Origin of the sequence: Paeniglutamicibacter sp., assembly GCF_046714615.1 — a bacterium.
Classification (GTDB): Bacteria; Actinomycetota; Actinomycetes; order Actinomycetales; family Micrococcaceae; genus Paeniglutamicibacter.
This window is the reverse complement of the sequence record NZ_JBKKAP010000116.1, coordinates 1-40,484: the sequence shown is the minus strand read 5'-3', so window position 1 is coordinate 40,484 and position 40,484 is coordinate 1. Positions and strand designations below refer to the sequence as shown.

General features: G+C 67.5%; 32 protein-coding genes and 1 tRNA gene. 23 read left to right on the top strand and 10 right to left on the bottom strand.

The annotated features are described in order from the left end of the window. Window positions 1–82: 82 nt before the first annotated feature. On the bottom strand, window positions 83–3,862 hold the full coding sequence (locus ACLQ7E_RS13920; RefSeq protein WP_411733172.1) for a multifunctional oxoglutarate decarboxylase/oxoglutarate dehydrogenase thiamine pyrophosphate-binding subunit/dihydrolipoyllysine-residue succinyltransferase subunit: 3,780 nt from the start codon (window positions 3,860–3,862) through the stop codon (window positions 83–85). Window positions 3,863–4,343: 481 nt separating this feature from the next. On the opposite strand from ACLQ7E_RS13920, the gene ACLQ7E_RS13915 reads away from it, so the two are divergent. The 6 genes from ACLQ7E_RS13915 to ACLQ7E_RS13890 all read left to right on the top strand — a co-directional run bounded on the left by ACLQ7E_RS13915 (window position 4,344) and on the right by ACLQ7E_RS13890 (window position 10,206). Beyond that, a complete protein-coding gene (locus tag ACLQ7E_RS13915) occupies window positions 4,344–5,696 on the top strand; it encodes a hemolysin family protein (protein ID WP_411733171.1) in 1,353 nt (450 codons plus the stop codon). After that, entirely contained in the window at window positions 5,693–6,760 is a 1,068-nt protein-coding gene (locus ACLQ7E_RS13910) for a hemolysin family protein (RefSeq protein WP_411733170.1), read from the top strand. Before ACLQ7E_RS13915 ends, ACLQ7E_RS13910 begins: the two co-directional genes overlap by 4 nt. 67 nt (window positions 6,761–6,827) lie before the next feature. Beyond that, a complete protein-coding gene (locus ACLQ7E_RS13905; RefSeq protein WP_411733169.1) occupies window positions 6,828–7,787 on the top strand; it encodes a metal ABC transporter solute-binding protein, Zn/Mn family in 960 nt (319 codons plus the stop codon). After that, window positions 7,777–8,625, top strand: a complete 849-nt coding sequence (locus ACLQ7E_RS13900; protein ID WP_411733168.1) for a metal ABC transporter ATP-binding protein — start codon at window positions 7,777–7,779, stop codon at window positions 8,623–8,625. Before ACLQ7E_RS13905 ends, ACLQ7E_RS13900 begins: the two co-directional genes overlap by 11 nt. Window positions 8,626–8,630: 5 nt before the next feature. After that, window positions 8,631–9,509 carry a metal ABC transporter permease gene (locus ACLQ7E_RS13895; RefSeq protein ID WP_411733167.1) on the top strand — a complete coding sequence of 293 codons (879 nt, stop codon included), beginning with the start codon at window positions 8,631–8,633 and terminating at the stop codon, window positions 9,507–9,509. Between the two features lie 193 nt (window positions 9,510–9,702). After that, window positions 9,703–10,206: a cupin domain-containing protein gene (locus ACLQ7E_RS13890; protein ID WP_411733166.1), complete on the top strand. Its 504-nt coding sequence runs from the start codon at window positions 9,703–9,705 to the stop codon at window positions 10,204–10,206. A gap of 13 nt (window positions 10,207–10,219) precedes the next feature. Here the strand turns inward: ACLQ7E_RS13890 and ACLQ7E_RS13885 are convergent, their stop codons facing one another. Further along, a complete protein-coding gene (locus ACLQ7E_RS13885; protein ID WP_411733165.1) occupies window positions 10,220–10,660 on the bottom strand; it encodes a Fur family transcriptional regulator in 441 nt (146 codons plus the stop codon). Window positions 10,661–10,867: 207 nt separating this feature from the next. On the opposite strand from ACLQ7E_RS13885, the gene ACLQ7E_RS13880 reads away from it, so the two are divergent. Continuing rightward, window positions 10,868–11,545 carry an MBL fold metallo-hydrolase gene (locus ACLQ7E_RS13880; RefSeq protein WP_411733164.1) on the top strand — a complete coding sequence of 226 codons (678 nt, stop codon included), beginning with the start codon at window positions 10,868–10,870 and terminating at the stop codon, window positions 11,543–11,545. Window positions 11,546–11,587: 42 nt separating this feature from the next. Here ACLQ7E_RS13880 and ACLQ7E_RS13875 read toward each other — a convergent pair whose 3' ends face one another. Further along, entirely contained in the window at window positions 11,588–12,610 is a 1,023-nt protein-coding gene (locus tag ACLQ7E_RS13875; protein WP_411733173.1) for a PLP-dependent cysteine synthase family protein, read from the bottom strand. Window positions 12,611–12,832: 222 nt separating this feature from the next. Here ACLQ7E_RS13875 and ACLQ7E_RS13870 point away from each other — a divergent pair, with 222 nt between their 5' ends. The 3 genes from ACLQ7E_RS13870 (at window position 12,833) to ACLQ7E_RS13860 (ending at window position 15,341) form a co-directional block, all read left to right on the top strand. Further along, window positions 12,833–13,690 carry a sulfurtransferase gene (locus tag ACLQ7E_RS13870; RefSeq protein WP_411733163.1) on the top strand — a complete coding sequence of 286 codons (858 nt, stop codon included), beginning with the start codon at window positions 12,833–12,835 and terminating at the stop codon, window positions 13,688–13,690. A 67-nt stretch (window positions 13,691–13,757) separates the two neighbouring features. After that, a complete protein-coding gene (locus ACLQ7E_RS13865; protein ID WP_411733162.1) occupies window positions 13,758–14,903 on the top strand; it encodes an NAD(P)-dependent alcohol dehydrogenase in 1,146 nt (381 codons plus the stop codon). 9 nt (window positions 14,904–14,912) lie between these two features. Further along, window positions 14,913–15,341 (top strand): HIT family protein, encoded by a 429-nt coding sequence (locus tag ACLQ7E_RS13860; RefSeq protein WP_411733161.1) that lies wholly within the window; start codon window positions 14,913–14,915, stop codon window positions 15,339–15,341. 129 nt (window positions 15,342–15,470) lie between these two features. Here the strand turns inward: ACLQ7E_RS13860 and hrpA are convergent, their stop codons facing one another. Continuing rightward, window positions 15,471–19,481: an ATP-dependent RNA helicase HrpA gene (hrpA, locus tag ACLQ7E_RS13855; protein WP_411733160.1), complete on the bottom strand. Its 4,011-nt coding sequence runs from the start codon at window positions 19,479–19,481 to the stop codon at window positions 15,471–15,473. On the opposite strand from hrpA, the gene ACLQ7E_RS13850 reads away from it, so the two are divergent. From ACLQ7E_RS13850 to ACLQ7E_RS13835, 4 genes are all read left to right on the top strand, one after another. Next, entirely contained in the window at window positions 19,480–19,761 is a 282-nt protein-coding gene (locus ACLQ7E_RS13850; protein WP_411733159.1) for a hypothetical protein, read from the top strand. The two genes, hrpA and ACLQ7E_RS13850, sit on opposite strands and share 2 nt — an antisense overlap. Before the next feature lie 138 nt (window positions 19,762–19,899). Further along, the gene (locus ACLQ7E_RS13845) at window positions 19,900–20,907 is read left to right on the top strand and encodes an ABC transporter substrate-binding protein (RefSeq protein ID WP_411733158.1); all 1,008 of its coding nucleotides are present in this window, start codon (window positions 19,900–19,902) and stop codon (window positions 20,905–20,907) included. Window positions 20,908–21,001: 94 nt separating this feature from the next. Continuing rightward, window positions 21,002–21,925, top strand: a complete 924-nt coding sequence (locus ACLQ7E_RS13840; protein WP_411733157.1) for an ABC transporter permease — start codon at window positions 21,002–21,004, stop codon at window positions 21,923–21,925. Continuing rightward, a complete protein-coding gene (locus tag ACLQ7E_RS13835; protein ID WP_411733156.1) occupies window positions 21,918–22,709 on the top strand; it encodes an ABC transporter ATP-binding protein in 792 nt (263 codons plus the stop codon). Before ACLQ7E_RS13840 ends, ACLQ7E_RS13835 begins: the two co-directional genes overlap by 8 nt. 137 nt (window positions 22,710–22,846) lie before the next feature. Here the strand turns inward: ACLQ7E_RS13835 and cls are convergent, their stop codons facing one another. After that, the gene (gene cls, locus ACLQ7E_RS13830; RefSeq protein WP_411733155.1) at window positions 22,847–24,355 is read right to left on the bottom strand and encodes a cardiolipin synthase; all 1,509 of its coding nucleotides are present in this window, start codon (window positions 24,353–24,355) and stop codon (window positions 22,847–22,849) included. A gap of 140 nt (window positions 24,356–24,495) precedes the next feature. Beyond that, on the bottom strand, window positions 24,496–25,989 hold the full coding sequence (locus tag ACLQ7E_RS13825; protein WP_411733154.1) for a carboxylesterase/lipase family protein: 1,494 nt from the start codon (window positions 25,987–25,989) through the stop codon (window positions 24,496–24,498). A 149-nt stretch (window positions 25,990–26,138) separates the two neighbouring features. Here ACLQ7E_RS13825 and ACLQ7E_RS13820 point away from each other — a divergent pair, with 149 nt between their 5' ends. Then, window positions 26,139–26,510 carry an iron chaperone gene (locus tag ACLQ7E_RS13820; RefSeq protein ID WP_411733153.1) on the top strand — a complete coding sequence of 124 codons (372 nt, stop codon included), beginning with the start codon at window positions 26,139–26,141 and terminating at the stop codon, window positions 26,508–26,510. Here ACLQ7E_RS13820 and ACLQ7E_RS13815 read toward each other — a convergent pair. Further along, the gene (locus ACLQ7E_RS13815; RefSeq protein ID WP_411733152.1) at window positions 26,449–26,727 is read right to left on the bottom strand and encodes a hypothetical protein; all 279 of its coding nucleotides are present in this window, start codon (window positions 26,725–26,727) and stop codon (window positions 26,449–26,451) included. The two genes, ACLQ7E_RS13820 and ACLQ7E_RS13815, sit on opposite strands and share 62 nt — an antisense overlap. A gap of 272 nt (window positions 26,728–26,999) precedes the next feature. Here ACLQ7E_RS13815 and ACLQ7E_RS13810 point away from each other — a divergent pair, with 272 nt between their 5' ends. Together ACLQ7E_RS13810 and ACLQ7E_RS13805 are read left to right on the top strand one after the other, a co-directional pair. Beyond that, complete coding sequence (locus ACLQ7E_RS13810; protein ID WP_411733151.1) at window positions 27,000–28,337, top strand: sensor histidine kinase; 1,338 nt, start codon at window positions 27,000–27,002, stop codon at window positions 28,335–28,337. After that, window positions 28,334–28,999: a response regulator gene (locus ACLQ7E_RS13805; RefSeq protein ID WP_411733150.1), complete on the top strand. Its 666-nt coding sequence runs from the start codon at window positions 28,334–28,336 to the stop codon at window positions 28,997–28,999. Before ACLQ7E_RS13810 ends, ACLQ7E_RS13805 begins: the two co-directional genes overlap by 4 nt. A 146-nt stretch (window positions 29,000–29,145) precedes the next feature. Here ACLQ7E_RS13805 and ACLQ7E_RS13800 read toward each other — a convergent pair whose 3' ends face one another. From ACLQ7E_RS13800 to ACLQ7E_RS13790, 3 genes are all read right to left on the bottom strand, one after another. Further along, complete coding sequence (locus ACLQ7E_RS13800) at window positions 29,146–30,411, bottom strand: RNA polymerase sigma factor (protein ID WP_411733149.1); 1,266 nt, start codon at window positions 30,409–30,411, stop codon at window positions 29,146–29,148. Window positions 30,412–30,443: 32 nt separating this feature from the next. Next, on the bottom strand, window positions 30,444–30,869 hold the full coding sequence (locus ACLQ7E_RS13795; RefSeq protein WP_411733148.1) for a YciI family protein: 426 nt from the start codon (window positions 30,867–30,869) through the stop codon (window positions 30,444–30,446). A gap of 364 nt (window positions 30,870–31,233) precedes the next feature. After that, a tRNA-Arg gene (locus tag ACLQ7E_RS13790) sits at window positions 31,234–31,309 on the bottom strand. A 203-nt stretch (window positions 31,310–31,512) separates the two neighbouring features. Between ACLQ7E_RS13790 and argS the strand changes: the two genes are divergently transcribed. From argS to rho, 6 genes are all read left to right on the top strand, one after another. After that, window positions 31,513–33,153, top strand: coding sequence for an arginine--tRNA ligase (gene argS, locus ACLQ7E_RS13785; RefSeq protein WP_411733147.1), 1,641 nt, complete (start codon window positions 31,513–31,515; stop codon window positions 33,151–33,153). Window positions 33,154–33,159: 6 nt separating this feature from the next. Then, a complete protein-coding gene (gene lysA, locus ACLQ7E_RS13780) occupies window positions 33,160–34,581 on the top strand; it encodes a diaminopimelate decarboxylase (RefSeq protein WP_411733146.1) in 1,422 nt (473 codons plus the stop codon). 8 nt (window positions 34,582–34,589) lie between these two features. Further along, window positions 34,590–35,876 (top strand): homoserine dehydrogenase, encoded by a 1,287-nt coding sequence (locus tag ACLQ7E_RS13775; protein ID WP_411733145.1) that lies wholly within the window; start codon window positions 34,590–34,592, stop codon window positions 35,874–35,876. Then, a complete protein-coding gene (thrC, locus tag ACLQ7E_RS13770; protein ID WP_411733144.1) occupies window positions 35,877–36,977 on the top strand; it encodes a threonine synthase in 1,101 nt (366 codons plus the stop codon). It abuts the gene before it with no gap. 32 nt (window positions 36,978–37,009) lie between these two features. Beyond that, the gene (gene thrB / locus ACLQ7E_RS13765; protein WP_411733143.1) at window positions 37,010–37,945 is read left to right on the top strand and encodes a homoserine kinase; all 936 of its coding nucleotides are present in this window, start codon (window positions 37,010–37,012) and stop codon (window positions 37,943–37,945) included. A 344-nt stretch (window positions 37,946–38,289) separates the two neighbouring features. Then, window positions 38,290–40,484 (top strand): transcription termination factor Rho (gene rho, locus ACLQ7E_RS13760; protein ID WP_411733142.1); only part of this gene is annotated, 2,195 nt, incomplete at its 3' end.

Here is a 40,484-nt window from a genome sequence, read left to right as displayed (position 1 = left end):
GCGGGACACCGTCAGTGTCCCGCCCCGAGGTCGCTTCACGCGGTTCGCCCGCCGAAGTGGGCGAACCGCGTGCCGCGTTGGCTTAGCGCGTGAAGGCCGCGGTGAGCAGGCGTGCCTGCTCGACCTCGTGGCGCTTGTGCGTGCCGGTTGAGGTGGCGGCCGATGCCTTGCGGGACACCAGGCGAACGCCCTTGCCCAGCTCGGCGGGCAGGTTCAGGCCGACGAACGGCCACGGACCCTGGTTGGCCGGCTCGTCCTGCGTCCAGACGACCTCGGCGTTCGGGTACTTGGCGACCTCGGCAGCAATCGCCTCGGCGGGCAGCGGGTAGAGCTGCTCGACGCGCACGATCGCGGTCTTGGTGTCGTTCGCCTTGGTGCGTGCGGCTGCCAGGTCGTAGTACAGGCGGCCGGAAACCAGCAGCACGCGATCGACGTCGGCCGGGTTCAGGTTCGCGGTGTCGCCGATGACTTCCTGGAACGTACCGGTGGTGAAGTCCTCCACGGCGGATGCGGCGGCCTTGAGGCGCAGCAGCTGCTTCGGGGTGAAGATCACCAACGGCTTGCGCGGACGGGCGTAGGCCTGGCGGCGCAACAGGTGGAAGTGGTTGGCACCGGTGGAAGGCTGGGCCACGACCATGTTCTTTTCCGCACACATCTGCAGGAAACGCTCGATGCGGGCCGAGGAGTGATCCGGGCCCTGTCCCTCGTAGCCGTGCGGAAGCATCATGACCAGCGAGGAGCGCTGGCCCCACTTCTGCTCGGCGGAGGAGATGAACTCGTCGATGACTGTCTGGGCGCCGTTGACGAAGTCGCCGAACTGGGCCTCCCAGAGCACCAGGGCGTCCGGGCGTTCCACCGAGTAGCCGTATTCGAAGCCCAGGGCCGCGTATTCGCTCAGCAGCGAGTCGTAGATCCACAGCTTGGCCTGGTCCTCGGAGAGGTTCAGCAGCGGGTACCAGGTGGATCCGTTGAGGCGGTCGTGGAAGACCGCGTGGCGCTGCACGAAGGTGCCGCGGCGCGAATCCTGGCCCGCCAGGCGGACCGGCACGCCTTCCATGGACAGGGTGCCGAAGGCGGCGATTTCCGCCATGCCCCAGTCGATCCCGCCCTCGCGGCTCATCTTCTCGCGGCGCTCCAGGAGCACCTTGAGCTTCGGGTGGACGGTGAAGTCCTCCGGGATGGCCAGGTGGGCGGCGCCGATGTGCGCCAGGGTCTCTGGCGTGATGGCGGTGTCCCGGGGAGCGGCGGGGGATGCCTCGTCCTCGCGCTGGGCTGCGGGCAGCTCCAGGTCGTGGATTGCCGAGGTGCCCGGGGTGATGACCGGGATCGGGCTGGTCTGCGCCGCGTGGGTCTCGGCGAAGACGCGCTCCAGGCGTTCCTGGTAGTCGCGCAGCGCCTGGTCGGCCTCGTCCTGCGTGATGTCGCCGCGGCCGACAAGGGCCTCGGTGTACAGCTTGCGGGTCGAGCGCTTGGCCTCGATGAGGTTGTACATCATCGGCTGGGTCATCGACGGGTCGTCGCCCTCGTTGTGGCCACGGCGGCGGTAGCACACCATGTCGATGACGACGTCCTTGTTGAAGCGCTGGCGGTAGGCGAAGGCCAGCTGGGCCACGTGGACCACGGACTCGGGCTCGTCGCCGTTGACGTGGAACACCGGCGCCTGGACCTGCTTGGCAACGTCGGTGGCGTACACCGAGGAGCGCGAGTCGGTCGGGGCGGTGGTGAAGCCGACCTGGTTGTTCACGATCACGTGGATCGTGCCGCCGGTCTTGTAGCCCTCGAGCTGGGAGAGCGTGAGGGTCTCGCCGACCACGCCCTGTCCGGCGAATGCAGCGTCGCCGTGCACCAGGATCGGCAGGACGTTGAAGTCCTTGGTGCCGGAGCGGTCCTGCTTGGCGCGCACGATGCCCTCGAGGACCGGGTCAACGGCCTCCAGGTGCGAGGGGTTGGCTGCCAGGTAGACCTTGGTCTCGTTGCCCGAGTCCGAGGTGTAGGAACCCTCGGTGCCCAGGTGGTACTTCACGTCGCCCGAGCCCTGCACGGAGCCGGTCGGTGCGGTGCCCTCGAATTCGCGGAAGACCTGGGAGTAGGTCTTGCCGGCGATGTTGGTCAGCACGTTCAGGCGGCCGCGGTGGGCCATGCCGATGGCGACCTCTTCCAGGCCGGCGTCGGCGGCGTCGGAAATGATGCCGTCAAGCAGCGGAATCAGGGATTCGCCGCCCTCCAGGGAGAAGCGCTTCTGGCCGACGAACTTGGTCTGCAGGAAGGTCTCGAAGGCCTCCGCGGAGTTCAGCTTGCCCAGGATGCGGAACTGCTCCTCGCGGGTCGGCTTGGTGTACGGGTGCTCCAGTTCGTCCTGGAACCACTTGCGTTCCACCGGATCCTGGATGTGCATGTACTCGATGCCGATGGTGCGGCAGTAGGCATCGCGCAGCACGCCGAGGATGTCGCGCAGCATCAGGCGGTCCTTGCCGCCGAAGCCGCCGGTGACCCATTCGCGGTCCAGGTCCCACAGCGTCAGGCCGTAGGTCTGGATGTCGAGGTCCGGGTGGCGGCGCTGGACGTATTCCAGCGGGTTGGTGTCGGCCATGAGGTGGCCGCGCACGCGGTAGGAGTGGACCAGCTGCTGGATCCGGGCGATCTTGTTGACCTGCAGCTCGACGTCGACCTGGTTGTCGACGGCCCAGCGCACAGGTTCGTAGGGGATGCGCAGTGCTTCGAAGATCTCGTCGTAGAAGCCCTGCTCGCCGAGCAGGAGGGACTCGATGAGCTTCAGGAACTCGCCCGAGCCCGCACCCTGGATGACGCGGTGGTCGTAGGTGGAGGTCAGGGTAATGGTCTTGCCCACGCCCTGCAGCGCGACGGTCTTCTCGGAGGAGCCGCGGAATTCGGCCGGGTACTCCAGGGCGCCGACGCCCACGATGGTGGCCTGGCCCTTGGAGAGGCGCGGCACCGAGTGCACGGTGCCGATGCCGCCGGGGTTGGTCAGCGACACGGTGGTGCCGGCGTAGTCGTCGGCGGTGAGCTTGTTGGCCCGGGCGCGCTTGATCAGGTTCTCGTAGGTGTCCCAGAACTCGTTGAAGCTCAGGGTCTCCGCGGCCTTGATGTTCGGCACTGCCAGCATGCGGGAGCCGTCGGGCTTGGGCATGTCGATGGCGATGCCGAAGTTCACGTGTGCCGGGGCGATGGCCATCGGCTTGCCGTCGATCTCGGCGTAGGTGACGTTCTGCGAGGGGAACAGCTTCAGGGCGCGGATCACGGCGAAGCCGATGATGTGCGTGAAGGAGATCTTGCCGCCGCGAGCGCGCTTGAGGTGGTTGTTGATGACCACGCGGTTGTCGATCAGGGCCTTGGCCGGGACCGCGCGCACCGTGGTGGCCGTCGGAACGGTCAGGGACTGTTCCATGTTGGTGGCGATGGCCTTGGCCGGGCCGCGCAGCTGGGTGCGCTTTTCCTCGCCCATGGCGCCGGGGGCGCTGGCCTTGGGGACCTGTGCGGGGATCGGCTGCGACTTGGTGGCCGGGGCCGGGTCGGCAGGGACGCGCGGTGCGGCGGCGTTGCCCGCGGCGGAGGATTCCGCGGAAGCGCTGGCCGTGCTGCCGGTGACGTCAACGACACGTGCCTGGGTGGCGGCGCGCGGAACGGCGGCAGGGGCTGCAGGTGCCGGAGCCGGGGTCGCCGCAACCGGGACCTCCGCGGCCGGAGGTGCGGCCGCCTGCTCCGAATTGAGGGACGCGAAGATGTCCCACCATTTCTTGTCTACCGAGTTCTTGTCCTTGAGGAACTGCTGGTACAGCTCGTCAACTAGCCATTCGTTCCCGCCGAACTCTTCGGTGAGTCGGTGGTGCGATTGATCTGGCACGGTATTACGCCTCTTCTCCCTGTATTTCCTATTGTCCAAGCGCCGCCGAGGGGGATGGCCACCAAGGGGCATAGTTCTAGACCTGCTAAGTAGTCTAGTGACTATTCGGCTCCGGGTGGGAACCAATGAGCCGGGAGTCACACTGGCGTAGTCATGAACGACGCAGGAAGTGACACCCTGCACACCGCGGGCCCGTTTCGGCCCGCAGCCGGTCACCGGGCACGGACGTGCCCTCGTGCGCGTGCGAGCTGGTGCGCATGTGCGCAGGTCGTAGTTCAGATACACTGAAATTGTTATGGACAGCCACTCTCTGTGCCGGCCAGTCGTGAAATCACGCGGTGCCGGCCACACATGTCATTGCCCACCCAATTCAGCTTCGCTTTCGGAGCCTTCCAGTTGCAGGCACACACACCTTAGACTTCCGGGCCTCGGCACTGCCGCCCCCCGAAGCACACCCGCCTCCGGGGCGGTGAAACACTAAATGGAATGGTTGCTGCTGGCCCTCGGCCTGCTGCTGATCCTGGGCACCGGCTTCTTCGTCGCCGTCGAGTTTTCCCTCGTCGCGCTGGACCAGGCCAATGTCCAGCAAGCGGTCGACAAGGGCGACACCAAGGCCATCGCCTTGCTGCAATGCCTCAAGTCCCTTTCCACCCAACTTTCCTCCTGCCAATTGGGGATCACCCTGACGACGCTGCTGACCGGCTACGTCATCGAACCCTCGGTGGGCAAGCTCCTCCAGGAACCCCTGCTGGCCGTGGGGCTCGGCGACTCCGCGGTCCCCGTCAGCCTCGTGGTGGCCATGCTGCTGGCCACGCTGCTGTCGATGGTCATCGGCGAGCTGGTCCCCAAGAACCTGGCCATTGCCAAGGCCTTCGAGATCGGGCGCGCGGTTGCCCGCCCGCAGCTGGTCTTCACCGCCATCTTCAAGCCGGCCATCATCGTTCTCAACGGCTTCTCCAACAAGGTCCTGCACCTGGTCGGCCTCGAGGTCAAGGAGGAGATCTCCGGGGCACGGTCCCCGGCCGAACTGGTCTCGCTGGTGCGCCGCAGTGCGGCAATGGGGACGCTGGACAAGGATGCGGCGCTCTTCGTTGACCGCACGGTGCGCTTCTCCGAGCGCTCGGCCGCCGATGTCATGACCCCGCGCACCAGGATGCAGACCATCGAGCACGACGCCCACGTCCAGGACGTCATCGAACTGGCCAAGCAGACCGGTTACTCGCGCTTCCCCGTCACCGACGGGTCCACCGACGAAATCAAGGGCGTCTGCCACGTCAAGACCATCATTGCCATCCCGCGCGACAAACGCGGCGGCAAGGAGGTCGGCGAGAACAAGACCCCGGTGATCTTTGTCCCCGAAACCGTGCACCTGGACACGCTGCTGGTGCAGCTGCGCGGCGCAAACCTGCAAATGGCCATCGTGCTTGACGAATATGGCGGAACCGCCGGAATGGTCACCTTGGAAGACCTGATTGAGGAAATCGTCGGCGAGGTAGCCGACGAACACGACTCGGCCCTACCCGAGGTCCGCCAGCTGCCCGACGGCTCCTGGATGATCCCGGGCATGTTCCGCCCTGACCAGCTCAATGAGCTCATCGGCGAGGTGGAGATCCCCGACGACGCCGCCTACGAGACCCTGGGCGGGTTCGTGATGGCCGAACTGGGCCGGATCCCGTTCCTGGGGGACGTGGTCGACACCGAGGGCGGGGCCTTCACTGTCACCGCGCTGGACAAGCGTCGCGTCGCCGAGCTGCATTTCGTGCCGCGGGAATCGAGCGCATCCAGCGCCTCCTCGGCCGCAAGCCCGGACGAAGCAACGGGGCGTGGGGCATGAACGACGTTGCCGGCCTGCTCTGGCTGATCGTGCTGTTGCTGGGCAATGCGTTCTTCGTGGCGGCGGAATTCGCCGTCATGTCGGCGCGCCGCTCCCAGATCGAACCGCTGGCCGACGCGGGGTCCAAGCGCGCGATCCGCGCCCTGAAGGCCATGGAATCGGTGTCCATCATGCTGGCGGTGTGCCAGTTGGGCATCACGGTGTGTTCGCTGCTGATCCTGAACGTCGCAGAACCTGCCATCCACCACCTCCTGGTGGTGCCGCTGGAATCGGTGGGCGTGTCCGAGCCGCTGTCCGGGTCCATCGCCTTCCTCCTGGCGCTGCTCATCGTCACCTTCCTGCACGTGACCTTCGGCGAGATGGTGCCGAAGAACATCTCGGTGTCGATGGCCGACAAGGCGGTGCTGCTGCTGGCCGGGCCGCTGTTGTGGCTCTCGCTCGTGGTGCACCCGGTAGTGGTGTCGCTGAACTGGATCGCCAACCAGTTCCTGCACCTGATGAAGATCGAACCCAAGAACGAGGTGAACTCCGCGTTCACCGCCGCCGAGGTGCAGTCGATCATCGCCAGCTCCGCGCTCTACGGAACGCTGGAGGCCGACGACGCGCTGCGGCTGCGCAAGGCGCTGGAGTTCTCGGACCTCACGGCCGCCGGGACCATGGTGTCGCGCGAGCGCGTGGTGGCCCTGCAGCGCGGCACCACGGTGCAGGAGTTCGAACGCACCGTGGGGCGGACCGGCTTCTCCCGCCTCGTCATCGCCGAGGCCGGCGAATTCGTGGGCTATTGGCACATGAAGGACGTCATGGCGCTGCCGGACAGCCAGTACCACCGGCCGGTGTCGGGCATCGAACTGCGCCCCATGGGCGTGGTCGCCCGCGATGCGGAGATCGAGGACGTGCTGGAGCAGATGCGTGCCGACGGCAAGCACCTGGCCCGGGTCGTCGATGAATCCGGCGCAACCCTGGGAATCCTGTTCCTCGAGGACGTGCTGGAGCAGCTGGTCGGGGAAATCGACGACCAGAACCAGAAGAGGGGCATCCGCCGGGAGAACCGAAGCGCCCAATAATGCGAATGACTCGCAATTGAGATAGTCTGGTGTCCTGTATTTCCCCGAAAGGCCCCGCACACTCCGCATGAACTCACCACTTCGCGCCCTCACCGCCGCCGCCTCGATCCTGTTGCTATCCGCCTGCGCCGCCACGGAGCCGGACATCCAGGGCGCCCCGCCCGCCGCCACCGGGGAGGTGCTTGAGGTTCTCGCCTCCACCTCCGTGTATGCGGACGTGGCCCGGGCGGTCGGCGGTTCGGCGGTCAGCGTGAGCGCCATCGTGGACCAAACCTCGCAGGACCCGCACTCCTACGAGGCCACGGCGCGGGACAAGCTTGCGCTCTCGAAGGCCGATGTCGTCATCGCCAACGGCGGGGGATACGACCCGTTCATGGACGCGCTGGCCGAGGGGCTGTCGCTGCCCGAGGGTGCGATGCTCCACGCCGTCGACTTCCAGTCGGAGCACGGCGACGCCGAGGAGGCCCCCGCCGGCGACGACCTCGACGGGCACGACCACGCCGAGGGCAACGAGCACGTCTGGTACGACGTGCACACCGTCGGCGCCCTGGCCCGCGCCCTGGCCGCCGAGTATTCTGCGCTGCTGCCGGACCGGGCCAAGGAATTCGCGGCGTCCGCCGCGGCCTTCGAGGCGCGCATCGACACCCTGGCCGCGGCCATCGGGGCCTTGCGGCCGGCCGGAACGGGAAAGGAATTCGCGATGACCGAACCGCTGGCCTACTACCTGCTCACCGAAGCCTCGATGGCCGACGGCACCCCCGCGGGCGTCAGCGCCGCCATGGAGGCCGGCGAGGACCTGCCCCCGCTGCTGCTCAAGGAACTGGGCGACGGGCTGGCGGCGCACAAGTACGCGCTGCTGGCAGTGAACGTCCAGACCTCCGGGCCGCAAACCGACAGGGTCGCCTCCCTGGCCCGGTCCGCCGGGGTCCCGGTGCTGGAGCTGACCGAAACCCTGCCCGACGGGCAGGACTACATCTCCTGGATGGAATCCAACGTGGAACAGCTCGAGGTGGCCCTTGGCCGCTAGCACCAGCTCCGGGGCGCCAGCGCCCGAACCCGTGGTCAGCCTGCGCAACGCCTCGCTGCGCTTCGGGGACCGCCTGCTCTGGGACGGCCTGGACCTGGACATCGCCCCGGGCGAGTTCCTGGCCGTGCTCGGGCCCAACGGCTCGGGCAAGACCACCATGCTGCGCACCCTGATGGGGCTGCAGGAGCTCTCCGGGGGAACCGTCCGGATCGCCGGCAAGCCGGCAACGCGCGGCTCGCGGCAGGTCGGCACGATCCCGCAGCAGCGTTCCTTCGACGACAACACCCCGCTGCGGGCCCGCGACCTCGTCGCCCTGGGCATCGACGGGCACAAGTGGGGCATCCGGCTGGGCCGCAAGGCCATGCGCCGGCGCGTGGATTCGTTGCTGGAACTGGTCGGCGCCACCTCCTACGCCGAGCGGCCCGTCGGGGTGCTCTCCGGCGGGGAGCAGCAGCGCCTGCGCGCGGCCCAGGCGCTGGCGGACAATCCGCGGCTGCTCTTGTGCGACGAGCCACTGCTCTCCCTTGACCTGCACCACCAGCAAGCCATCTCCGGCCTGATCCACCGACAGGCCTGCGACCACGGTGCCGCGGTGGTCTTCGTGACCCACGAGATCAACCCGATCCTGCAATACGTCGACCGGGTGCTGTACCTGGCCGGCGGGCGCTTCCACATCGGGACCCCCGCCGAGGTCATGCGCTCCGAGGTGCTCTCCGAGCTCTACGGCGCCCCCATCGAGGTCTTCGAGTCCAACGGCCGCATCGTGGTCGTGGGCATGCCCGAGACCGTCACCCACGCCGACCCGCAGCATCGCGCCCACCCGCTTCAAGGAGCCTAGGAACCATGGACCTATCCGAGATCTGGAGCACCGTCTTCAGCTTCGAAGACTACGCCGAGATCCTGCCGCTGGTCTCCAACTCGCTGATCGCCGGTGCCCTGCTGGGCCTGGTGGGCGGGATGATCGGCATCTTCGTGATGCTGCGCGACATGGCCTTCGCGGTGCACGGCATCGCCGAACTCTCCTTCGCCGGGGCTGCCTTCGCCCTGCTGATCGGCACCAACGTCGTCGTCGGCTCCCTGGTCGGGTCGATCCTGGCCTCGCTGCTGCTGGGGATCATGGGCGCCGCGGCCAAGGACCGCAACTCCATCATCGGCGTGCTGATGCCCTTCGGGCTGGGTTTGGGGATCCTCTTCCTGGCTCTCTACCAGGGCCGCAGCGCGAACAAGTTCGGGTTGCTCACCGGGCAGATCGTCGCCGTCGACACGGTGCAGCTGGGCGTGCTGGCGGTGTGCTCCGTAATTGTCATGGTGGCGCTGGTGGCCATGTGGCGCCCGCTGACGTTCATCAGCGTCGACCCTGCCGTTGCAGCGGCGCGCGGGATTCCCGCCGCACGGCTCTCGGTCGCCTTCATGGTGGTCCTGGGCCTGGCCGTGGCCCTGTCGATCCAGGTGGTCGGCGCGCTGCTGGTGCTCGCCCTGCTGATCACCCCGGCTGCGGCTGCCATCCGGGTGACCTCCAACCCCATGCTGACCGTGAGCCTCTCGGTGGCCTTCGCGATGACCTCGGTGGTGGGCGGCATCCTGCTGGCACTCGCAGGGTCGTTGCCGATCAGCCCGTATGTCACCACGATCTCCTTCCTCATCTACCTGGTGTGCCGGCTCATCGCCTGGCGCAAGGACAGGGTGCGGCACTCGGAGAAGATGGCGGCAGTCGCCGCATAGGACGCACGTACGCCCAAGCCGGCAAGACACCGAAGGCGTGTGCACGGCCCCCATCCGGGGCCAGGCACACGCCTTTTTTGCGGGCACGGGTTTGGTCGGCCGGCGGGGTTGACGCACCACATCGGGCGGCCCAGTCTTGTCGTGGGATTCGAATCCCGAACCAAGTGCCACATCAGCCAACGAGGAGATCCACGTGGACGCGAACAAGGACCTGCAAGCCATCATCCGCCAACCCGATGAAGGGGAACGGCGCTGGTTCTTCGGCGGCGGGGTGCATGTCTGGAAGGCCACAGAGGCCCAGACAGCAGGCGCCTTCCTGCTCTTTGAGGACCAGCTGGAGAACGGCAAGGACACCCCGTTGCACACGCACCCGGGATCCGACGAGACGATGGTCGTACTCAGTGGCGAGATCGTGATGCACCTGGATGGCCTGGAATCGACGATCGGTGCCGGCGGCCTGGTCATGGCGCCGCGGGGCATGCCACATGCGTTCAAGGTGACAGCCGATGCCACGCGGGTGTTGTGCCTGCACACCCCCGGGATGTGCCAGGGATTCTACTGGGATGCCAGCGTGCCGCTGGAAGACGGCGATCCCGGATCGGGCGAGGTGGATTTTGGCCGGGTCATGGATTCGGCGCGGCGCAACGGGGGCATCGAAATCCTGGGGCCTTCGCCCTTTGCCGGCCAGGGTTCCTGAACCGGTCTCGGGGCTAGACGATCGAGCCGGCGGCCTTGGCCGCGGAGCATGCAGGGCACAGCCCGTAGATCTCCACGGTGTGCGTGGGTTCGGTGAAGCCGTTCTCCTGCGCCACCCGGGCCGCCCACTTCTCCACCGCGGGGGCCTCGACCTCGACGGCCTTGCCGCAATTGCTGCATACGAGGTGGTGGTGGTGGTGCTCGATGACGCACTGGCGGTACATCGCCTCGCCCTCGTTGTTGCGCAGCACGTCGACCACGCCGTCCTCCGCCATCGACAGCAACAGGCGGTACACCGTGGCCAGGGAGACCTTGTCGCCCCCGTCAACGAGCCACCGGTGGAGTTCCTGCGCCGTCACGAAATCATCGACCTTCTCCAGCGCGGCATTCACTGCCAGTCGCTGCTTGGTCACGCGCTGTTCGGAACTGCGCCGCTCGGTCGCAGGATTCGTCATTTGTTGAAGCACTCCTCGTAGATCGGCACATTGTCCGTTGGTGCGTGCCGCGGCCACCGATTCCGGCGCCGCGCCGGGATCACCCGTGGACACCTCGAGTTTACCAGCGGGTGCGCCGGCCGGGCGGCTCCGTGAAGCCGGCCCGCCCGAAGCACGATGGCGCCGGCCTCTGGTGCGCCGGGCGCCCGGCTGCATAGGCTGGGGCCCATGGAGATCATCAAGTTCAACCACGCGTGCATCAAGGTGCAGTCGTCCAACCGGGCCCTGGCCATCGACCCGGGCAACAACTCGCAGCTCGATGAGGCGCTTGACGGCGTCGAGGCCATCCTCGTCACCCACGAACATCCCGACCACCTCGACCTTCAGCCGGTGCTGCGCGCACTGGCGGGAAACCCGGAGCTCACGCTGCATGCCCCGGTCGCCCTGGCCGCCAGGGTGCTCGAGGCCGCGACGGCGGCGGGGGTGCACGGTGCGGAGGAGCGCATCCACGGGGTCGGGCCGGGTGCGTCATTCGAGGCAGCGGGAATGGAGATCTCCACCCACGGCGGGATGCACGCGATGATCCACCATTCCCTGCCGGGGGTCTCGAACATCGGATACTTCATCGGGCACAGGCTCTTCCACCCCGGCGACAGCTACCAGGTGCCCGAGGGGATCGCCATCCTGACGCTGCTGGTCCCCGCCCACGCCCCCTGGGCGAAGATCGGGGAGACCATCGAGTTCATGTCCATTGTTGGAGCGGCGCAAAACTTCCCGATCCACGACGGGCTGCTCAACGAGCGCGGCCTGGCGCTGGTGGACGGGCACCTGGGGCGCGTGGCCGCCGAGCGCGGGCTGGACTACCGCCGGATTCCCAACGGCGAGGTCGTGGACCTGGAGCCCTGAGGGCCCGACGTCCGGTGCCACCAACTGCGCTCGCGAGCGGGCTTAGTCCCAGCTGCCGGTGGCCAGCAGCCGCTCGATCCGGCCGGTGTAGGGCGCCGGGTCCAGCCCGGCTGCCTCGAGCCAGCCGGCATCGTAGTAGGAGGTGGCGTAGCGCTCCCCGTTGTCGCACAACAGCGAGACGACCGAGCCCCTTTCGCCCGCGGCCAGCATGTTCGCCACGACCTGCCAGGCCAGCCAGAGGTTGGTGCCGGTCGAAGGTCCGGCGCACAGGTGCGCGAAGTCCTGCAGGTGGCGCATCGCCGCCACCGAGGCGGCATCGGGCACCGTGGCCATGAAATCTATGATGCCGGGCACGAAGCTGGGCTCCGGGCGGGCCCGGCCGATGCCCTCGATGCGGCTGGCAGTGCCCGTGGCGGTGAGCGGGTCGCCGCCCGCATTGGCGGCCTGCCAGGCCGGCAGGAACGCCGAGCCTTCAGGGTCCGCGACGGCCAGGCGCGTTCCATGGCGGTGGTAGCGGGCGTAGCGCCCGATGGTCGCCGAGGTCCCGCCGGTGCCGGCGCCCACCACGATCCAGGCCGGGACGGGGTGTTCCTCCATGGCCAGCTGGCCGAAAATCGACTCGGCGATGTTGTTGTTCCCGCGCCAGTCCGTCGCCCGCTCGGCGTAGGTGAACTGGTCCATGTAGTGCCCGCCCGTGGCCGCCGCCAGCCGCTCGGATTCCGCGTACACGCTGGAGGGATCCGCGACCAGGTGGCAGGTCCCTCCGGTGGCCTCGATGAGCGCGATCTTCTCCGGGGAGGTGCCCGCGGCCATGACGGCGATGAACGGCAGGCCCAGCAGCTTCGCATAGTACGCCTCGGAGACCGCGGTGGACCCCGAAGAGGCCTCCACGATCGTGGTGCCCTCGGTGATCCAGCCGTTGACCAGTCCGTAGAGGAACAGCGAGCGGGCCAGCCGGTGCTTCAGGCTGCCGGTGCGGTGCGTCGACTCGTCCTTCAGGTACATCTCGATGCCCCACTCCGGCGGCAGTGCGAGCTTGTGCAGGTGGGTGTCGGCGGAGCGCATCGACTCGGCCTCGATGGTGCGTACCGCCGCGTCGACCCACTCACGGGTTCCGGAGGGTTCGGGCAGCGAAATCAGGTGCGTTGTATCCACCCGAGCAAGCCTACCCAAACAACCGCGGCGTGTCCGGGACCGCCCGCGCCGCGCGGGTCCACGCCTGGGAACTACGCTGGAATCCAAAGGGCTCTTCCGGGCCACGGCCACACGAACAAGGAAGTCACGCGCATGGGCGAGGAACGCCGGACACTGATCACGGCCCGGGAACTGGCCGCGCTGCTGGATGGGGCAACAGGTACGGTGCTGCTCGATGTTCGCTGGGCGCTGGGAGATGCCCGGGGCAGGGATCACTACGAGGCCGGACACATCCCCGGCGCCATCTTCGTCGACCTGGAATCCGAGCTCTCCGCGCGCCCGAGCCCGGCGGCCGGGCGCCACCCGCTGCCCGACGCGCAGGACTTCGCCGTTTCCGTCCGCCGCTGGGGCATCAACACCGACTCCGCCGTGGTGGTTTACGACGCCACCGGCGCGCTGGCGGCGGCCCGCGGCTGGTGGCTGCTGCGCCACGCCGGAATCGGGAATGTGCGGGTGCTCGACGGGGGACTTGACGCCTGGGAAGACGGCGGACACGCGCTGCAGACCGGGAACAACACCGCCGTGCCGGGAAACGCGCAGCCGGGCTGGGGGCACATGCCGGTGATCGACATCGATCAGGCCGCGGCGTTCCCCGGCCACGGGATCCTGCTCGACTCGCGCGCCGCCGAACGCTACCGCGGCGAGGTCGAACCCATCGACCCGCGTGCCGGCCACATCCCCGGTGCGCGCAACCGCCCCGTGACCGAGAATCTCGATGCGGGCAAGCGCCTGCTGGAACCCGGCGAACTTACCCGCGCGTATGGGCAGCTGGGCGTGAAGGCCGGTGCCGGCGCGCAGGACGTGGCGGCGTATTGCGGCTCGGGGGTCACCGCCGCCCACCAGGTGCTGGCGCTGGAAACCCTTGGGGTGCGGGCCGCGCTGTTCCCGGGGTCCTGGTCGCAATATTGCGCCGATCCGTCCCGCCCGGCGGCCACCGGAGCCACCCCGTGACCGACCGGGAAACAGCGCCCCGCCGTGCCGCTGGCCCCGACGCCCGGGTGCGCGGTAGGTTCGGAGCATGATCGGTCGCCCGAAGCCCCCGCCCCTTGATGCAGCCGCGAAGATCCGCGAGCGTGCCCGCAGCCGCACGGAGCCGGCGGCGCTCGCTTCGGAGGCCGTGCCGGCACTGGGCATCGTGGTGGCCGGCGGGCCGCTGGTGCCGCTGGAAATCCGCCGCCGGTCACCGGGCCTGCGCGACGTGGTCATCGATGTCCAATTCTGCGGGCTGTGCGATGCCGACGTACATGCAGGGCGCGGGGAACGGGGCGCCACGCGCCTGCCGCTGGTCCCTGGGCACGAAATCGTCGGCGTCGTCGCCCAAACCGGTGCCGGGGTCACCGACCTGGAGCCCGGCACCCGGGTCGGCGTGGGCGCGATGGTCGATTCGTGCCGGGCTTGCGAGCCCTGCCGCGCGGGACGCGAACGGTTCTGCAGCAAGCCGGTGGCGACCTACGGGGCGCAGGACCCGCACACCGGCGAATACACCCAGGGCGGGTACTCGAAGCGCATCGTCGTGGACAGGGACTTCGTGCTGCGGATCCCGGCGGCGCTCGATCCGGCCGCCGCCGCACCCCTGCTCTGTGCCGGGATCACCGCGTATTCGCAGCTAAGGCACCACCAGGTGGGGCCCGGCAGCAGGGTGGGGGTGCTGGGCCTGGGTGGCCCGGGCCAGCTGGCCGTGAAGCTCGCGGTGGCCATGGGGGCCGAGGTTGCCGTGTTGGCCCGCGGGAGAGCCGAACGCGACTTGGCGCCCGGACTGGGTGCCACCACTGTCATCGACCTGCAGGACGCGGCAGCGCTGCGGGCAGCGAACGATTCGCTGGACCTGGTCATCGACACGTTCATCGCCCCGCACGAGGTGGCCGACTACCTCACGTGCCTGCGCCGCGACGGCGCCCTGGTCCGGCTTTCGCTGCCCGCCGGCGCCCTGCCGCCCGTTGAAACCCGGCTGCCGGAGCCCCCGGGTCCGGGGCATGCCGGGTCGTTGATAGGCTCGATTGCAGAAACCCGGGAGTTGCTCGATTTCTGCGCGGAACACCAGGTGGCCTGCGAGATCGAGCTCATCGGTGCGCAGGGCATCAACGAGGCGTGGGAGAAGATTCTCGCCGCGGACGTGCACTACGGGTTTGTTCTGGACCTCGCCACATTGGGCGGGAACGACTAAGGAGAGTGCATGAGCACGCTGTTTACCAAGATCATCGACGGCGAGATCCCCGGCCGCTTCGTCTGGAAGGACGAGCACGCCGTGGCCTTCTTGACCATCGGGCCGATCACGCACGGCCACACCCTGGTGGTGCCGCGTGAGGAAGTCGACCACTGGGTCGATGCCCCCGCGGAGCTGATGAACCACCTGGTCGCCGTGGCCGGGCACATCGGCCGGGCCCAGACGCGGGCCTTCGGGTCCTTGCGCGCCGGGCTCATGATTGCCGGGTTCGAGGTCCCGCACCTGCATGTGCACGTGTGGCCCACCAATTCGCTGGCCGACTTCGACTTGGCGCGGGCCGACAACGACCCGGATCCGGCCACCATGGATGCGAACGCGCGCACGCTGCGCGAGGCGCTGCGGGCGGACGGCCACGGGGACCTGATCCCCGACGCCTGAGCCAACGCTGCGGGTCCGCCGCTTGCGGCAGCTGCCCGACTCACGAAGCTGCCCGGGACGATTCACCTGAATCGTCCCGGGCAGCCTTGCGTGCATCGTCGCCTTGCTCCGGCGTCCGCCGGCCGGTGCCTACTTGGCCGCGGCGAGCCCCTCGCGCATCGCCGTGCGGATCCGCTTGCCGGAGACCGAGTAGGCGGTGCCCAGTTCCTGGGCGAAGAGCGAGACCCGGTATTCCTCCAGCATCCACTTCACCGCCGCCAGCGGTGCCGGGGTGCGGACACCCGGCACCAGCTGCCCGAGCGCCGTGTCGTATTCGTCCTCCAACGACTGGATGTCCAGGGTCGCTGCGTTGTCGCGCGCAAGATTCCCGGTGCCGAGTTTTTCCAGCCGCTTCTCGATGGCGGAGATGTAGCGCGGCAGCTGGGCCAGCTGCGCATAGCCGGTGCTGGCCACGAAGCCCGGGTACACCAGCTGCTCGAGCTGGGATTTCACGTCGTTCAGCGCGTTGACCAGGGCCAGCGAAGAGGCGGACTTCAGTTCCTTGTTGATCCGCCGGGTGCCGGAGAGCACCTTCTCCACGATGGCGGTGACGGAGAAGACGGTGTCGATCAGCTCGGCGCGGACGCGCTCGTACAACGCATCGAACTCGGCCTTGCCGAACGGGAGCGCCTCCGGAACGAGCCTGTCCACCGCGGCCATGGTGCAGTCCTGGATCAGTGAGGCGACCGAACCGTGCGGGTTCTGCGTGAAGACCAGCTTTTCCTGGTTGTTCAGGTGGTCAAGGACGTAGCGGGCCGGCGAGGGAACCTTGAGCAGCAGCAGCCGGATCACCCCGGTGCGGTGGGCGGCCATCTGCTCGACGGGGTTGCGGAAGACCGTCAGGCGCACGGAAGTCTTCTCATCCAGCAGCGCCGGGTAGGCGGTGACCTGCTGCCCGGCGACCTGGGTGACAACCTTGGGGGTGATGGCTCCGTTGATGCCGACGCCCGTGTCCCAGTCGGTCAACCCGGTGCGTTCCCACACCGTGGTCGCCACGACCGATGCGGCGCCGGGACGAGACGCGCCCGCCGCGGCCGGGGCCTTGGCACCCCGGGCGTTCCCCTGGCCCTTTTTCCCGTCGGGGGAGTTCCCGGGGGAGTTCCCGGGGGAGCCGGCCGCGCCGGTGGGCAGCGCCGCCCCGGGCTTGACGCCCAGGGATCGGGCGAGGGCCGAGCGGTTGGCCGCAGCCAGCGTCTGCTGCAGCACGGCCAGGTCCTGGGACTCGTCCAGGATCTTGGCGTCGGAGTCGACGACGGTGAAGGTGAAGCGCAGGTGCGCAGGCAGTGCCTCCCAGTTCCAGGAACCGGGTTCGATCACCACGCCCTTGAGCCGGCGCAGCGCCAGCTCCAGGGAGGCGGCCAGGTCGTCGGTCTCCGGGTTGAAGTCCGCCTCCAGCGCTGCCACGGCGGTGCGGGCCACGTCGGGGGCGGGCACGAAGTTCTTGCGGATGGCCTTGGGCAGCGACTTGATCAGCGCGGTGACCAGCTCAACGCGCAGCCCCGGGATGAGCCAGCGGAAGCGCACGGGGTCCAGCTGGTTCAGGAACAACACCGGAACGCGCACCGAGACGCCGTCGGATTCCCCGGCGCGGGCTGCCGGGTTGTATTCGTAGACGAGGTCAAGATCCAAGGTGCCGTGGCGCCAGGTGCGTGGATAGGCGGCCTCGTCCAGCTCGGTGGCATCGGCCTGAAGCATGTCCTCGGGGTTGAAGTCCAGCAGCGTCGGGTCCTCGTGCCGCGCGGCTTTCCACCAGCGGTCGAAGTGCCGCTCGGAGAGGACGTCGGCACCCAGGCGCGCATCGTAGAACTCGAAGAGGTCCTCGTCGCTCACGCGCAGATCGCGCCGGCGCATGCGGGTTTCGAGCTCCTCGATGTCCTCGAGCACGCGGCGGTTGCGGGCAAAGAACTTGTGGTGGGTCTTCCAGTCGCCCTCCACCAGCGCATTGCGGATGAACAGCTCGCGGCAGAGCTCCGGGTCCACGCGCGAGTACTGGATGCGGCGGCGCGGGACGATCGGCAGCCCGAAGAGCGTGATCTTCTCGTACCCCATGACCGCACCTGAATTCCGCGACCAGTGCGGTTCGGAGTAGCTCCGCTTGAGCAGGTCCCCGGCGATCTCCTCGACCCACTTGGGATCGAGCCGGGCGGCGGTGCGGGCCCAGAGCCGGCTGGTCTCCACCAGCTCGGCGGCCATGACCCACTCGGTGGACTTCTTGGACAGGGCGGAGCCGGGGAAGACGGAGAAGCGGGTGCCGCGGGCGCCCACGTATTCGCGCTTGCGCTCGTCCCAGGAGCCCACGTGTCCCAGCAGCCCGGAGAGCAGGGAAATGTGGATGGCGTCCTCGTTGGCGGCCGGGTCAACCGGTTCCGGGGAGATCGCGATGCCCAGCGGCCTGGCCAGCTGGCGCAGCTGGGTGAACAGGTCCTGCCACTCGCGCACGCGCAGGTAGTTGATGTATTCGTTCTTGCACAGGCGCCGGAAGGCAGAGGAGGAGAGTTCCTTCTGCTGCTCCTGCAGGTAGTGCCAGAGATTCAGCAGCGAGGAGAAATCCGACTTCGCATCCATGAAGCGCTTGTGCATTTCCTGGGCGCGTTCGCGCTTGCCGGTTTCCTCGCTGGGCCGCTCCCGCGGGTCCTGGATGGACAGAGCCGCCGCCAGCACCATGACCTCCTTGGCACAGCCCCGGGAGCCGGCCTCCACGATCATCCGGCCGAGCCGCACGTCCACCGGCAGCTGGGCCAGCTGCGAGCCGACCTTGGTGATGGTGGCCTCGGCGCCGGTGTTCAGGGCGCCGAGCTCGCGCAGCAGCGCCACGCCGTCGTTGACCGACTTGGCATCCGGCGGCTGGACGAAGGGGAAGTCCGCGACGTCGCGCGCGGTGCGCACCACGCCCATCGAGCTCATCTGCAGGATCACCGCGGCCAGGTTGGTGCGCAGGATCTCCGGGTCGGTGAACGCGGGGCGCGTCTCGAAGTCGTCCTGCGAGTAGAGACGGATGGCGATGCCGTCGGACACGCGCCCGCAGCGGCCAGAGCGCTGGTTGGCGCTGGCCTGCGAGACGCGCTCGATGGGCAGGCGCTGGACCTTGGTGCGGTGGGAATAGCGCGAGATGCGGGCGGTGCCGGTGTCGATGACGTACTTGATGCCCGGCACGGTCAGCGAGGTCTCGGCGACGTTGGTGGCCAGCACGATGCGCCGGTTCTTCCCGGGGTGGAAGACCTGGTGCTGTTCGGCCAGCGAGAGCCGGGCAAACAGGGGCAGGATCTCGGTCCCGGCCAGGCGCCGGTTGGTCTTCACGCGGGCGCGCAGCACCTCGGCGGCGTCGCGGATCTCGCGCTCGCCGGGGAAGAAGATCAGGATGTCCCCGGGCGCCTCCATGGCGAGCTCGTCCACGGCCTCGGCGATGGCATCGAGCGGGTCGCGGTCCTCGGCCTGGGCATCGGGGTCCAGCTCGTCCTCGTCCATGCCGTCGGCAGGGTTCAGCGGACGGTAGCGCAGCTCCACCGGGAAGGTGCGGCCGGAGACCTCGATGATGGGGGCGGGGATCGGCTCGTCGCCCTCTGGCCCGGGCGCGGCGAAGTGCTCGGCAAAGCGCTGCGGGTCGATGGTCGCGGAGGTGATGACGATCTTCAGGTCCGGCCGCTGGGGCAGGATCCGCCGCAGGTAGCCGAGCAGGAAGTCGATGTTGAGGCTGCGTTCGTGGGCCTCATCGATGATGATGGCGTTGTATTTCTTCAGCAGCTTGTCGCGCTGGATCTCGGCCAGCAGGATGCCGTCGGTCATCACCTTGACCTTGGTGGCGCGGGAGACCTCGCCGGTGAAGCGCACGTGGAAGCCGACCTCGGCGCCGATGGTGGTGCCCAGCTCCTCGGCGATGCGCTCGGCGACGGTGCGAGCGGCCAGGCGGCGCGGCTGGGTGTGCCCGATCATCCCGCGCTCACCCATGCCCAGCTCCAGGAGCATCTTGGGCAGCTGGGTGGTCTTGCCGGAACCGGTTTCACCGGCGACGATGACCACCTGGTTGTCCTTGATGGCGGACATGATGTCGTCGCGTCGCGCGGAAACGGGAAGGGCTTCGGGATAGGAAATCGTCAGGGCCATGATGACCCAAGTCTATGCCAGCGGCAGGCCGCCACCCGGCCGCTGCGGCGGCGTCCCTTCGTGCGAGAACGGCAAGCAACTGGATCGCCCTGCGGCCACCATTTATTCGGCTTCCGAAGGTGTCAAGAAATCGCATTGTCCACGGTACCGTCTGATTCTCAACACACAGGGATACCAATTGTCCGATTATCGATGGCAATTGATGAAAGATGCATGGGAAGATGATGAATGCTTCACCGTTTGTCTTGCAATTCAGGGCAGATGGAAGAAATGTGAGTAGCTTCACATGTAGTATCGAAGCAATTCATGAGGAGAACTTCCTGCCTATCGGCCGAGGATGTACAAATCCTGAAATTTGCCCGGAATTGGCCAACACCGAACGCCAGGCATGACACTCGCACGTCATGAAAGGAACACAATGAAAATCTTCAAGTCCGTACAGATCGCAGCCTCGGTCGCAGCCACCGCATTGGTGCTCACCGCCTGTGGCGGATCCACCACCCCGGAGGCCACCGGTTCCTCGGCCGCAGCCGGCCCCGTGACGATTGGCATTGCCCAGTACGTGTCCCACCCGTCCCTGGACGCCGTGGTCACCGGTTTCAAGAAGGGCATGACGGCCGCCGGCTACACGGGCGACGACAAGGTCAAGTACGACTTTGCCAACGCCCAGGCCGACCAGGCCACCAACACCTCGATCGTGGGCAAGTTCGCCAGCGACAAGGACATGGACCTGGTCCTGGCCATCGCCACCCCGACCGCACAGGCCGCGGCCCAGTCGATCACCCAGATCCCTGTGGTCTTCTCCGCCGTCACCGATCCGCTGGAAGCCAAGTTGGTCTCCAGCCTGGAGGCACCGGGCGCCAATGTCACCGGCACCTCGGACAAGAACCCGGTGAAGGAGCAGCTGGAGCTGCTCAAGAAGATCAAGCCCGAAGCCAAGACCGTGGGCATCGTCTACTCCTCGGGTGAGGTCAACTCGGGGGTCCAGGTCCAGTGGGCCAAGGACGCCGCGGCCGAATTGGGCCTGACCATCGAAGAGAAGGCCATCTCGGCATCCTCCGAGGTTCAGCAGGCGGCATCGGGCCTGGACGTCGACGCGTTCTACGTCCCGACCGACAACGCGGTGGTTTCCGCGCTTGAAGGCCTGTTGCAGACCGCCCAGGACAAGAAGATCCCGGTGATCGCCGCCGACGGCGAGTCCGTCAAGCGCGGGGCCACCGCCACCTACGGCCTGAACTACGAGAAGCTCGGCGAGCAGACCGCGGCCATGGCAGTGAAGCTTCTCAAGGGCGAGGCCGAGGCGGCAACGATGCCGGTCGAGACCATCACCGAGGTCGAGCTGTACGTGAACACCGGTGCCGCGGAAAAGATCGGGCTGACCTTCCCGGCAGACCTGCTCTCCGAAGCGGCCGAAACCTACAAGTAAACCCGACCGCAAATACGGTCCATCCGGTGGCCGGTCGGCCCGCTCCAACCGGCCACCAACATTTACCCAACTCCCACAACGCTAGGATCCACCCATGGAGACCGCGGTTGAACTAGGCCTGATCTACGCGATCATGGCACTCGGGGTCTACCTGACCTTCCGCATACTCGACTTCCCCGACCTGACCGTCGACGGAAGCTTCACCACCGGCGCGGCCGTCGCGTCCATCTCGATCATCAATGGCGTCAACCCGTTCATTGCCACCGTCTTTGCATTCTTTATCGGCGCCATCGCCGGTGTCATTACCGGTCTGCTGCACACCAAGGGCAAGATCGACGGGCTGCTGGCCGGTATCTTGACCATGATCGCCCTGTATTCCATCAACCTGCGCATCATGGGCAAGGCGAATCTCCCGTTGCTGGGCGAAACCACCGTGCTGAGCTTCCTGCGCGAGAACCAGCTGCTGGGCACCTGGACTTCCATCGGGCTTATGTTCGTCGGCTGCCTGGTCGCGGTGGCGGTCATCGTGTGGTTCCTGCGCACCGACGTCGGCCTGTCCATGCGCGCCACCGGCGACAACGAGGAAATGATCCGCTCCCTCGGCGTGAACACCGACAACCAGAAGATCCTGGGCCTTGCACTCTCCAACGGCATGGTCGGCATTTCCGGCGCGGTCATCGCCCAGTTCCAGGGCTTCGCCGACATCGGCATGGGCATCGGCGTCATCCTGATCGGCCTCGCGTCGGTCATCGTGGGCCAGGCCATCTTCGGCCAGAAGTTCATCTGGATTGCCGCCATTGCCGTCGTCTTCGGTTCGGTGGCCTACCGCCTGGTCATCCAGCTGGCACTGGAGGCCGGACTGGAAGTCAACGACATGAAGCTGATCTCCGCGGTCCTCGTGGTCATCGCCCTGCTCCTGCCGCGCTGGAAGGGATTCGGGAAGTTCGCCAACCGCATCAGCATCCGCAGCAAGTCCATCACCACCGACGACAAAAAGGAGGTGGGCGTCGATGCTTGAGATCACCAGCCTGAACAAGACGTTCTTCCCCGGAACCGTCAATGAGCGCAAGGCGCTGCGCGACATCAACCTGACGCTCACCGACGGCGAGTTCGTCACCGTGATCGGCTCCAACGGCGCCGGCAAGTCCACCGTGCTGAACATGGTCGGCGGCAAGCTGCGTCCCGACACCGGGGCGGTGCACATCGCGGGGAAGGAAGTGACCAAGCTTCCGGACCACGCCCGCGCCAGGTACATCGGCCGCGTCTTCCAGGACCCGATGGCAGGCACCGCGCCGAACATGACCATCGAGGAGAACATGTCCCTCGCCCTGGGCCGCGGCACGTTCCGCGGGCTGGCCTTTGGGGTCACCAAGCGCAAGCGCGAGATGTTCGTCGAGGAACTGCGCTCGCTGGAACTCGGCCTGGAAAACCGGCTCAAGGCCAAGGTCGGGTTGCTCTCCGGCGGCCAGCGCCAGGCGTTGAGCCTGCTCATGGCCACGTTCTCCGGACCGAAGATCCTGCTGCTCGACGAGCACACCGCGGCCCTTGACCCCCAGCGTGCCGCGCTGGTGGCACGCCTGACCGAGGAAATCGTCGTGCGCCACAAGCTGACCACGTTGATGGTCACGCACAACATGGAACAGGCGCTGCGCCTGGGCACCCGGCTGATCATGATGCACGACGGCCAGGTCATCCTGGACCTGGACTCGGAGCAGAAGGCCAAGATGACGGTGCCGGGCCTGCTGCACGAGTTCGAGAAGATCAAGGGCGCCCAGCTCGACGACCGGACCATGCTGCAGTAATCCGGCCGACGCCCCGTCGCCTGCCTCCTCGCGGAGGCGATGCGCCGCCAAGGGAGCGGTGCCGCCACGTCCAGGCGATCCCCAATACCGGGGGAGCGCGGACGCCGGCGGTGCCGCTCCTTTTTGCTGCGCGCCGGCTACTGCAGGGCGGAGGTCAGCCGGGCCAGGTTGTCCAGCACCGTGGAGCGCAGCGGCTGCTTGAGCCATTCCTCCAGCGTCAGCAACCGGCTGACTTCCCGGTAGTCGTCCTCGACCGCGCGCATCTGCGCCACGAAGCCGGCATCGCGCACCAGCATTGAGACCTCCATGTTCAGGCCGAAGGAGCGCATGTCCATGTTGCTGGAACCGATCAGCGCCACATCGTCGTCGATGGTGAAGTGCTTGGCGTGCAGGATGTACGGGGCCGGGTAGAGGTAGATGCGCACCCCGGCGCGCAGTAGCTCCTCGTAGTAGGAGCGCTGCGCATGGTGGACCAGCGCCTGGTCTCCGATCTCGGAGACAAACAGGTCCACCGGGACCCCGCGCGCCACCGCGGAGGTGATCGCATACATCAGCGACTCGTCGGGCACGAAGTACGGCGAGGTGATCACGATGCGCTCTTGGGCGGCGTGGATCAGCCCCAGGAAGAGCCGCAGGTTGTTTTCGCGCTCGAACCCGGGGCCCGAGGGGACCACCTGGGTGAGCATCGTCCCGAACTCCGCGCGGTGGTCGATCAGCGCGCCGCTCAACCTCCCCAGCGAATCCCCGCCGGCCACCAGTTCGGCCCGGCGCACGCCCTCGATGATGACCTCGCCGGTTTCGGAGAACCAGTCGGAGATGAACACCGCGTCCAACGTGGCCACGCCCGGTCCGCGCAGCTCCACGACCAGCTCCTTCCACAACAGCCCGCGCTTGATGTTCTTTTTCACGTTGTAGTCCCGCGAAATCATGTTCAGCGAGCCCATGTAGCCGACGGCCCCGTCGATGACGAGGATCTTGCGGTGGTTGCGCAGGTCCGGGCGCTGGAACCTGCCCTTCAGCGGCTGCAGCGGAAGCATCAGTGCCCAGTGCGCACCCATCGCATCCAGGCGGGCCTTGGTGGCGGCATAGTGCGGCTTGCCGCGCGAGGCCCAGTGGTCAAGCATCACGTTCACCCGCACCCCGCGCCCGATCGCCCGCTGCAGGGCGTCGAAGAAGCCGGCGGTGGTCGCGTCGTCGCTGAGGATGTAGAACTGCACGTGGACGTAGTCGGTGGCCTTCTCGACGGCGTCGGTCATGGCCTGGATGGTCTGTTCGTAGTCACCCAGCAGCCGACCGGAATTTCCCGCCAGCAGGGGCAGGCCGCCGTAGGTGCTGTTCATCTCGACCAGCGAGTTGAACCAGGCCGGGTTGTTCCCGTGGGTTTCATTGTGGCGTTCCTCGGCGCTCACCGCGCGCATGAACGTGGTGATCTCCTCCTGCACCTCGCGGCGCTTTCGCGGCAGCCTCGGCGAGCCGATGACCAGGTAGGCGATGACCCCGAAGTAGGGGATCAGGAAGATGGCCAGCAGCCAGGCCATGCCGGCGGTGGGGCGGCGGTTGCGGGGAACGAAAATCACGGCAAGGACGCGAATGGCCAAATCCAGGACCACCAGCGCGGTCGCCCACCACCAGGCACCAGTAAACATGTATGCAACTTTCCCCGAGTCCGACCGAACATTTCCAAGGTACGCCAGTCGATCCCCGGAACCCGCACTCGACACCGGGACGCGCTGCGGGGCGCACCTGGGCGCAGGACCGGCGGGATGGGACGGGGGGGAATCCGGCGTCAGCCGATGGCCTCGGCCTCGTCGTCGCGCGGGGAGAAGACGACCTCGTTGCCCAGCCCGTTGAAGGTCCTCACCGGGCGGCTGATGTCCCAGTGAGGCCATTCGGCGCTCCCCATGGTGGCAAAACACACCCAGGCCTCGTGCATCGCTGAGGCCAGGGGCTGCGGGGCCTGCCCGCCAACCAGCCCCGTCGCGTCCTGGGTGGCCAGGTTGTCGAAGACGAAGGGCAGCTCGGTGCCGTGTGCAGCGCCCAGGTCCTCCACCGGGCTGTGCCAAGCGAATTCGTACACCTGGGTCTGCCCGCCTGCATAGCGCCGGGCATCGGCCAGCGTGTACATCGGCACCCGCAGCAACTTGTCGGTGGCCAGTGCACCCAGGATCTCGCCCGGGCTTGCACCTGGGCGGTTGCTCCAGAAGAGCCGTTGCGCCTCCTTGGAGATCCCCGCCCTCCGCCTGGCCAGCGCCAGGTGCATCCGGGAGACCTTGGCGCCGCGGCCCGTGGGAACCAGCCACAGGCGCGACTCCTGCGTCGTGGTGCCGATCAGCAGCGGGATGTCGTTTCCGGCACCCGCAAGCATCGCCTGCAGGGGGTCCTCGGGCACCAGCTGCGGCTCGATCGCCAGCCCATAGGCAGGCCCGCCGTTCAGCGGGATCGAGTCCGCGGCCACACGGACCTGGGAGGCCAACAGCTCGGCAGGGGTGCGGGCGGCAAACTCCTCGCGCGTGGCTTCAATGCCCAGGTCCGTGGCGATGCGTTGGGTCAGCCGCCGCGCCCTGCCCATGGGCCAGGCCGAGAGCGGGGCGCTGTGGATGATGGCGCGCGCGAACAGGGACGAGGCGCGGGGGTTGGCCAGCAGGGCGGCCACCAGCGAGCCGCCGGCCGCATGCCCCATGATGGTGACCTGCCCCGGGTCCCCGCCGAAGGAAACGATGTTGGCCCTGAGCCATTCGAGGGCTGCAACGACATCGGCCAGACCCAGGTTCAGCGGCGCATCCTCGAGCACCGAGAAACCCTCGGCGCCCAGCCGGTAGTTTGCCGCGACGAAGACCACCGCGTCCCGGGCGAAGGCGGTGCCGTCGTATCCCGGAAGGGCGTTGGACCCATGCTGCAACGACCCGCCGTGGATCCAGAGCAGCACCGGGCGCAACACCGCGGTGCGCTTGGCGGGGGCAAAGACGTTCACGTTCAGGTACTCGTCGCCGGGGATGACGGCAGTGGGCAGCAGCCGGCCCAGCGCCCCGGGATACGGAACCTGTCCTGCGGTGGGTCCGTAGGAGGTGGCCGCCCGCGTGCCGGTCCACGGGGCCGGGAGCGTGGGAACGGCGAAGCGGTTATTCCCGACGGGCGCGGCGGCATACGGGATTCCCAGGAACCGCTCCACGCCGCCACCGAGAATGCCTTCCACCGGACCGCTGGGCGTGTCTCGGACCAGGGAAACATTGTGTGGATCATTGCCGACGCCCATGAAGACCACCCCCGTACTCAGCGGCACCAATGCCTAGCACCACACTAGCCGGGCAACCGCTCCAACGGCAGGGGTGGGAACGGGAGCGCCGGGGCAGCGCATGGGGCAGAATGTAGCCAGGTCGATGCCCCCGATGCCACCCGCGGGGTCTGCCCGCCGATTCCGCAAGGAGCACCATGGCCAAGATCAAGGGCGCCACCCCCGAGGAGTACCTCGGAAATGTCCCCGTCGAACACCGGCCCCGGGCCAGGGAACTGCACCGGGCCCTGTGCGAGGCGTTGCCGCACGCCAGCGTCCAGATCAAGTGGGGACAGCCCGCCTTCGTGGATGACACCATCCTGGTGGCCTACGCGGTGTTCTCCAAGCACATCAACCTCTACACCACGCCCAGCTCGCGCGACGCGCTCGCCGGGGAACTGGGCGGCTACACCCTGGGCAAGGGCTCGATCCAGCTTCCGCACGACGAGCCGCTCCCGCTCGAACTCATCAGGCTTGTGGCCACGGCCCGGGCGACGGAATTCCGGGAACACCACGTGCGCTGGATGTAGCATCGGGCGCCCGCGCGGGATCCCTGGCCGGGTCCATGGCCCGGAGGCCGGTCGGTGCCGCGGACCACTCGTCCGGAACCTCGTCCGGAGCAGGTTTCAGGGCATAGGCCAGGCCGAGGACCGAGGCGGCAAAGACGGCCAGGGCCGCCAGGGCAACTGCCAGGCGCATGGCCTTGGACCTGCGCGAGCGCGGGATCTGCGACGGGAATCTCATCATGACTCCAAGTCTTCCCGCGTTGGCCGCCATGCGCATCGGGCCCCGGGCCGGACCCGGACCCCGGAATCCGGTACCTGCGTCTGATCCTTCCGGTACCTGCGGGTGAGTCCCAAGCGCGCCGGGCCGTCTACGGTAGGAAGCATGCACAATTGCGTTTCCCGCCCCTGGGCCCGTCGGCGGGCCGGCAATCCTGCCCGGAACCCCGGCCGCCTGCTCGCCCGCCGGGCGCCAGTTGGGGCATCGACGGTGCCGGCCGCGGCTGCGGGGGCACGGTGAGCACCAGGGCCGACGAATTCGAGCCGGTCCGTTGGCGCGGACGCTGGGGGTGGCGTTCCGATGTGACCGCGGCGGCCATTTTCCTGGCGGTTGTGGTGTTCTGCCACGAGTTCCTTCGCCTGGGCTCCTACTCGGGCAACTACCTGAGCGACACCTCGTTCTTCGTGCTGGCCGCCGCCGTGGCCATCGGCTGCGCACGGGTCCTGCCCGGGGTGGCACTCGCGCTGATCTGGGTCGGCACCCTGCTGCAGATGCTCCGCGGGGTCGACGTCGACCTGGCCCAGCTGGCCGCGCTATACGTGGTGGGAATAGCGGCCAGGTACGGCACGCGGCTCTGGGTGTTCTTCTCGGGCCTGTCGATCGCCGCGGGATCGGTGCTGGGCACCGTCTACATCGGCCGGATCGGGTCCTGGGTGTCCGAGCCGCTCTTCCGCGCCATGGAGTCCAATGCCTGGCCGACCAACAACCAGGTCATCGCGGTCTTCGTGGTGGTCGCCTCGATGCTGACGCTGCCGTGGCTGCTGGGGCTGCTGCTGCGGCTCTTCGCCGGAAAGCAGACCGCCGAGCGGGGCTCGGCCCGGGCGCGCGAGGAAGCCGACAGCGCCCTGGAGCTGGCACGGCTGCGCTCGGAAAACGCCGCGCTCGCCCGTGACGTGCACGACGTGGTGGGCCATTCGCTGGCGGTGATCATCGCCCAGGCCGACTCGATCCGCTTCATCCCCGACACCGATGTGGCCCGCATCCGCGAGACGACGGGGACCATCGCCGACGCCGCTCGCCGGTCCCTGGGCGAGGTGCGCCAGGTGCTGTCGCAAACCGCCGAAACCAAGCCCCTCGAGGCCCGGCCCGCCGACGCCAGGCAGGCCACGTCCCCGGCGACGCGCAGCTTGGCGCTGCAAACGGCGCAAATGGGCCTGCTGCCGCCGGCGGTCTCGGAGATCTCGGCCATCCTGGCGAACGTGCGCGGCACCGGATACGAGGTCAGCGAGGAAACGCTGGGGGAGCCGGTGCCGCTGCCGGCGGACATCGTTCCTGCCACCCGGAGGATCATCCAGGAGATGCTTGCCAACGCGCTGCACCACGGCTGTGCCACCACCCCGATCTATGTCAGGCATTACTGGGGCGCCACCAGCTATACGCTGAGCCTGACAAACTATTTCGAGGCGTCCGGCGCCTCGAGGCGCACCGGGACCGGGATCGCGGGCATGCGCCAGCGCCTGGCCAGCCTGTCGGGCACCCTGAGCATCGACACCGAGGACGGGGTGGCCGGCGCCCCCGACCTGTTTACGATTGCCGCAACCTTTCCGATCAACCACGAATGGACCACCCGTTGAACCAACCGCAGATCCGCGTGGCACTGGTCGATGACCAGCAACTCTTCCGTTCCGGCCTGGCGGTGATCATCGGCGCCCAGCCCGACATGGAAGTGGTGGCGCAGGCAGCCGACGGCACCGATGCCCTGGGCGCCATCGCCGCCCATCAGCCCGACGTGGTACTGATGGACGTGCAGATGTCGCCGATGGGCGGGGTCGAGGCCACCCGCAAGATCTTCGAGGACTCAACGGGGCGCTTCGACAAGCTCCCGAAGGTCATCATGCTGACCACCTTCGACTGGGACGAGCATGCCGCCACCGCGATCCGGCACGGGGCCAGCGGGTTCATCCTCAAGGACAGCACGCCCGAATTCGTCTGCGAGTCGATCCGCGCGGTCAACGGCGGCAACGCCGTGATCGCCCCGCAGTCCCTGGCCGCGCTGCTGCGCGACGAGCCGGCACCTGTGCCCGAGGTTCCCGGGCAATACCTGGAGCTGACCGAGCGGGAGCGGGAGGTGTTCGAGGCGGTGGCGCTGGGGCTGACCAACCAGGAGATCTCGGACCGGCTGTTCCTGAGCGGGTCCACGGTCAAGACCCACATCGGGGCGATCCTGCGCAAGCTCGAGCTGCGCGACCGGGTGCAGATCGTGGTGTATTCCTACGAGAACGGCATCCGCCGGTAGAAGGCAGACGTTTCAAGCCCGTGGCAATGTAGTGCGTATCACCTCGTGAAAATGCGGGCTCCAAGCAGCTATGGCTGTATCGTTCATGGAAGCCAATGCACCTTTTCTCAAAGGAGCAGCGGTTAGGCCCCCACAGAGATTCGCCGTCACTGTGGGGGCTGTCTTAATTTCCCGGGAAACTTGGATCGCAGGTCCTGGGCCTTCGCCTGGAAGACCGCGCCCATGCGCTTGTTCCCGACGAGCGAGGCCGCCACAAGGAATTCGGCCACGGCTTCAGGGTCGCGGCCCAGCCTCGCCAGCAATTCCCCGCGCACCCCGGGCAACAGGTGCGAACCTTTCAGGGCACCCTGCTCCGCCAAGTCATCGACGATGCGCAGGGCAGCCTCCGGTCCCTCGGCCATCGAAATCGCGACTGCGCGGTTCAGCTCTACGACAGGTCCCGGAGCAAGGCGGCACAAGGCCCCATAGAGCAGCACAATCCCGTCCCAGTCGGTTTGCTCGACGCTCGGGGCCACCGCATGGCATTCGGCGATGGCCGCCTGGAGTCCGTAGAAGCCGCGTCCGCGCCCCAACGAATCGGCACGTTCCAACGCGCTGCGCCCCCGTATGATCTGGGAGTGGTCCCAGCGGGTACGATCCTGGTCGGCAAGCAGGATCGGGTTGCCGTCCCGGGAGATCCTGGCCGAAAACCGCGAGGCCTGGATCTCCATCAGTGCCACCAAGCTGTGCGCCTCGGGTTCGCGGGGGAGCAGGCCGAGCAGGATTCGGCCCAGGCGCAGCGCCTCATTGGCCAGCTCGCGGCGGATCAAGTCGTTGCCGGCGGTGGCCGCGTAGCCCTCGGTGAACACGAGGTAGATCACTGCCAGCACTGCCGACAGGCGTTCGCCCCACGCCTGGGGTTCCGGGGCCTCAAACGGTATCCGGGCCGCTGCCAGTGTCTTCTTGGCGCGTACGATCCGTTGCTGCACGGTGGCCACGGGCACCAGCATCATCCGGGCAATTTCCTCCGTCCCCAGCCCGCCCACGACGCGCAGCGTCAGCGCGACTTGGGCCTCTCGGGTGAGCACCGGATGGCAGGCGGTGAAGACCAGGCGCAGCACGTCGTCGTCGATGGGCTCCCACGATTCCTCGATCGATTCCCGGAGGTTCCTCGCCATCTCCAGGTGACGCTCATCGAGCCGGGTGCTTCGGCGCCACGCATCGATGGCCTTGCGCTTGGCCACCGCCGTGATCCACGCGCCGGCATTTTTCGGGATCCCCTCGTGCGGCCACTGCGCGAGCGCATCGACCAGCGCTTCCTGGGCAAGGTCCTCTGCGAGCCCCAGGTCTCCCGTCACCTTGGCGAGGGTTGCCACAATGCGCGCACCCTCGATGCGCCAGAGCGCGTCGAGGGTGCGTTGGGTGTCGGGCACGGTTGGCCTTCCGCTGGAGAGGGACTCGGGAGCTACTTCTGTCCGAGGTCCTCGCGCCAGGCTTCTTCCTTTTTGATGTATTCGTTGTCGGCGAAGTCCTCGAAATCGGACATGTCGGTGACCCGGCGGACCTCGAGCTTGCCGCCAACACCCAGTGGTGCCCGGCTTGCCCACTGCACGGCTTCCTCCTTGCTGGAGACCTCGAGGATCCAGAAGCCGTTGAACAGTTCGTGGACTTCGCCGTAGGGGCCGTCGGTGACGATCGGGGTTTCGTCCGAGAAATCGACGACGAAGGCCTCGCTGAGGTCATCGGACAGGCCTTCGCCGGCCAGCAGCACGCCGGCCTTGATGAGGGATTCGTTGTAGGCGCCCATGGCATTGATGATTTCGGTGAAGTCGGCCTTCTCGTAGGCTTCCTTGGCGGCCTCGGTCGAGCGCATGATCAGCATGAATTTCATGGTGTTCTCCTTGGGTTCGGGAAGGCGCGCAAATACGTCCTTCACTCATTACATCGAACGGGAGGCGCCGAAATCGACAGGTGCGTGAAAAAACTTTCAAGAACTTTGGAACCCGTGTGGTTTTGGGTGGGAGGGACACCGGCAACCGGTGAACCGATGGTGGCTTGGCGGCCGGGGATGCGGCTGGCACGGTTGCCGCCGAGGAGGGCTCCGCAGGCGGGGCGAATGAGGGATCCGGCCCAGGCGGGCAACAAGGGTCCGACATGAACTCTTGCCCGATGGGCCGGGCGCCATGGACGCGGTGTCCGGGGCAACAAAAAAGTCGCCATCTCCCGGTCATACCGGGAAACAGCGACTCTTGCAGTGGTGCCCTCGAAAGGATTCGAACCTTCGACCTTCCGCTCCGGAGGCGGACGCTCTATCCCCTGAGCTACGAGGGCGTTGCCGGAAATCAACGACCATTTCCATGGTTTCTGAAACATTTTCCGGCTGGGAACGTAGACGAGCTTAGCAGGTGTGAAGCGGTGAATGACAAATTGGCGTTCCGGCGTTGCGTCGGGGCGCCCAAATGCGCATCTGATGTGTTCGACGTCGCGCCGTCACATCGTCCAATGGCGCCCGCGCCCCCGGTTATCCTTGAGGGGTGACTCCTGAAGAACTCTCCACAGCCATTTCCGCTTGCCTCCGCGACGCAGTCGACGCCGGCCAGATTTCCGTCGACGTGCCCGAGAATGTGCGAGTGGAGCGACCGAAGAGTCGCGAGCACGGGGATTGGGCCACCAACATCGCCCTGCAGTTGGGCAAGAAGGCCGGGATGAACCCGCGCGAATTCGCCCAGGTCCTGGCGACGCGCCTGGCGGAGTCGGCCGGGGTTGCCGGCGTCGAGATCGCCGGTCCCGGCTTCCTGAACATCACCCTCGAGGCAGGTGCCGCCGGCGAGCTGGCCAGGACCATCGTCGAGGCGGGAGTCGAGTACGGCAAGAACGAAGCGCTGGTTGGCCATGAGGTCAACATGGAGTTCGTCTCCGCCAACCCCACCGGCCCGCTGCACATCGGCCACACCCGCTGGGCCGCCCTGGGCGACTCGATCGCCCGCGTGCTCAAGGCGAGCGGAGCGACCGTCACCTCCGAGTACTACATCAACGACGCCGGCAACCAGATGAACATTTTTGCCCTCTCCGTCTACAACCGCCTGCACGGCCTGCCGGTTCCGGAGGGCGGCTACCCGGGTGCCTACATCAAGGAGCTGGCCGATGCCGTGGCCAAGGCCCACCCTGACATCCGCTCGCTCACCCAGGAAGCCGCACTGCCGATCGTCCGCCACGCCGCCTACGTGGCGCAGATGGCCGACATCAAGGAGACCCTGAACGACTTCGGCGTCGAATTCGACGTGTTCTTCTCCGAGCAGGAACTGCACTCCGGCGGCGCCGTCGAGGACGCCGTGGCGCGCCTGCGCGAACAGGGCCACATTGACGACACCGACGGTGCGGTGTGGCTGCGCACCACCGACTTCGGCGACGACAAGGACCGCGTGCTGATCCGCGCCAACGGCGAACCCACGTACTTCGCCGCCGACGCCGCCTACTACCTCTCCAAGAAGGACCGCGGCTTCACCGAGAAGATCTACCTGCTCGGTGCCGACCACCACGGCTACGTCAAGCGCCTGCAGGCCATTGCCGCCTGCGCCGGGGACGACCCGAAGTTCAACATCGAGGTGCTGATCGGCCAGCTGATCTCGGTCAACGGTGCCCGCCTGTCCAAGCGCGCCGGCAACATCATCGAGCTGCGCGACCTCATCGACTGGCTCGGCGCCGATGCGCTGCGCTACTCGCTGGGCCGCTACCCGGCCGATTCGCCGATGACGATCGACCCCGAGCAGCTGAAGAAGAACACCAACGACAACCCGGTGTTCTATGTGCAGTACGCCCACGCCCGTTCCCGCGCCGCCTCCCGCAATGCAGTGGAGAAGGGTGTGGAACGCACCGACTTCGACGCGACGCTGTTGGTCCACGAAACCGAAAACGACCTGCTCGCGGCCCTGGGGCAGTTCCCCTCGGTGGTCGCCCAGGCCGCCACGCACCGCGAACCGCACCGCGTGGCCCGCCACGTCGAGCTGCTCGCCGGCGCCTACCACTCCTGGTACGCGGCCTGCCGCGTGACCCCCGTGGGCGAGGGCGCCGTCGAGCCCATCCACCGCACCCGCCTCTGGCTCAACGACGCCACCACCCAGGTCCTGGCCAACGGCCTCGGCCTCCTGGGTGTTTCGGCACCGGAAAAGATGTAAGGAACCATGACCTCTTCACCACTTGCCCCGGCCTGGCTTTCCCTGCCCGCCGATGTCAACGCGCTGCGCCCGATCGAATGGGCCGAAGGCGTCGCCCGCTCCGAAGCCGGCGAACTCGCCGTCCAGGGCCTCATGGTCAGCGACCTGGCCAAGGAATTCGGCACCCCGCTGTTCGTGCTGGACGAGGACGACTTCCGTGCCCGCGCCCGCGGCTTCAAGCTGGCCTTCGACGCGGCGTTCGCGGACCTGTGCGGCGGCGTGGATGTCTACTACGCCGGCAAGGCATTCTTGAGCACCGAGGTCGCCCGCTGGGTCACCGCCGAGGGCCTGCGCCTTGACACCTGCTCCGGCGGGGAAATGGCAGTGGCCCGCGTGGCCGGCGTGCCGGCGGCCAACCTCTCCCTGCACGGGAACAACAAGTCAGTCACCGAGATCCGCACCGCCCTGGAAGCAGACCTGGGCCGCATCGTCATCGACTCGCTGGACGAGCTTGAGCGCGTGGCCTTGCTCGCACGTGAGACGGGCAAGCGCGCCAACGTGATGCTGCGCCTGACCCCGGGCGTGCACGCCAGCACCCACGAGTTCATCGCCACGGCGCACGAGGACCAGAAGTTTGGCCTTTCGATGATCCCGGTGGGCGACGACGTTTCCCCCGCGGCCGCCGCGGTCAGCTACGCGCTGGCGCACCCGGAACTGAACCTGCTGGGCCTGCACGCGCACATCGGCTCGCAGATCTTCGAGGCCGAGGGCTTCGCGCTGGCCGCGCAGAAGATGCTCGGCTTCCTGGCGCAGATCAAGCAGGACCACGGCGTTGAGTTGCCCGAGCTGGATTTGGGCGGCGGCTACGGCATCGCCTACACCGAGGCCGACGCCCCGCGCGAGCCTGCAGTCCTTGCCGCAGCGATGGCCGAGGTCGTCGGGACCACCGCCGCCGAGCTGGGACTGGCGGTCCCGCGGATCTCCATCGAGCCCGGCCGCGCCATCGCCGGGCCTTCCACCTTCACCCTCTACGAGGCAGGGGTGCGCAAGTCCGTCCAGGTCGAGACCGAGGACGGGACCCTGGTGCCGCGCCGCTATGTCTCGGTGGACGGCGGGATGAGCGACAACGCCCGCCCGGTGCTCTATGACGCGGACTACACCGCGGTGCTGGCCAGCCGTGTGACGGAAAGTGAACCGATTATTTCACGTGTGGTTGGCAAACACTGCGAGTCCGGTGACATAGTCGTACGGGACGTTTACCTGCCCGAGGATGTTGCCGCCGGCGACCTTTTGGCCGTTCCGGGAACCGGTGCCTATTGCTGGGCACTGTCGAGCAACTACAACTACCTGGGCCGTCCCGGCGTGGTGGCAGTGCGCGACGGCGCCGCCCGCGCCATCATCCGCAGGGAAACCGAAGCCGATCTGTTGGCCCGCGATTTGGGAGCATAGTAAAACACGTGAAAACACTGAAGGTGGCCCTGCTTGGCTGCGGCAATGTCGGATCCCAGGTGGCACGCATCCTCCTGAACGATGCGGAAGTGCTGGCCGACCGTGCCGGCGCCAGGCTTGAACTTGCAGGCATCGCCGTGCGCAACCTCGAGACCAAGCGCGACGCGGCAATCCCCGCGGACCTGTTCACCACCGACGCCCACGAGCTGGTCGATAACGCAGACATCGTCATCGAGCTGCTCGGCGGCCTGGAGCCTGCCGGCGAGTTGATCCGCCGGGCCCTGGCCCGCGGCGCCTCCGTCGTCACCGGCAACAAGGCGCTGCTCGCGGCCCGCGGCGCGGAACTCAATGCCCTGGCCTTCGAATCCGGCGCCCAGCTGCGCTACGAGGCCGCAGTCGCCGGGGCCATCCCGATCCTGCGTCCCATCTCCGATTCGCTCTCCGGGGACCGGATCACCAAGATCATGGGCATCGTGAACGGCACCACCAACTTCATCCTCGACGCCATGGACACCACCGGCGCCGCGTTTGACGACGTGCTCGCCGAGGCACAGGCACTGGGCTACGCCGAGGCCGACCCGACCGCCGACGTTGAGGGACACGACGCCGCCGCGAAGGCAACGATCCTTGCCTCGCTGGCCTTCCACACCGATTTTGACCTGGCCGATGTCCACTGCGAGGGGATCACCAAGATCACCGCCTCCGACGTGGCTGCCGCGAAGGAAGCCGGCATGGTCATCAAGCTGCTGGCGATCGCCGAACGCGGCGAGGACGGCATCGGCGTGCGCGTGCACCCGACGCTGCTGCGCCGCACCCACCCGCTGGCCGCCGTCCACGGGGCCTTCAACGCGGTCTTCGTCGAGGCGGAAAACGCCGGCGAGCTGATGTTCTACGGCGCCGGCGCCGGCGGGGCGCCCACCGCCTCCGCCGTCATGGGCGACACCGTTGCCGTGGCCCGGCGCGTGGTCTCCGGCGGTCCGCTGCCGGCCATCGCCACACAGCAGCCGGTCAAGGCCCTCGCGTTCGACGAGATCTCCACCAGCTATTGGATCGGCCTGCGCGTCTCGGACGAGCCCGGCGTGCTTGCCGCGATTGCCGCGATCTTCGCCGACAACGCCGTGTCCATCGAGGCGCTGCGCCAGTCCATCATCGAAGAAAACCACGGCGGGTCGGCCGAGCTGCGCATCGTGACCCACCGTTCCACCGAGTCCTCGCTGGCCGCCGTCGTGGCCGCCGTCGCAGACTTGGATGCCGTCCAAGAAGTAACCTCCGTACTGCGAGTTGAAGGAAACTAAGTGGCCCACCAGTGGCGCGGAGTCATCCGCGAATATGCCGACCGCCTGCCCGTTGACGAAAACACCAAGGTCATCACCTTGGGCGAAGGCGGTACACCCCTGGTGTTCGCCCCGGCCCTGAGCGAGCTCACCGGCTCAAGCGTGTACCTGAAGGTCGAGGGCATGAACCCGACCGGGTCCTTCAAGGACCGCGGCATGACCATGGCGATGACCGCCGCGGTCGCCGCCGGCGCCAAGGCAGTGGTGTGCGCCTCGACCGGAAACACCTCCGCCTCCGCCGCTGCCTACGCGACCCAGGCCGGGCTCAAGTGCGCCGTGCTGGTCCCGGACGGCAAGATCTCCATGGGCAAGCTCTCCCAGGCCATCGCCCACGGCGCCGAGCTCCTGCAGGTCGACGGCAACTTCGACAACTGCCTCGACGTCGCCCGCAAGCTGAGCGAAAACTACCCGGTGTTCCTGGTGAACTCGGTGAACCCGGCCCGCATCGAGGGCCAGAAGACCGGCGCCTTCGAGGTCGTCGATTTCCTGGGCGACGCACCTGACTACCATGTGCTGCCGGTGGGCAACGCGGGCAACATCACCGCCTACTGGAAGGGATACAAGGAGTACTCCTCCGAGTACACCACCCAGGCCGGCGACGTGCTCGCACCCGTGTCCACCAAGACCCCCATCATGTGGGGCTTCCAGGCCGCCGGCGCCGCACCCATCGTGCTGGGCCACCCGGTGACCGAACCCGACACCATCGCCACCGCCATCCGCATTGGCAACCCCGCCTCCTGGAAGCAGGCCGAAGAGGCCCGCGACGAATCCGGCGGAATCATCGACTCGGTGACCGACGAAGAGATCCTCGCGGCACACCGCTGGCTCTCCTCCCGCGAGGGCGTCTTCGTGGAGCCTGGCTCCGCGGCGGGCGTTGCCGGCATCATCAAGCACCACGCCGCGGGCAACGTGCCGGCGGGCAAGAAGATCGTCATCACGGTGACCGGCCACGGCCTGAAGGACCCGGACTGGGCCCTGAAGCGCGAAGACGGTTCCGCAGTCACCCCGACCAAGGTCGAGTTCGACGTCGTGGCAGTGGCCTCGGCGCTCGGCCTGGCCTAGTCCCCGCCCGGAACACGAGGAACCAGCACCTTATGGCGCAGATTCAAGCCGGCCAATCCATTGCCGTGCACGTGCCGGCCACGAGCGCGAACCTTGGCCCCGGCTTCGACGTGCTGGGCCTGGCACTGTCGGTGTGCGACACCCTGGTGGTGCACACCGTGTCCGAGCCCGGCGTCAGCGTGTCCATCACCGGCGAGGGCGCCGAAACGCTCCCCACCGATGAGACGCACCTGATCGCCAAGACGATCCTGGAGCGCTGGGCGGAACTGGGCTTCGAAGCCTGCGGCCTGCGCCTCGAGGCGACGAATAACATCCCGCACGGCCGCGGCATGGGATCCAGCGCCGCGGCCATGGTCAGCGCGCTGGCTGCCGCCAACGCGCTGCTTCCCGCCGACGCGCAGTCGGGCCCGGACGAGATTTTCCAGGCCGCCTCGCGCTGGGAGGGCCACCCGGACAACGTCGCCCCGGCCGTGTACGGCGGGTTGACGCTGTCCTGGACCACCGATGCGGGATTCGGCACGCTGCAAGGGGTCCTGCACGAGGACATTGTCCCGGTCATTGCCATCCCCGACATCGAGCTGTCCACCGCCGCGGCCCGCGGACTGCTGCCGGAGACCGTGCCGCACGCCCTGGCCGCGGCCAACGGGGGACGGGTCGGACTGCTCATCCATGCCCTGGCCCACGAGCCGGCGGCGCTCATGGTCGGAACCGAGGACTTCCTGCACCAGGGGTTCCGGGCCCCGGCCATGGCGCAGAGCGCCGACCTCATTGCCCACCTGCGTTCGGCGGGGCATGCGGCAGTGGTCTCCGGCGCCGGGCCCACGGTACTGGTGCTGTGCGACGGACAGGAAGGCGCGCAAAGGGCCGCCGCCGCGATTTCCGGGTACGCTGCAAGCCACGATGAAACAACCTGGCGTGTCCGGATTGAGTCCGTGCCGCCAACGGGTGTTAGAGTAGAAGTGCTCTAGCACCCGCCTGAAAAGAGTCATCCGCATTCCAATGGATGATTCATTGCGTTTCGTGCAGCCATCAATTCCTTCCCCCCGCCGCGGCGGGCGGATCTTTGGGGATTCGATCACCACAAACCATTTTCGCTGGGCGAGCAGGCACACCCACACCATCCGATTGAAACCGTCAACCATGTTGGTGACTAGATCCATTGGTGTGTCTTACGATCGACCGAAGCACCCGCCTTGTCTCGCTCGGCGGTGCACGGCCGAACCTTTTCCCGCATCTGACGCGGGAACAAGGGCTAGTCAAACGTTGCGGATCTCTCTGATGAGATTCGCCCGACGAGGGGGAAGGAACCTTCGTGACCGAAACCACCAGCCTTACTGCAGGCGTGGAAGAAAACAACGCATCCAAGGGCGGCGGACTTGCCGGCCTAAAACTTGCACAATTGCAGGTGCTTGCGTCCCAGCTGGGTATCACCGGCGGGTCGCGGATGCGCAAGAACGATCTTGTCACCGCGATCTCGAACCACCAGCGTGGCGGTTCCGTGGCCGACCGTGATGCCAAGGCCAAGGCGGAGCCCAAGGCCGAGGCCAAGGGCGAGGCCCCCGCCAAGGCGGAGGCACCGGCAAAGGCAGCCAAGGCCCCGGCACGTGGAGCCGCCAAGTCGGCGACGAAGCAGGCAGAGGCCCCGGCTGCCGAGCCGAAGGCCGACGCCGCACCGGCAACTGCCGAGGCGAAGACCGAACAGCCCGCCACCCGCCGCACCCGCAACCGCCGCGCCGATTCCAGCGGAACCGTTGCCCCGGCCGCCGAGGCACCCGCTGCCGCCGAGCCGAAGGCCGCCGAAGCCGAGACCGAGGCACCGGTGACCGAAGAGCGCGCACCGCGCCGCAACACCCGCAACCGCCGCGCCGAGTCGACAGGCACCTCCGAGGCCCCGGCGGAATCCGCACCGGCCGCCGAGCAGGCATCGGGCGAGACCGCCGAGTCCAACCAGGACGCCAACGAATCCCGCAACGAGCGCGGCGACCGCCCCGAGCGCAACGACCGGAACCGCAACCGCCGGGATCGCAACCGCAACCGCCGCGAGAGCAACAACAACGACCCCGCCGAGTCCACCGCGCCCGCCGAGGTGCAGGAGGAAAAGCAGGTCGAGGCCGTGGCCGCCGACTCGCGCTCGAACGAGAACAAGTCGAACGACCGCTCCGAGGACCGGGGCCGCGAGGGCTCCGAGGACCGAAACGCCAACCGCCGCGAACGCAACCGCGAGCGCAATGAGCGCAACCGCGAACGCAATGCCAGCCGCAACGAGCGCACCGATCGCCAGGACCGCGGCAACGACCGCAACGATCGCACCGATCGCAACAACCGCCGCGGCCGCAACCGCAACCAGCCTGACGTTGATGACACCGAGTTCAGTGACACGGACGTACTCCTGCCGGTTGCCGGCATCCTGGACGTGCTGGATAACTACGCGTTCATCCGCACCTCCGGCTACCTCGCCGGCCCGTCGGACGTCTATGTCACCCTGAACCAGGTCAAGAACTACAACCTGCGCAAGGGCGATGCAGTCGTCGGTGCCATCCGCGCCCCGCGTGAGAACGAGAACGCTTCCTCGCGTGCGAAGTTCAACGCCCTGGTCAAGCTCACCGCGATCAACGGCAAGGCCCCGGAGGAGAACACCAACCGCGTTGACTTCGCCAAGCTGGTCCCGCTGTACCCGACCGAGCGCCTGCGCCTGGAAACCGACCAGAAGCTCATCGGACCCCGCGTCATCGACCTGGTTGCACCGATCGGCAAGGGCCAGCGCGGCCTGATCGTCTCGCCGCCGAAGGCCGGCAAGACGCTGATCCTGCAGTCCATCGCGAACGCCATCACCATCAACAACCCCGAGGTCCACCTCATGATGGTTCTTGTTGACGAGCGTCCCGAAGAAGTCACCGACATGCAGCGCACCGTCAAGGGCGAGGTCATTGCCTCGACCTTCGACCGCCCCGCCGATGACCACACCACCGTGGCCGAGCTCGCCATCGAGCGCGCCAAGCGCCTGGTGGAAATGGGCATGGACGTCGTGGTCCTGCTGGACTCGATGACCCGCCTGGGCCGTGCGTACAACCTGGCCGCCCCGGCCTCGGGCCGCATCCTCTCCGGCGGTGTCGATTCCTCGGCACTGTACCCGCCCAAGCGCTTCTTCGGTGCTGCACGCAACATCGAGAACGGCGGCTCGCTGACCATCCTGGCCACCGCGTTGGTCGAGACCGGCTCGCGGATGGATGAGGTGATCTTCGAGGAGTTCAAGGGCACCGGGAACATGGAGCTCAAGCTGGACCGGAGGCTCGCTGACAAGCGGATCTTCCCGGCTGTGGACGTCGACCCGTCCGGCACCCGCAAGGAAGAGATCCTGATGGGCAAGGACGAGCTGCAGGTCACCTGGAAGCTCCGCCGGGTGCTGCACGCGCTCGACACCCAGCAGGCTCTCGAGCTCCTCCTCGACCGGATGAAGAAGACCAAGAGCAACGCCGAGTTCCTGATGGCGGTCCAGCAGACGATGCC

Coding starts and splice junctions, on each gene's coding strand:
- ACLQ7E_RS13885 (WP_411733165.1), bottom strand. CDS start 10,660: ATGACGAATCCTGCGACCGAGCGGCGCAGTTCCGAACAGCGCGTGACC.
- ACLQ7E_RS13795 (WP_411733148.1), bottom strand. CDS start 30,869: ATGAAATTCATGCTGATCATGCGCTCGACCGAGGCCGCCAAGGAAGCC.
- ACLQ7E_RS13875 (WP_411733173.1), bottom strand. CDS start 12,610: ATGCGCTCCGCCGACACCCACCTGCACAAGCTCGCACTGCCGCCGGAG.
- hrpA (WP_411733160.1), bottom strand. CDS start 19,481: ATGGCCCTGACGATTTCCTATCCCGAAGCCCTTCCCGTTTCCGCGCGA.
- ACLQ7E_RS13820 (WP_411733153.1), top strand. CDS start 26,139: ATGGCCAAGATCAAGGGCGCCACCCCCGAGGAGTACCTCGGAAATGTC.
- ACLQ7E_RS13905 (WP_411733169.1), top strand. CDS start 6,828: ATGAACTCACCACTTCGCGCCCTCACCGCCGCCGCCTCGATCCTGTTG.
- ACLQ7E_RS13860 (WP_411733161.1), top strand. CDS start 14,913: ATGAGCACGCTGTTTACCAAGATCATCGACGGCGAGATCCCCGGCCGC.
- cls (WP_411733155.1), bottom strand. CDS start 24,355: ATGTTTACTGGTGCCTGGTGGTGGGCGACCGCGCTGGTGGTCCTGGAT.
- ACLQ7E_RS13915 (WP_411733171.1), top strand. CDS start 4,344: ATGGAATGGTTGCTGCTGGCCCTCGGCCTGCTGCTGATCCTGGGCACC.
- ACLQ7E_RS13845 (WP_411733158.1), top strand. CDS start 19,900: ATGAAAATCTTCAAGTCCGTACAGATCGCAGCCTCGGTCGCAGCCACC.
- ACLQ7E_RS13815 (WP_411733152.1), bottom strand. CDS start 26,727: ATGATGAGATTCCCGTCGCAGATCCCGCGCTCGCGCAGGTCCAAGGCC.
- ACLQ7E_RS13850 (WP_411733159.1), top strand. CDS start 19,480: ATGATGACCCAAGTCTATGCCAGCGGCAGGCCGCCACCCGGCCGCTGC.
- thrB (WP_411733143.1), top strand. CDS start 37,010: ATGGCGCAGATTCAAGCCGGCCAATCCATTGCCGTGCACGTGCCGGCC.
- ACLQ7E_RS13910 (WP_411733170.1), top strand. CDS start 5,693: ATGAACGACGTTGCCGGCCTGCTCTGGCTGATCGTGCTGTTGCTGGGC.
- ACLQ7E_RS13835 (WP_411733156.1), top strand. CDS start 21,918: ATGCTTGAGATCACCAGCCTGAACAAGACGTTCTTCCCCGGAACCGTC.
- ACLQ7E_RS13870 (WP_411733163.1), top strand. CDS start 12,833: ATGGGCGAGGAACGCCGGACACTGATCACGGCCCGGGAACTGGCCGCG.
- ACLQ7E_RS13880 (WP_411733164.1), top strand. CDS start 10,868: ATGGAGATCATCAAGTTCAACCACGCGTGCATCAAGGTGCAGTCGTCC.
- ACLQ7E_RS13895 (WP_411733167.1), top strand. CDS start 8,631: ATGGACCTATCCGAGATCTGGAGCACCGTCTTCAGCTTCGAAGACTAC.
- lysA (WP_411733146.1), top strand. CDS start 33,160: ATGACCTCTTCACCACTTGCCCCGGCCTGGCTTTCCCTGCCCGCCGAT.
- ACLQ7E_RS13865 (WP_411733162.1), top strand. CDS start 13,758: ATGATCGGTCGCCCGAAGCCCCCGCCCCTTGATGCAGCCGCGAAGATC.
- ACLQ7E_RS13840 (WP_411733157.1), top strand. CDS start 21,002: ATGGAGACCGCGGTTGAACTAGGCCTGATCTACGCGATCATGGCACTC.